The organism is Mesorhizobium sp. WSM4820 (assembly GCF_055811075.1).
Genome location: NZ_JBVVQN010000025.1, coordinates 1 through 57,671, shown reverse-complemented (window position 1 = coordinate 57,671; position 57,671 = coordinate 1). Strand labels below are relative to the sequence as shown.

Annotated in this window: 48 protein-coding genes and 1 pseudogene (1 of these 49 running past the window's edge); 11 read left to right on the top strand and 38 right to left on the bottom strand. The window is 61.8% G+C overall.

All coding sequences use genetic code 11. The features are described from left to right. The 5 genes from AC0L2R_RS29550 to tagH (AC0L2R_RS29530) form a co-directional block, all read right to left on the bottom strand. Positions 1-1,770, bottom strand: partial view of a serine/threonine-protein kinase gene (locus AC0L2R_RS29550; protein WP_473513099.1) — the 5' portion only. The gene continues 861 nt to the left of window position 1, outside the view; the window shows 1,770 of its 2,631 coding nt (coding positions 1-1,770); it begins with the start codon at positions 1,768-1,770; its stop codon lies off the left edge, out of view. A gap of 5 nt (positions 1,771-1,775) precedes the next feature. Then, the gene (locus tag AC0L2R_RS29545; RefSeq protein ID WP_027154129.1) at positions 1,776-2,543 is read right to left on the bottom strand and encodes a PP2C family protein-serine/threonine phosphatase; all 768 of its coding nucleotides are present in this window, start codon (positions 2,541-2,543) and stop codon (positions 1,776-1,778) included. 159 nt (positions 2,544-2,702) lie between these two features. Next, the gene (gene tssM, locus AC0L2R_RS29540) at positions 2,703-6,260 is read right to left on the bottom strand and encodes a type VI secretion system membrane subunit TssM (RefSeq protein ID WP_473513098.1); all 3,558 of its coding nucleotides are present in this window, start codon (positions 6,258-6,260) and stop codon (positions 2,703-2,705) included. A 22-nt stretch (positions 6,261-6,282) separates the two neighbouring features. Then, entirely contained in the window at positions 6,283-7,794 is a 1,512-nt protein-coding gene (gene tssL / locus AC0L2R_RS29535; RefSeq protein WP_473513096.1) for a type VI secretion system protein TssL, long form, read from the bottom strand. 409 nt (positions 7,795-8,203) lie between these two features. Continuing rightward, positions 8,204-9,256, bottom strand: a complete 1,053-nt coding sequence (tagH, locus tag AC0L2R_RS29530; protein WP_473513094.1) for a type VI secretion system-associated FHA domain protein TagH — start codon at positions 9,254-9,256, stop codon at positions 8,204-8,206. A 202-nt stretch (positions 9,257-9,458) separates the two neighbouring features. On the opposite strand from tagH (AC0L2R_RS29530), the gene AC0L2R_RS29525 reads away from it, so the two are divergent. Genes AC0L2R_RS29525 through AC0L2R_RS29515 form a run of 3 tightly spaced genes read left to right on the top strand, consistent with a single transcriptional unit; the run spans position 9,459 to position 12,554 of the window. Next, positions 9,459-11,786: a type VI secretion system Vgr family protein gene (locus AC0L2R_RS29525; RefSeq protein WP_473513093.1), complete on the top strand. Its 2,328-nt coding sequence runs from the start codon at positions 9,459-9,461 to the stop codon at positions 11,784-11,786. Positions 11,787-11,793: 7 nt separating this feature from the next. Further along, positions 11,794-12,219, top strand: a complete 426-nt coding sequence (locus AC0L2R_RS29520; RefSeq protein WP_473513091.1) for a DUF6484 domain-containing protein — start codon at positions 11,794-11,796, stop codon at positions 12,217-12,219. Beyond that, positions 12,219-12,554, top strand: a complete 336-nt coding sequence (locus tag AC0L2R_RS29515; RefSeq protein ID WP_473513089.1) for a hypothetical protein — start codon at positions 12,219-12,221, stop codon at positions 12,552-12,554. The genes AC0L2R_RS29520 and AC0L2R_RS29515 overlap by 1 nt, the downstream gene beginning before the upstream one ends. 44 nt (positions 12,555-12,598) lie before the next feature. Here the strand turns inward: AC0L2R_RS29515 and AC0L2R_RS29510 are convergent, their stop codons facing one another. From AC0L2R_RS29510 to tssA, 17 genes are all read right to left on the bottom strand, one after another. After that, complete coding sequence (locus AC0L2R_RS29510; RefSeq protein WP_473513087.1) at positions 12,599-13,375, bottom strand: hypothetical protein; 777 nt, start codon at positions 13,373-13,375, stop codon at positions 12,599-12,601. A gap of 125 nt (positions 13,376-13,500) precedes the next feature. Next, positions 13,501-14,598, bottom strand: coding sequence for a DUF4150 domain-containing protein (locus AC0L2R_RS29505; RefSeq protein ID WP_473513086.1), 1,098 nt, complete (start codon positions 14,596-14,598; stop codon positions 13,501-13,503). Next, positions 14,598-15,620 (bottom strand): 3-oxoacyl-ACP synthase, encoded by a 1,023-nt coding sequence (locus AC0L2R_RS29500; protein WP_473513085.1) that lies wholly within the window; start codon positions 15,618-15,620, stop codon positions 14,598-14,600. Before AC0L2R_RS29500 ends, AC0L2R_RS29505 begins: the two co-directional genes overlap by 1 nt. After that, positions 15,617-16,717, bottom strand: a complete 1,101-nt coding sequence (locus AC0L2R_RS29495; RefSeq protein ID WP_473513083.1) for a DUF2169 family type VI secretion system accessory protein — start codon at positions 16,715-16,717, stop codon at positions 15,617-15,619. Before AC0L2R_RS29495 ends, AC0L2R_RS29500 begins: the two co-directional genes overlap by 4 nt. Next, on the bottom strand, positions 16,717-17,259 hold the full coding sequence (tagF, locus tag AC0L2R_RS29490; protein ID WP_473513082.1) for a type VI secretion system-associated protein TagF: 543 nt from the start codon (positions 17,257-17,259) through the stop codon (positions 16,717-16,719). Before tagF ends, AC0L2R_RS29495 begins: the two co-directional genes overlap by 1 nt. Further along, positions 17,241-20,780, bottom strand: a complete 3,540-nt coding sequence (gene tssM, locus AC0L2R_RS29485; protein ID WP_473513080.1) for a type VI secretion system membrane subunit TssM — start codon at positions 20,778-20,780, stop codon at positions 17,241-17,243. The genes tagF and tssM (AC0L2R_RS29485) overlap by 19 nt, the downstream gene beginning before the upstream one ends. A 1-nt stretch (position 20,781) precedes the next feature. Beyond that, the gene (gene icmH, locus AC0L2R_RS29480; RefSeq protein ID WP_065006953.1) at positions 20,782-22,104 is read right to left on the bottom strand and encodes a type IVB secretion system protein IcmH/DotU; all 1,323 of its coding nucleotides are present in this window, start codon (positions 22,102-22,104) and stop codon (positions 20,782-20,784) included. Between the two features lie 4 nt (positions 22,105-22,108). Beyond that, complete coding sequence (gene tssK, locus AC0L2R_RS29475; RefSeq protein ID WP_023801305.1) at positions 22,109-23,443, bottom strand: type VI secretion system baseplate subunit TssK; 1,335 nt, start codon at positions 23,441-23,443, stop codon at positions 22,109-22,111. 39 nt (positions 23,444-23,482) lie between these two features. Then, on the bottom strand, positions 23,483-23,935 hold the full coding sequence (gene tssJ, locus AC0L2R_RS29470) for a type VI secretion system lipoprotein TssJ (RefSeq protein WP_027154116.1): 453 nt from the start codon (positions 23,933-23,935) through the stop codon (positions 23,483-23,485). A gap of 3 nt (positions 23,936-23,938) precedes the next feature. Next, complete coding sequence (gene tagH / locus AC0L2R_RS29465) at positions 23,939-25,411, bottom strand: type VI secretion system-associated FHA domain protein TagH (protein WP_473513077.1); 1,473 nt, start codon at positions 25,409-25,411, stop codon at positions 23,939-23,941. Continuing rightward, positions 25,408-26,493 carry a type VI secretion system baseplate subunit TssG gene (gene tssG, locus AC0L2R_RS29460; RefSeq protein ID WP_473513075.1) on the bottom strand — a complete coding sequence of 362 codons (1,086 nt, stop codon included), beginning with the start codon at positions 26,491-26,493 and terminating at the stop codon, positions 25,408-25,410. Before tssG ends, tagH (AC0L2R_RS29465) begins: the two co-directional genes overlap by 4 nt. Next, complete coding sequence (gene tssF / locus AC0L2R_RS29455) at positions 26,457-28,331, bottom strand: type VI secretion system baseplate subunit TssF (protein ID WP_473513073.1); 1,875 nt, start codon at positions 28,329-28,331, stop codon at positions 26,457-26,459. The genes tssG and tssF overlap by 37 nt, the downstream gene beginning before the upstream one ends. A 1-nt stretch (position 28,332) precedes the next feature. Next, complete coding sequence (gene tssE, locus AC0L2R_RS29450) at positions 28,333-29,088, bottom strand: type VI secretion system baseplate subunit TssE (RefSeq protein WP_473513146.1); 756 nt, start codon at positions 29,086-29,088, stop codon at positions 28,333-28,335. Continuing rightward, a complete protein-coding gene (locus AC0L2R_RS29445; protein ID WP_473513072.1) occupies positions 29,075-29,530 on the bottom strand; it encodes an Hcp family type VI secretion system effector in 456 nt (151 codons plus the stop codon). Before AC0L2R_RS29445 ends, tssE begins: the two co-directional genes overlap by 14 nt. A 49-nt stretch (positions 29,531-29,579) precedes the next feature. After that, complete coding sequence (gene tssC, locus AC0L2R_RS29440) at positions 29,580-31,085, bottom strand: type VI secretion system contractile sheath large subunit (RefSeq protein ID WP_473513070.1); 1,506 nt, start codon at positions 31,083-31,085, stop codon at positions 29,580-29,582. A 3-nt stretch (positions 31,086-31,088) separates the two neighbouring features. Next, positions 31,089-31,628, bottom strand: a complete 540-nt coding sequence (tssB, locus tag AC0L2R_RS29435; protein ID WP_027154109.1) for a type VI secretion system contractile sheath small subunit — start codon at positions 31,626-31,628, stop codon at positions 31,089-31,091. A gap of 6 nt (positions 31,629-31,634) precedes the next feature. After that, entirely contained in the window at positions 31,635-32,828 is a 1,194-nt protein-coding gene (gene tssA, locus AC0L2R_RS29430; RefSeq protein WP_473513144.1) for a type VI secretion system protein TssA, read from the bottom strand. A gap of 332 nt (positions 32,829-33,160) precedes the next feature. Between tssA and tssH the strand changes: the two genes are divergently transcribed. Further along, a complete protein-coding gene (gene tssH / locus AC0L2R_RS29425) occupies positions 33,161-35,926 on the top strand; it encodes a type VI secretion system ATPase TssH (RefSeq protein WP_473513068.1) in 2,766 nt (921 codons plus the stop codon). Positions 35,927-36,048: 122 nt separating this feature from the next. On the opposite strand, the gene AC0L2R_RS29420 is transcribed toward tssH, so the two are convergent. The 10 genes from AC0L2R_RS29420 to AC0L2R_RS29375 are packed head-to-tail and all read right to left on the bottom strand — an operon-like array spanning position 36,049 to position 45,276. Continuing rightward, positions 36,049-36,459: a c-type cytochrome gene (locus tag AC0L2R_RS29420; RefSeq protein ID WP_473513066.1), complete on the bottom strand. Its 411-nt coding sequence runs from the start codon at positions 36,457-36,459 to the stop codon at positions 36,049-36,051. Continuing rightward, a complete protein-coding gene (locus tag AC0L2R_RS29415; RefSeq protein ID WP_473513065.1) occupies positions 36,440-37,318 on the bottom strand; it encodes a cytochrome c oxidase assembly protein in 879 nt (292 codons plus the stop codon). Before AC0L2R_RS29415 ends, AC0L2R_RS29420 begins: the two co-directional genes overlap by 20 nt. Then, positions 37,315-37,656, bottom strand: coding sequence for a hypothetical protein (locus AC0L2R_RS29410; protein ID WP_473513063.1), 342 nt, complete (start codon positions 37,654-37,656; stop codon positions 37,315-37,317). The genes AC0L2R_RS29415 and AC0L2R_RS29410 overlap by 4 nt, the downstream gene beginning before the upstream one ends. Position 37,657: 1 nt before the next feature. Next, positions 37,658-38,263 carry a cytochrome c oxidase subunit 3 gene (locus tag AC0L2R_RS29405; protein WP_473513062.1) on the bottom strand — a complete coding sequence of 202 codons (606 nt, stop codon included), beginning with the start codon at positions 38,261-38,263 and terminating at the stop codon, positions 37,658-37,660. Beyond that, positions 38,260-40,236, bottom strand: a complete 1,977-nt coding sequence (gene ctaD, locus AC0L2R_RS29400) for a cytochrome c oxidase subunit I (RefSeq protein WP_473513060.1) — start codon at positions 40,234-40,236, stop codon at positions 38,260-38,262. The genes AC0L2R_RS29405 and ctaD overlap by 4 nt, the downstream gene beginning before the upstream one ends. Then, positions 40,233-41,240 (bottom strand): cytochrome c oxidase subunit II, encoded by a 1,008-nt coding sequence (gene coxB, locus AC0L2R_RS29395; protein ID WP_473513059.1) that lies wholly within the window; start codon positions 41,238-41,240, stop codon positions 40,233-40,235. The genes ctaD and coxB overlap by 4 nt, the downstream gene beginning before the upstream one ends. After that, positions 41,237-41,770: a c-type cytochrome gene (locus AC0L2R_RS29390; protein ID WP_473513057.1), complete on the bottom strand. Its 534-nt coding sequence runs from the start codon at positions 41,768-41,770 to the stop codon at positions 41,237-41,239. Before AC0L2R_RS29390 ends, coxB begins: the two co-directional genes overlap by 4 nt. 1 nt (position 41,771) lies before the next feature. Then, a complete protein-coding gene (locus AC0L2R_RS29385; protein WP_473513055.1) occupies positions 41,772-42,584 on the bottom strand; it encodes a substrate-binding domain-containing protein in 813 nt (270 codons plus the stop codon). Positions 42,585-42,615: 31 nt separating this feature from the next. After that, on the bottom strand, positions 42,616-44,439 hold the full coding sequence (locus AC0L2R_RS29380) for a methanol/ethanol family PQQ-dependent dehydrogenase (RefSeq protein ID WP_473513053.1): 1,824 nt from the start codon (positions 44,437-44,439) through the stop codon (positions 42,616-42,618). Between the two features lie 57 nt (positions 44,440-44,496). Beyond that, positions 44,497-45,276 carry a GlcG/HbpS family heme-binding protein gene (locus tag AC0L2R_RS29375; RefSeq protein WP_473513051.1) on the bottom strand — a complete coding sequence of 260 codons (780 nt, stop codon included), beginning with the start codon at positions 45,274-45,276 and terminating at the stop codon, positions 44,497-44,499. 218 nt (positions 45,277-45,494) lie between these two features. Between AC0L2R_RS29375 and AC0L2R_RS29370 the strand changes: the two genes are divergently transcribed. Continuing rightward, positions 45,495-45,620: a hypothetical protein gene (locus tag AC0L2R_RS29370; RefSeq protein ID WP_473513049.1), complete on the top strand. Its 126-nt coding sequence runs from the start codon at positions 45,495-45,497 to the stop codon at positions 45,618-45,620. Between the two features lie 314 nt (positions 45,621-45,934). After that, positions 45,935-46,174: a hypothetical protein gene (locus AC0L2R_RS29365; RefSeq protein WP_473513047.1), complete on the top strand. Its 240-nt coding sequence runs from the start codon at positions 45,935-45,937 to the stop codon at positions 46,172-46,174. A gap of 403 nt (positions 46,175-46,577) precedes the next feature. Here AC0L2R_RS29365 and AC0L2R_RS29360 read toward each other — a convergent pair whose 3' ends face one another. The 4 genes from AC0L2R_RS29360 to AC0L2R_RS29345 form a co-directional block, all read right to left on the bottom strand. Continuing rightward, positions 46,578-47,294, bottom strand: coding sequence for an RNA polymerase sigma factor (locus AC0L2R_RS29360; protein ID WP_473513046.1), 717 nt, complete (start codon positions 47,292-47,294; stop codon positions 46,578-46,580). A 144-nt stretch (positions 47,295-47,438) separates the two neighbouring features. Continuing rightward, on the bottom strand, positions 47,439-47,834 hold the full coding sequence (locus AC0L2R_RS29355) for a plastocyanin/azurin family copper-binding protein (RefSeq protein ID WP_473513044.1): 396 nt from the start codon (positions 47,832-47,834) through the stop codon (positions 47,439-47,441). Continuing rightward, positions 47,831-48,208, bottom strand: coding sequence for a hypothetical protein (locus AC0L2R_RS29350; protein ID WP_473513042.1), 378 nt, complete (start codon positions 48,206-48,208; stop codon positions 47,831-47,833). Before AC0L2R_RS29350 ends, AC0L2R_RS29355 begins: the two co-directional genes overlap by 4 nt. 217 nt (positions 48,209-48,425) lie before the next feature. Then, positions 48,426-49,349 (bottom strand): glycoside hydrolase family protein, encoded by a 924-nt coding sequence (locus AC0L2R_RS29345; RefSeq protein WP_473513041.1) that lies wholly within the window; start codon positions 49,347-49,349, stop codon positions 48,426-48,428. 408 nt (positions 49,350-49,757) lie between these two features. On the opposite strand from AC0L2R_RS29345, the gene AC0L2R_RS29340 reads away from it, so the two are divergent. After that, a complete protein-coding gene (locus tag AC0L2R_RS29340; RefSeq protein ID WP_473513040.1) occupies positions 49,758-50,930 on the top strand; it encodes a glycosyltransferase in 1,173 nt (390 codons plus the stop codon). Between the two features lie 2 nt (positions 50,931-50,932). Continuing rightward, positions 50,933-52,108 carry a UDP-galactopyranose mutase gene (glf, locus tag AC0L2R_RS29335; protein WP_473513038.1) on the top strand — a complete coding sequence of 392 codons (1,176 nt, stop codon included), beginning with the start codon at positions 50,933-50,935 and terminating at the stop codon, positions 52,106-52,108. An 83-nt stretch (positions 52,109-52,191) separates the two neighbouring features. On the opposite strand, the gene AC0L2R_RS29330 is transcribed toward glf, so the two are convergent. Next, on the bottom strand, positions 52,192-53,337 hold the full coding sequence (locus AC0L2R_RS29330) for a glycoside hydrolase family 1 protein (RefSeq protein ID WP_473513036.1): 1,146 nt from the start codon (positions 53,335-53,337) through the stop codon (positions 52,192-52,194). Positions 53,338-54,041: 704 nt separating this feature from the next. Here AC0L2R_RS29330 and AC0L2R_RS29325 point away from each other — a divergent pair. Further along, the gene (locus AC0L2R_RS29325; protein ID WP_473513034.1) at positions 54,042-55,502 is read left to right on the top strand and encodes a glycoside hydrolase 5 family protein; all 1,461 of its coding nucleotides are present in this window, start codon (positions 54,042-54,044) and stop codon (positions 55,500-55,502) included. 349 nt (positions 55,503-55,851) lie between these two features. Here AC0L2R_RS29325 and AC0L2R_RS29320 read toward each other — a convergent pair whose 3' ends face one another. Continuing rightward, complete coding sequence (locus tag AC0L2R_RS29320; RefSeq protein ID WP_287244436.1) at positions 55,852-56,016, bottom strand: hypothetical protein; 165 nt, start codon at positions 56,014-56,016, stop codon at positions 55,852-55,854. Positions 56,017-56,084: 68 nt separating this feature from the next. On the opposite strand from AC0L2R_RS29320, the pseudogene AC0L2R_RS29315 reads away from it, so the two are divergent. Both AC0L2R_RS29315 and AC0L2R_RS29310 read left to right on the top strand, forming a co-directional pair. Beyond that, a pseudogene (locus AC0L2R_RS29315) lies at positions 56,085-56,227 on the top strand (ATPase domain-containing protein); the annotation flags it as partial. 1,135 nt (positions 56,228-57,362) lie between these two features. Beyond that, positions 57,363-57,671, top strand: a 309-nt coding sequence (locus AC0L2R_RS29310; RefSeq protein ID WP_473513032.1) for a chemotaxis protein CheB, incomplete at its 3' end; no start/stop codon positions are given.

Genomic DNA, 57,671 nt, shown 5'->3' with positions numbered 1-57,671 from the left:
CGGTATTGGCGCGACCTGGATGCGCGGCGGGATCGGGGTTTCCTCGGTTGGCGAAAGGACTTCGGCGGGCCGTGTCGGCTCCAAGCTTTGATCCGCCGCGGCATCTGCCCGATTTTCAGCTGGCGATGGCGCCTCGGCTGCCGCCGGCTCTGAAATGTCCTCGGCTGCCGCCCGCTCCGGGGTTTCCTCCGTCGGCGAGAGGACTTCGGCGGGCCGCGTCGGCTGCAAGCTTTGATCCGCCCCGGCATCTGCCGGACTTTCAACTGGCGGCTGCGCTTCGGCTGCCGCCGGCTCCGAGCTTTCCGCGGCTGCCGCCGGCTCCGAGGTTTCCTCGGATGGTGAGAGGACTTCGGCGGGGCGTGCCGGCTCCAACTTTTGATTCGCCGCCGCACCTGCCTGACTTTCGGCTGGCGGCGCAGTGGCTTCTGTTTGTGACTGATCGGGTGGAACTGCCTTTGCCGGCTCATCGCCCGGCGAATTTGCAGCGCTGTCCGTCGGGGCCGGTTTTGATGCTTTTGGCGACAAAAACGCTGTGTCGCCGGCGGTCGGCGTGGAAGGCGTCATCACGCCGCCCAGATAAACGCCTGCACCCGACGCGACAGCTAATATCGCCAACGCAGCGATCGCGATCGATCGGGTCTTGGCCGACTTTGCCGGGACCTTTGGCAAAACCGCCCGAGCAGGACCGGCAACTGGCGAAGGCCTTGGCTCGGACAGAAGCGCCGGCCGGACATGCGGTACGAAGCGCTGCTCACCGGCAGCCGCCGGAGGCTGACTTGCCAGCTTGGGACCGGCCATCTTGGGACCGGCAAGCCTGGGGCCGGGAAGCTTGGGGCCAGGCGCGGCGGTTCCCCCGGTTCGCGGCGTCCGGTCGCGCGGTGTGATCGACGTTGGCGGCCTTGTCTCCTCGTCCGTGTCGTCACGTGTCGCCCTGGCGATATCGGCCATGCTGATCGGCCGTTCCTGTGGATCCGGCTGCAGCATGGCCTCGACAATTCCACGAAAATCGGCGTCGATGTCGGAGAGGTCCGGAACGGTTCGGCGTTTTTCCACGATCTCGAACTGGGAGCCGCTCATGTCGATCGGTTTCCCGCGCAGAGCAGCGGCCAGCACCAGGCCCAGGCTGTAGATGTCGGATTGCTCGCTGACATCGCCGCTGTACAGCCCGAGTTGCTCGGGAGAAACGTAGTTGTACTTTCCCGCGAACTTTCCGCCGATCAGCGTCTCGCCGCCGACGGTCGCCGATCGCGCGATGCCAAAATCGATGATCTTTGCGCGATCGACCCGGCCTCCCGGCAGGATGATGTTATCCGGGGAGAGGTCACGGTGTATTGCTCCCGCCTGGTGCACGGCGTTCAAGCCGGAAGCCAGGCGATGGCAGAGCTTGCGCACGTCTTCCGTCGGCATCGGGCCATTTCGCATGATATCGAACAGCGATTGGCCGTCGACGAATTCCATGGCAAGGTAGGGGCGGCCGATACCGGGGTCGATCGTGAAGACGTGATATCGCACGACCGCGTCGTGCGACAAATGATTGAGGATCGTCGCTTCCTTGCGGAACAGCGACAGGATCGTCTGGTCACGGGCGAACTCGGGCAATACGATCTTGATGGCGACATGGTCGCCGGTCTGGATGTTGTGGCCACGGTAGACTTCGCCCATGCCACCGAATGCGATCCGCTCGTCCAGTTCATAGATGCCGCTGAGTTGCGTGCCGACCGCTGTGCTGGCCACGTCAGGCGATATCCGCGTCTTGTCGTCGGCGCTCATCAGCCTCAGCCTTCCGCTCTGGAAGGACCGGGATAGGCCCCATTGCGCCCGTCTCCGATCTTGACGAGCACGATCGTGACATTGTCCGTTCCCCCGCGCGCCAGCACCATCTGCAGCAGGTTTTCGCATGCCGCCTGAGGTGTCGCCGACACCGCCGCCGCCTCGATCTCGGCGTCTGTGACATGCGCTGTCAGCCCGTCGGTGCTCAGGACGAATATGTCGCCCGGCATGATTTCGCCTTGCTGGAAATCGATGACGATCTCGTCGCTGACGCCGACCGCATGCGTGATGACGTTGCGGCGCGGCCAGGCGAGCGCTTCGGCTGCGCTGATCATGCCCTTGTCGAGAAGTTCCTGGACTTCGGTATGGTCCTTCGAAATCTGCGAGATCGAGCCGTTGCGGATCAGGTAGACGCGACTGTCGCCTGCCCACAGGCAGGCAAACCGCCCATCCATCGCCAGCAGGGCGGCGACAGTGGAGCCAATGGTTACCCCGCGGGATTGCGATATCCTGCGGATTTCGGCATTGGCCCGGCTCAGCCGATCCTCGAAACGGGCGCGCAGATCCGGTGCAGAGCTTGCAATGCCGATCGTTGCCAGATGATCGACGATGCTGGCCGAAGCGACTTCCCCGGCATCATGTCCACCCATTCCATCGGCCACCACCCACAGGCCGGTGTCCGGCTCGACCAGATAGCTGTCTTCGTTGAGCTCACGGACACAGCCTCTGTGGCTGACGCCGAAGCTTTCAAAGGGAAGGGCGACATTGTTCACTTTGCCACCAAGCGCTTCTCGAGCGTCCTCTGCGGCGCGCCGTCAGGCGCTCGCTCGCGCCAGTTTGCCACAGGCTCGAACGTTAGAGTATCGAAATCAACGTCCGCCCATCTGTTGCCGATGCACAGCTGCACCGTATTGGAAAATCTAGAGCTCATCTCAAAACGCCTTTGGACAGCTGAACCCGGAAAGCGCAGGAAGGAACAGAGGGATTTGGTCCGAACTGGCCTGGACCGTATAGGCGACATCGCGTCCGCCGATCACGAAGCGGGCTTGCGTGTTGCCGCCGGTGCCGGTGATATCGGCCTTGTCCAGCAGGCGCTTCAGTGCCCACGGACCGTCGAACTTGATCGCGGATTCACGGCCCGGCATCTCCGGCATAAGGCTCAGGCTCGCCGACGCGGAAGCCATGCCGCTCGGCCAGGTCACCGTGCTTGGCGCGTTGCCGGCCTGGTTGCTTTGGACGATCTGGCCGTCGACGTCGAGTACCGCCGTATCGGCATCGCCATGCAGTGAAAACGGCGTAAAGGTGATACTGACCGACGGCACCGAACCACCTGAAGGAAAGAAGGCATTGCGGATTTCCGCCGCCAGCTGGAAGCTTTTCAAGGTCGACTTCGACAGGTCGCGCCCGAAACGCGCATCCTGTTTCCAGTTCCAGTCCTGGCCGGTCATGTCGATCAGCGATGCGAGATTCTGTGCGAAGAACCGGTCCATCAGCCCGCCTGGAGCGAACAGTTTCGCGAAATCCGCCATCGCAATATCCTCCGGGCCATCGCTGGCGAAGGGATAACGGTCCTCGACCATCTCCTCGCAGGCGCGCGTCACCGTCTGGTCGAGCAGCTGGTTCAAATTCGTCTGCGAGGTTTCTGCGACGTTGCCGTCAAGCTCGTCGGCGGTCGCAGTAACCATTCGGGCGAGTTGCTTGGGCAGCCGCGAGACGTTGGCGCGAAGCGTGGAAATCTGCAGCTGCAGATTCATGTTGGCGCGTTCCGTTTGCGAAGGGACATCGGCCGCCAATTGCAGACTTTGATGGATGTCGCGGAAATTCTGGGTCAGTGCATCGATGGGGCGGCGCCCAGTGGGACCGTTCACCAAAGCCTGAAATGATCTGAATTGCGCTTCGATGTTCGCCCCGGGGTTCAGGTTTTGCGCGCGAGCCGACCCCGTGCCGGCCCGGCTTTGCGATTTGCCGCTGGCGATTTGAATGCCGATGCGGGCCAATCCGCTGGCGATATCTGCAGCGTTTTGCGGCTGGTTTTGAAGCACGCCGGTTTCGGCCCCGGAGCCCGACTCTTCGCTGGAACCAGCGTCTCGCGTCAGTGCTGTTTCGTCGGCTATCGCGGTAAAAAGCTGGTCGATTGGCGAGCTTGGTGACGCGGCGGCGGAGAGCGCGATATAGTTGTCCTCCAGCATTGCCTTGAACTTCAGTCTGTCGAGTACGCCGTTCCACGCCGCGGCGAACTCCCTGCCATAGCGCTCGACAAGTTCGGGACCGAGTTTTGGCAATTCCTGGTCGATGCCGCCCTGCTCGGCGCCGCCGCCGAGGACCCACTGGTCATCGACAAGCATCTGCGCAATGCGCGAGAGTTGTCCGAGATAGAAGGTGTTGAAGCCGCTATAGGTGTAGATACCGGGCACGCGCAGGCCGGACAGATCGCCGCCATCGACACGCTCGAACAACAGCTGCGCTTCCGGGCCGCCTTTGACGGAGACGGAAAAATCGTCCAGTGCCGCGGCGTATACCGCCGACTTCACCAGGGCAGAGGCACGATCGGCAAGGCTCATGCGTCCGAGCGAGCGTTGAGCGGCTTCGACAAGCGGCTGGTTGAGTTCGAAAACCGGATCATAGGCGTCGTCCAGCGCCAGCATGGCCCGCAAATGCTTTTCGAGTTGCGCCCGTCCCTCGCGGTTGTTTTCACCCGGATACCGGTTCTGCTCCCAGTCCTGCCTCATCCACGACACGATCAACTCGTCGTCGACCTTGGGCGCCTTGCCGCCAAGCATCATGTAGATCTTCAGCGGTTCGTAGAGCGCGGTGGGATCAGCCATTTTTGCCTGGATCGTCCGTTCGGCCTGAAGCAGCAGGCGCGAGCGGAACATGCGCTCCAGCGCCTGCCGGTAAGCTATCTTTGATGCCGAAAGAAGTCTTTCCCGCTGACTGAGGCCGAACGTCTCCTGGATCGGGGTCGGCAAGTCACCGGTGTCGAACCCGGCCGGCAACTCGCGCAACTGGTCGAGCGGGCCGATGACGTTTTCAAGGTCGACATCGGCGACTTCAGTGGTTTTGAGGAGCGGGTCTGCCGTCTCGCGATACTGGCTTGCAGCTTGCGTGGTGGAAGCGATCAGCGACCTGTTGGCTGAAAAGCTCAGGGCCAGGGTGCCCAGAGCCGCAGCAGCCACCAATGCTATTGCGCCAAGGCCGCCATACCTGGCGATCGCTGCACGCCTTTCAGCCGATTTGTCGTATGAAACCCAGCCGGATTCCGCGAAAATGACGTCGGTCAGAAGATCATGCAAGAAGAAGCTTTTGCCGGTGCCGGAAAGATGGGCGCGAGAAGCGCTGCCGAAACTGCGACCGATTGCGCCCAGCACCTGGTCGATCGGCGTGCCCTCCTGCGTGCCTGACGAAAAATAGAAACCACGCAGGCTTACATTCACCTGTCTGCGGGCCGGATCGAACATGCTGGCGACGAAACCGGCAATACGGCTTTTCAGCGCGTCAAATTGAGCTGGAAAGCCAAAGATGGCTATGCGCGCGACCGGATCGGCCTCTTCCTGCAGGCGGTCGGCCATCTCCTCCGCCAGGCGCTTTGCCAATGCGTCGAATTCGGCCGGTGCCTCACCGGCCATGTTCTTGCTGCGATCAGCGGTCTGGAATGTCGCCCCCCACACTTTGCGGCGGCGCTGCTCGTCGAAGCCGCCAAAATAATCCATGAAACCGGAGACAAGATCGGCCTTGGTGAAGAGCAGGTACACCGGGAACTGGATTTTCAGTGTTTCGTGGATTTCGCGCAGCCGGCTGCGTATTTCGACGACATGGGCGTCAAGCTGCCGATCATCGAGGCTGATGAGATCGGCAAGGCTGATGGCCAGAATAACCCCGTTTATCGGCTGCCGGGTGCGGTATCCCTTCAGCAGCGACAAGAAGGCGAGCCAGCTCTTCTTGTCGCTCTGCGCATTGGAATCCTGCGTGGTGTAGCGTCCGGCGGTGTCGATCAGCACCGCCTGGTCGGTGAACCACCAGTCGCAGGATCGTGTGCCGCCAACGCCGGCCACGGGCTGTGCGTCGCCCGAACCGGCAAGCGGAAAATTCAGGCCCGAATTGACCAGCGCCGTTGTCTTGCCGGCACCAGGCGGGCCGATGACGACGTACCAGGGAACCTCGTAGAGGAAATTGCGCTTGCCGCTCGACCGCTTGAGCGCAGCGATGGCTTCATTCATACGAGTCTCGAGCACCTGCGAGTCGTCGTCCCTGTCGTCGTTGCGGGCGACTATCGTCTCGAGCGCCTTTTGCGCCTTTCGCTTTTGCCAGAAACGCACTCCATAAAACAGCGTCGCGATCGCAACGATCACGCCGATGATCGTCACGCGCAGCCAGACGGGCGCCAGCGGACGCGTGTCGGCAAAGCGGATCAATGGTCCGGCAAACCAGACGGCTGCCGCGAAACCGGCCAACGCGATCGCGCTGAATATCCGCAGCAGCCAGCGCGTCATGGGCGCTTCCAGATGGCCGTGCTCACAGCGTTTCCTCCTTGGGGATCATCAAGTCGACACGGCGATTCTGGGCGCGGCCTTCCGGCGTCGCATTGTCGGCGATCGGTTCGTCTTCACCCTTGCCGTCGACGGTGATCCGCGAAGGCTTGCTGAACCGTGGCGCCATGACAGCTGCGACGGCCTTCGCCCGGGCGATGGAAAGGTCGAAGTTGGATTTGAACTCGCTCGATTTCCGCGGCTTCACATTGTCTGTGTGGCCGACGATCATGATCGGTCCAGGCTCCGGTTCCAGCGCGGCGGCGATTTCCGCGGCGATTGGTCCAAACTCCGGTTTTATCTCGGCCCTGCCGGACGGGAACAGCAGGACATTGTTGATCTCCACGATGATGAACCTGCCCTGCGTGCCGACGCTCAGCCCGCCGCGCGCGATAGTCTTGGCCAGTGCCGCATGGATGCGATCGAGCTGGGAACGGGTAGGGGCGACAGGCGGAGCGACTTTCACCGGCGCAGCCGACGGCACCACGCTGGCGCGTTCGATGGCGATCGGCGTCGATGGATCGAGCGCCAGCAGCCTGCCGGCGAGGGCATCGCCCTCGTTGGTAATGAAGACCCGCAATGCGAAGAACGCCGCCGTCAGCAGCGCCGACGCAGCCGCCGCAATCACCCAGAGCGGCAACCGGGCCGACGACTGTGGGCTGGACACCGCCAGGCTTTGCCAGTGGGGCGAGATGTCGTCGTCGGCGCGCGCCCTGAAGTAACGAAGCGTCTCGTAGACGTCGCGGCGAACGCGTTCGAGATTATTGTCCTCGCGCGCCAGGCCTCGATACTGGCCTTCGAACCCCAGCGACAGGCAGGCATGCATCAGTTCAAGCAAATCGTAGTGTGCCTCCGGCGCGGCCAGTATCTTGTTCAGCGCTTGGTAGAAGCCTGAGCCGGTGGGCACGACGTGAAAGAACTGTGACAGCATGCTGTGCTGCGCCCAGGCGTCTGTCTGGGGCCAAGGCAGGTTGCCGATGAGGTCGTCAGCGGTTTCGCAGAGTGCAAATTTAGCGATCCGTGCATCTTCTTCGGGAACACCGGCTTTCTCTATTGTCCGGTCGAATTTTTCGATCGCCTCGGCGACATGTTCCGCCAGCTGCTCCGCCTGTCTTTCGACAGCCATGAGCCTGAGCTGGCCAAACAGCATCAGCAAAGGCGCGGCCGCGGCGAGGATCCGATTTGCTGCGCAATATCTGACGCTGTCCGTGGCCTGCAGCAGGATGTCCTGCTGAATGCCCGCCGCCGCCGCAAAGGAGCCGGCTGTCGCCGCTGCGCCGGGGTCTGCGCCCTGATAAATCACGGTTCCGGATGTCCACCCCGGCGGTGCATGCCGAGCGACCGGATCGAAAACCGTTGAATCCTTGACCGGCGGGGGACCGGGGCGCCCGCCGTCGGGAACGGCCTCCCGGGGATCGGGCGCTGATTTCTCAGCGCGACGCGGTGCGCGAATGACGGTCTTGCCCGCTGGGCCGAAAGGATCGTCCTTCGAGCTCATCGCCAAACGTCCGTCCACGCGGGGGTGCGGCGTGTGCGCCACATCAGGGCAAGACGATCCCCAGCCGGGCGCAGGGACTGCAGGCGCAGGAACTGCAGGCGCTGCTGACGAGGGCAGTGTCTGGAGGAAGATCGACTATATCTTTCTAACCCGCCGTAACATGACATGTGCCGCAGACCCCCAGGTCAATCAGCCTTACCCGCTGGCGAACTGTCGAAAATGATCGTAAGCTTAGAAACGGTCGATTGGAACCAGATGCAGCGCTGCGAAAGGATTTTTCTTCGCCAACGACAGCGCCGTATCTTTGGGCTCGCCAAGGATACATTCCACCTGGTACGTGATCCGCTCCGCAGCCGAAGCTAAGCGCAGCAACCGATCCGATTTTCGGGGCACCTGCCAGGTTTCCGGTCTACTTTTGCTTGTCGGCTTTGGCATAGGCTTCGCTGAAATAGGCCAGGAATATGTCCAGCATTCCGTTTTCGTGTGCTTCCTCCATGGTCCGCCATTTGGCGACGAAGGCGTCCCAGGCCAGGCCCTTCTTCGATGTGAACGACGTCGGTGGGAGTTTTTTGCTGATCGCCTCAGGCGACAAATCGTCAAGCAGCCGGGAGAGCGCAGCTTGCATGGCTGCATAGGTGGCAAATTCGTGCGTCTTGAGATCGCGGAACGCGTCTTCGACACTGTGCCTGGCATCAAGGTAGCCGGATCTGCGCCGCGCAAACATGATTTCGAGGATGTCGTCGGTTCCCGGGACGAACTTTAGGGGATTGTTGTCGGCAGCGCTGATCATCGTCCGGTGCGTGCTCTTGGCCAGTATTTTCGCAGCCGCACGAGCCTTCAGCAGCTGGGCCAGTTCCTCGACAACCGTCCGCAGCACCGCGCCGATTTCGGCAGCCACTTCATGCGGATCACGCGATTGAAGCAGTTCCGGCGCGATGCCGGCTGCGATCGCGATGTCCCGCAGCACCTCGTCTCTGGTCGTAGCGAGAGGCGCGGGCGGCGAAGCCACCGGTGCTCTCTGCCCGGGCCGTTGCGCCACCGGCTCGAAGAAAGCCTGGTCTCCGAAATTCTGCGGCCGGCCGGTTGCGACAGGCATTTGTCGCTGCGTCGAACCGTGGCTGCTTCGGGGATCACTTGTCGCGGCGCGCTCGTCATCAATAGAAACCAGGACGACATAGCGGCCGATCAGCAACCGGTCGCCTTGACCGAGCCGGTGAGGTCCGGCCATGCGCTGCGTCGAGCCGTTGATGAATGTGCCGTTGCGCGAGATGTCATGCAGCCAGAACGCGTCTGCCTGGTAACGCACTTCGCAGTGTCTGGCGGAGATGAACTTGTCGGGATCGGGCAAGGTCCAGTCACAGGCCTCGCGGCCGATTTCAAAGCTGCGATCACGAGCGGAGTAGCCGGTCGACATACCGGCGGGCAGGGAGACGACATTGTTGATCTGCAGCCTGATGAACATTCAAAATCGCCGTCGATCCTGTCGGGAAACTCGCCCAGGACACCCCATTATACCAGCAATTTCTGAGCGCGGCGGTACAGAAGCGCTCAAGTCGATGATTCCACAGGCGACCAAGCCGCAGTAGTCACCAAGGTCCCCTTTGGTCGGTGCAAGACATGTGCTAGGCTCAGGCAGAAACGAGCGGCGGGAGGGGGCACGACCCATGCCGAACGAACGTGCCACGGTTGTGCAGACGCCGGTTGGCGCTGAGCTGTTGACCTTCACGCATCTTGTCGGGCGCGATGAGATCAGTCGTTGTTTGGCCTATACGGTCGGGTTCGTAAGCAACAGCCCCGAAATCGATCCGCTGAAGATGCTGGGCGGTGCGGTTTCGATCGAAGGTGAATCCGATCCCAAACGCTGGTTCAGCGGCCTTGTCTCCGAGTTTCGGCTGACCCGGATCGAGGACCGTCTGGCTTACTACGAAGCCGTCATCAGGCCATGGCTTTGGTTTCTCGGCAATACCACCGATTGCCGTATTTTCCAGAACATGAGCGTCATCGAAATCGTCGAGGAGGTTTTCTCGAAATACAGCACGGCAAAATTCGAGAAGCGCCTGCAAGGGTCTTATCCGCCGCGCGAGTATTGCGTCCAGTATGACGAGACCGATCTCGATTTCGTGCAGCGGCTGCTCGAGCACGAAGGCATCCTGTATTTCTTCGAGCATGACGAGGGCAAGCACACGCTTGTGCTGGCCGATGCCATGAACAAGCTCAAGCCGGCGCCGGGCTATGAAAAGGTGCCCTATCACTTTGAAGGGCAGGGCTCCCGGCGCGATGTCGAATACATCACGGAATGGATTCCGGGCAGCTCGGTGCGGCCGGGCGCCTATGTCCATACCGACTATGATTTCGAGAAGCCGGGCGCCGACCTGATGGCCAAATCCGCCCAGCCGTTCAGTCACAAGCTGGCCGCGGGCGAGAACTACCGCCAGCCGGGCGCGCATCTCGACGTCGGCCGCGGCGACAGCCTGGCCGCGATACGGCGCGAGGAAATTCAGGCCGTGCACCAGCGCATTGCTGCAGTCGGCACCGTGCGCGGCCTGTATTCCGGCTGCACGTTCAAGCTGGACGGCTTCCCAAGGGAAGACCAGAACCAGGAATATCTGGTGGTCAGCGCCGAATACAGGCTGTTCGATCCCGGCTACAGAGCCCTTGCCGACGTCGAAAGCGAGAACTTCAAGGTGATCCTCGGCGTGGCGCCGACCGCCTTGGCCTATCGCCCGCCGCGGGTCACGACACGGCCGATCATGCGCGGCCCGCAGACGGCGACGGTGGTCGGCCCGTCCGGCGAGGAAATTTTCACCGACAAATATGCACGGGTGAAGGTCCAGTTCCACTGGGACCGTCTCGGCAAGAAGGACCAGAACAGTTCTTGTTTCGTGCGGGTGTCGCAGACCTGGGCCGGCAGCGGCTGGGGTTTCATCCAGATCCCGCGCATCGGCCAGGAGGTGATCGTCGACTTCATCGAAGGCGACCCGGATCTGCCGATCATCACCGGCCGCGTCTACAACGCCTCGCAGATGCCGCCCTACGGGCTGCCGGGCAGCGCCACGCAATCCGGCTGGAAGTCCGACTCGTCGAAAGGCGGCGGCGGTTACAACGAGCTGATGTTCGAGGACAAGGCCGGCTCCGAACTGGTCAATTTCCAGGCGCAGAAGGACCACAACCTTCTGATCAAGAACGACCGCACCAAATTGGTGCAGCACGACCAGTCCGACCGCATCGACCACGACGCCAAGCACTCCGTCGGCCACAACCTCGACGAGGACGTCGGCAACAACAAAACGGTCAAGGTCGGCGTCGACCAGACCACGGATATCGGCAACAACGACACCGAGACGGTGGGGGTGAATCGCTCGCTGACGGTGGGCGCGGACGAGACGATCCACATCGTGGCGAACTCGACGGAAAACGTGGACATCAACCACACTCAGACCGTGGGAGCGGTTCAGACGATTACAGTGGGCGCTGCTCGCATTGATTCCGTCGGTGCCGCAGAGACCCGAACTGTCGGTGCTTTTCAGATGAACACGATCGGGGCGGCGCGGTCGATGACCGTTGGAGCGGGTCAGACCCACAAAATAGCCGCATCAGACACATGGCGCGTCGGCGCAAGCCAGGCTGTCAAGATTGGGGCAGATCAGAGCTTCGATGTGGGAGGAGCTCATGCGACCAAGATTGGCAAGGGACGTCAGGCAAGTGTAACCGCCGATGATTTGACGGATGTCGGGGGGGCCTACGCGTTGCAGGTCGGGAAGAGCGGCAGCATCACGATCAAGGAGAATGGCTCGATCGGCGTGGGCAAGAAGCTTGTTATCGATGCCGGGGACGAGATTACGATAAAATGTGGTGATGCCTCCATCATCATGAAAAAGGATGGAACGATCGGCATTAAGGGCAAGGACATCACTTTGACCGGAAGTGGCAAGATCACGGCGAAGGCCTCGTCTGATATTGTCATGAAAGGCTCGGAGATCAAGCAGAACTGAGGTTTGGATGGCGAAGACAATTCAGCGCGTAGACGGTGTAGTGATCGGCGTTTTCCTGGGCTTTGACGACGCTGGGCCTCTTGTCGTATTCCCAGGGAATCCAAGGGACACCGCTCTTTCGGCCCACACACTGGCTGATCTGACGCCTGAAATGATCGGGTCGGAAGTCGCGTTGCTGTTCCAGGAAGGCGATGTGACAAAGCCGCTCATCGTCGGACGGATCGTAAAGCCGCCGCGCAAATCGAAGACGCATCCGGCAATCCAAAAAAGCGATACTGTGACAATCGTCAGTGACGACCGGATCGTGCTGCGATGCGGCAAAGCAGTCATTATCATGGAGAAGGATGGCCGCATCACCATCCGCGGCACATATTTGACAAGCCATGCGAGTGCCACCAACCGTATTCGCGGCGGCTCGGTGAATCTGAACTGATGACGCCGCCGGTTCTTTACGAGATCGTCAGGCAGCACGCGGAAATGGCCGCGTTTCTGTGGACCGTCTACGACTACAATCTGCTCCATCCAGGTGAGAATCCGGACATGGATGACGAGCGCTTGGCGCGTGTCGTAGACCGGCTAGAGGCCCATCTGGACGGATTGTTTGTAGCTGGGGATGTCGGCAAAAAGATTGCCCAAGAGCGCTATGACGAATTTCCGGAGCGGGGAGAATTGTTCGTCGTTCGCATGTTGGCAAGCACGGTGCCGATCAAGGTCGACGATCTTGATCTGGAAAAGGTGCGCCGCTACCTGACGGCGACCGCAAGATAATCGGACAACAGAACCGTATTGTTCCTATCCAGCGATGAAAGATTCTAATCGGGTATCTGACGACCAAAGAAATAGCGTTGGCCCGTGACGAACCGGCTCAGGTCGACTTCGTCGAAAAACTCCTCCAGCGCCATTCCCGCAGCCACCGGATCGAGAAGGAAGTCTTTGTACATAGCAGTTAGGTCAAACCCCGTGGCTGCCTCAAGCATAGATCGGCCGATTACGACCTCTTCCACATCTCGCCGTTCGGAAACGAGTTCCAGGGTTCGGTGAGCGACCTTGTCGAAATCGAGAGGCGAGCCCTCGAATATCGCGCCTGTCGCAGGATTTGAAAGCGTTGAGGCCACCGCCGTATGCCGCGCGGTGACCATCGCGACATATCCTTCGTCGTCGTAGTGAAATGGCGCATCATACCACTCTGGCCAACCGTCCTCGCGGATCTCATCGGGGCCGTCCATGATCAGACCCCGCTCAGATTCGAGCAGGAAGGACAGATATGTAGGAATTGAAAACTCCTTCTCGCGATCAGTCTGCGCTTTCATGATGTTCAGCGCCACGGGCACTGTCCAACTCAGGCCTGAACTCAACAGCGTCTCCGACACCCACTGTTGCACGAAGGTGTCTCGCAGGTGAAAGATTTCGGGAGCGAACGATTCGACCAGCTGCCGAAGGATTTTGCCGGAACCGGCTCGCGACAGCAGTAAGGATGCGGCGCCCCAGACGATGCCATAGTCGTAGCGCTTGATAAGAGGGATCAGCGAAGAGCATTCATCGAATCGACCCTCCCGACAGGCCATCAGCACGTCTTCACAGACGGTCATCGGATTGTCCCTTGCAGTTGCAGGGATGGCGCTGCCTGTCATGCGCCAATGGTCGCGTGGGAAATGGAAAGCTGCACCACGTTCAAGGAGTGGGTGCTGCTGCTTCCAGTTTTGCGGTCTTGGGCTTACCAATCCTTCTCTCCGAAATCGTGAAGCTTCGTTTGAGCGGCGTCAACCTTCTGGCATTCTGGCGTAAGTGCGCTATTGGGGATCAGATTGCTCTGACTTGTCGGGCAGCCACCCGCTTGAAGCGGTGTTTTGTGGTTTACCGTCTCGCCCTTGGCCTTGATTGGGCTCCCGTCAGGCTTTGTATGGCTAGCGATGCTGGCCTGACGAACCGAGTCCTTAAAACCCAGAATGTTCTCGCGGTAGAAACTCTTTCGATTGGACTTTCCGGAGACCGATGGAGGAACCATGCTGTCGAGAGAATGCGGCATATTGAAATGAACGCCGCAGCCAGTGTCTGCCGGATCGTGAAGGTTGGGACAAGGCGGCTTCTGAGCGCGCGCATCGTCAATTGTCGCCTTTGCGTCCTGGGCGTCCTTGAGTTGCTTGTCGCAACCGTCCCTGACTTTCTGTAGGGAGGTCGGATCCAATGTGTACTTATCGCCTCTTTCTATGTCTCTAGCAATACTATCGATCTTTAACTGTCGATTTTTGACGATATTGTTGTAGAAGTCATCTTCCTTGATTGGCTGCAGCATGTCGCCATTGCCGTCGACTTGGTTTGCGTGCGCCGGCTGAGCGCCACAGCAGGGACATTTTGTTTCGGGCTTGGCGGGATTAACGAACGCGCCGTTTGAGATGAACCCGTTTGGGATGACGTTTGCCATGGGCGAACTATGATTGTTTGTTGCCATGTCGACGAAACGGCTGACCGGATTCTTCTCGAACTTTACGTTCCCGGACCAGGCGATGGCGTATGCCTTGCCGGTGTTGTTCGAACTGATGATGCCTTTCTTTGCAGCACGGCCCGCTTCAGTTCCCGTGGTATCTTCGTAGTACGACTTGTTTTTCTGCGAGACATTTTCACCGCGAATCTTAACCGTGCCCGTCCCTTTGTCGGTCTTCTTGTCGAAGCCAAAGGATGGATAGGGCACGGGAACGCCAGGCGGCGTGGCTGGATTCTCGGGTGGAGTGAAGCAGACGTCTGGAAAAGAAGCGATAATTTTGTTGGACTGCTTCTTGCAGACGATCTCTAGTCCATTGGCGTATACGGTCATCAGGCCGCCCTCGCGACAAGAACCGCCGCGCCGCATGCACCGGCGTCGTTGGACGCCTCAATCAACACGGGATTGCCGGCCGCATAGCCTTTCTGCGCGGCCACATAGGCCATTCCGAGCATGACAGGGACAACGGCAGAACCGATATTGCCAAGGCTCTCGGCGGGAGACCAAAAATCCTGAAAATCGTGCCTGCCACGCAGATGCCTCATCTGCGCCAATGCGCTTTGCTTGAACCAGTACTGCTCGCCGATTAGATCCGAGATCCGGTATCCTAGCTGGTTCATGCCTACTCTGCTCTGGGACAGCGCAGCGTCATATGCGGAGGCCATGCCGTCGCCTCTCAACGGCAGATCTTGCTTGTTGTAGATACTTGCCTGTTCTCTGGCGAGTCCAAGGCCCGTCAGCCGAAAGCCGCCATAACTTGGCGCGCCGCAAAGCACTGCTGCTGCGGCCTCGCCAGGGATAAATCCGTTTGGTTGTTCTGGGGTGAGCAGCCTCTTGTCCGCTAGATAATGCATCGTCGACTCTGCCGTCAGATAGCTGTCGACACCTGCGATCATCACGTATCTGAATTCTCCGGCGGCGATCATGCGGCCAGCGTGATCGAGGGCGACATGTCCCGATGGACGCCCGTGCGTCACGATCCGGGAGCGACCTACCGTCTCCACCTCGGTGTACTCGGAGATGCGATTGAGTAGTCGCACCATGTTGCGCACAGGTCGACCTGGCCGATCTTCTTCCGCCAGGCATAGTATTAACGCCGTTTGGCCCCGCGCTCCCGGGACCTGATCGAACGCTTCCACGATTGCCCCTGACACTAGATGCGCAAGCCGCTTCTCGCCGATCCAGTTCCGGGGCAGCGGTACTGGGGCGCCAACCAGTCTCTCGCCGTTGGGAACGACAAATCGCGTCTCTTGAAATCCATCGATCCCAGCGCGCATTGCTGCGCAACTCGACGGCGCATCGAGGCCGACGGCGGTAACCATGCCGACCGACAGGATATCCACCACCGCCATCATGCGTCTTCCGGCATTCTGCGTCTCCGCGCCTGGACACGGACATAACGCTTCTTGAAGCGGACGGCTCTGAGCATGCCCTTTGTCGGCGGTCCGATCCATACTTCGGAAAAATCCAGAAGCGTTCGGTGGATGCGCTGCGAGGCACGCCAGACCAGCGAGACCTTGCGAACCTCCGGGTCAAAAAGAATTGTGTCTGGTAGGAGCTGGCTCTCGAAGCTTTGCCGTCCATCCTTGAAAAAAGTGATGGGCAATCCTGTCGCCGGCAACCTGAAACTCACTCGTCCCTCGGGTGTCAAATTCACCAATTGCACCTCTTCGCCACCCCTTGGGTGATCGATCTGCTGGTCAGGCGGTGCCATCTGGAAGTAGCGCTCGTCGAAATCCGGCGGCAGGAACGGAAAGATGTTCTTCACCCAGTTGTCGTCGTAGGTGCCGCCATATTCGATCCGGCCAGGCCAGCCGCGTCCCATCGGGCCGAAGCTCATGGGGTTGTAGTCGCCGAACGGCGAGCGGATGTCTTCACCGACAGCTTGCGTATTCGGTAGCCGCAGGCCGGGAATGAGGCGCTGGTTCTTGGTCCGCGACCAGCCGGTTCCGACCGGATTGTACTTATAGCTGGCAGGTAGCTTGTCTTCAGGGTCCAGTTTGTCGACGCCACCCCAGGCAACATCGTAGGAGATGGCCAGTTTCAAGAAGGGCTGCGGCGCGGTGGCAGTAAACACTGGCCCTATGGCGCGCCATTCGCGCGTGCCCACCACCTCGAAGAGTTTCGACCAATTGCCCACCTTGATGCCGACGGGTACGCGCTCCGCTGGGCGCCCGCCGGGCGCATACGCGCAGCCATTGGCGACGATATCACAACGCGGCTTGCGGAAGGCGAAATCGGTCTCCCATAACGTGGCCGAATAACCAGGCAGCCCGGTGTGCGTGTCGGCCATGACCAGCGGAATCTGTTCCGCCGATTTTTGTACCGGTCCGCCGGGCTTCGCGGGAAAGTCGAACGTGCCTTTGACCACCACGACGATCCACTCATGGCCGGCCTTGTCCATGCCCATGGTGAATTCGTGCGGATACCCCATCTGGTTCCAGATCTGCATCAGCTGGTCTCCCAGTTGGCGGCAAAGATCTGCTCCAGCGTCGCTTGCGGAGCTTGCGGATCTATATCGAAAATGTCGGAGTGCGCAGTCCACATCACCATGTCGCTGATGACCTCTTCGCCCGACTCGGCTGGCGGCACCGGCAGTGCGGCCAAAGCGGTATCCAGTTCGTCAGGCGTCAGCTCGCCATGCTGGGCGGCGATGGCAGCCCCTTCAATCCCGGCAAACCATGCATCGGCGCGAGCCAACTGAATGGAAGCGTCAGGAAGCTGTGCGACGACGCTCAAAGGGAATTGCCGGCCGACCCTATCGGCGCTCTGCAGAATGATGCCCGCCGATGGCCCGAACGCAGCCGGGCCGGCCAGGAAGCGCAGCGCGGTGCTGCGCGGCCAGGTTTCCGAGCCGATCAGCGGCACGATGTGCTGCGCCAGCCAGCGGTCCCATACGCGCACGAAATCGCCTGGCAGCCGCCGCGTGACGAAATCGCCGGTGGCAGGCATTTTGCCGTAAAAGCCAGGCAGGATCATATCTGCGGCGGACATGAGAATTTCTTGAACATCTGCAGATTGTAAGGGTTCTCGACGCTTGCCGCCTTGAGCTCGAAATCGGCGTACATGCCTTGCGTGCCCAGTCGCAGGCTGTAGACGTCGGACAGCGAGGTGCCGGTGAAGCGGCCGCTGCGCAGCAGCCTCAGCCACGCCCAGCTGCCGGTTTCGTTCAACATGACTTCGGGCGAGCCGTCGATCGGCTGGAAGGCGAGCGAGATGACGCCGGTGCCGTCCTTGCCGGGCCAGGTCATCGGCTGCGGCCGCGTCGCATTGTTGTAGTAGACGAGGTTCTGGCCATCGAGGTTGAGCGTCACGCGCGTCACGTTGGGCGACAGGTCCGTCGGTTGCAGCGTAAAACTCATCACCGGGCCGGTACCGCCTGGAAACAGATCGTCGCGGATCCGCCTGGCCTGTTCGAACGCCGCCAGGGCCGCCGCGTCGAGGCCGAAATCGGCGCGCCATTTCCATGGCTGGCTGGCGGTGTCGACATAGCTGATCAAATGGTCGTTGATGAATGTGTCGATCATCCCGGCCGGCCCGAACAGGCGGGCGAAATCACGGACATTGACGTCGACCGCGCTTTCGGGGCTGAACGGATAGCGGTCGTTCAGCGCCGCCTGGCAGAACGGCAGGATGTCGGCTCGCCAGATGGCGTTGAGCTCCGAGGTGACCGCCTTCTGTGTCAGGCCGCTGGTGTCGCCGGCAATGCCGCCGAGCCAATCGTCGACCGGATCGGGCAGGATCTGCGCTTGCCTCGCGACCGCTCCCGTCAGTTCGGCCAGCCCACCCTGCTTCTTGATGGCGTCCTGCGGGTCGGGATTGGCCGTGACCGTCTGCAGCACGTTCGAAAGTGCGGTCAGCGCCACCACCGCGGCATCGAGTGCCGGCGGCTGGCCATCGACCTCGGCGATCGCCCCCTTGAGCGGCTTGAAATGTTCGGCAACCAGAGTGCCGGTAAGATCGACCTCGTCGGCGGAACCCGCGCGTGGCAGCAGTTTTGCACCTGTCTTCACGATCTTTCCCAGCTTCCCCAGCTTGCCGAGCAGTTTCGAGGTGCCCTTGGCTGCCGCCTTGTTGTCGGCGGCCGGCGCTTCATCGGATCGGGTCAGCTCGGTCTCCTGGACCACCGCCGTAAGCAGGCGCTTCAGCGCGGAATCGGCACTCGAAAGGTCTTTTAGGTTCTCGCTGGCGACATTCAGGTCGGCCAATGGCGCGAGCCTGATATCGCGCAGGATGCTGTCCCATTGCGCGATGTAGTCTTCGTAATAGAGTTTCAGGATATCCTCGGACAGCGCCGAGACCGAGGTCTCGGAATTTTCCGAACAGCCTCCGGCAAAGACCGCCCGATCCAGCGCGGCCTGGGCGGCGACGTCCTCGACCCGTTCGAGAATGGCATCGTGGAAGCCGGAATAGGTGAACGCGCCCGAAATGCCGACGCGCAGCGTTTTGTCGGAACGCCGTGCAAAAACCTTGGCGCCGTTGGGACCGGCGAAATTCGCCGGGATCCATTCCTTGAGGCCGGCCACCGCCGGGTCGGCCAGCAACTGCCTGTAGGCACGCGCCGGCAGCGAAATCGTGCAAACCGTCTTCAGCGCCTCGGCGACCAACGCCTGATCCGCTGATATGTAGCTGTCGTCGACCGTCATGCGACGGATCGCGGCAAGCTGGTGCTCTTCCGCGTCGGCGGTCGGAAACGGCGCCGCCGGTGCGAATTCCGGCAAGTCGTTGACCCACCAGCTCTGGACGTAGTCGGCGTCCATCTGCGACAGGCCGGTCATCATGCGATAGGTCTTTAGCGCCCCCAGCATGAAATCCGGATCGCGGATCTGCCGCCACATGGTCGCCTCGAGCAGGGCGACCATGTGCGGCTCGAGGACGTTGCGCAAAGCGTGGTCGTAAGTGTCGGCCTGCGCCCGCAGCAGCTCTGCCGACGCCGACGGCCCGAGCAGGTCCTGGGCGCTGCTCGGCGGTGCGGTACGGGCGTTTGCGACCTCGGCCATCGCATAGAGCGCGCTGTCGATGGCGGGCTGCTCCACCGATGCCGGGCTCGCGGCTGCCGCGGTCAGCGGCGCCTGCAGCGCATCGAACTGGCCCGCCTGTGCTGCGATTGCATTGCGGTTGTCATAGTAGGACCACGTGAACATCGCACCGGCCAGCAGGGCGGCGGTGGCACAGGCGGCCGCGGCGCCACGCCAGATCCAGGCGCGGCGGCGCTGTGCCAGCGGATCGAACGTCCCCAGGCCGGCTTCCCTGAAAATGACCTCGGTCAGCAGGTTCTTCAGGAAAAAGCTGCGTTTTTCAACACGCGGCGCCGGCATCGCCCGTCGCGGCGGAAGACCGAAGGATGACGACAGCGCCGCGGTCAGCCGGTCGATAGGCGCCCCTTCCTGGGTCGCCGACGTCAGATAGAGGCCGCGCAGCCAGGCGGCCTCTTCGTAGCGGCTTTCGCCGAACATCGCCTCGACCAGCACCTGGATCGGCTCGGACAGGCTCGTCAGCTGGGCGGGAAACCTGAAAATCTCGGCGCGGGCGGCGAGCTTGTCCTCGTCCTCCAGGCGCGGCACCAGCCGCCGCTCGAGTTCCGTCGCAAGGGTAGCGATTTCCCGTTCTATGGTCTTTGCGTCGACACGCGCATCCAGCGCGAAGGTCGTGCCCCAGACCTGCTCGCGCGAGGCCGTCGACAGGCCGCCGAAGAAAGCCTCGAAACCCTTGATGAGATCGGCCTTGGTCAGCATCAGATAGACCGGAAGGCGGATTTCTAGCCGGTCGTTGAGCTCTGCCAGGCGACGACGGATCTTGCGGCCATGCGCCTTGATGGCTTCGTCGCCCTCTGAAAGCACATCGATCGAAAGCGCGACGATCACGCCGTTGAGCGCCCGGCGGCCGCGATGCTTTTTCAAGAGGTCGAGGAAGCCCAGCCATTCCGCCGCATCGACGTCCGGCTGGCTCTCCTGCTGCACATAGCGGCCCGCCGTGTCGATCAGAACCGCGTTCTCGGAGAAAAACCAGTCGCAGTTGCGGGTGCCGCCAACGCCCTGCAGATCGTCGGTGAGGTCGATCGGAAAGTTCAGGCCGGACTGGCGCAAGGCCGTGGTCTTGCCGGTGGCCGGCGGCCCGACGATCACGTACCAGGGCATCTCGCGCAGGAACTTGCGTCCGCCCAGCTTGCGGCGCTTCAATTCGACCATAACCTCGGCGAACTTGGCGCCGACGGCGGCGACGTTCTCTTCGCCGGGGCTCAGCGGTTTTTCCACCACGGGCGCAGCGATTTCGGCGACGAACATGCGGTTGGCCCGGATCGCCCGGCGCTGCGCGACGATCAGCCAGATCAGCCAAAAAATGACCAGCAGCGCAATGATGACGATGCGGACATTTTCCGAGGCGAAGGGTTCGTATGCACCGACCCTGACGATCGGGCCGAACACCCAGATAACCAGGGAAAGCAGGGCGATGCCGATCAGCGTCCACAGCCAGCGCGATGTCAGAACCGCCCAGAGGAAGCGCAGGATGAACATCTCACAGCCTCTTTTCGACCAGCACCTCGACGCGGCGGTTCAAGGCCCGTCCCGCGCGGGTGCTGTCGTCGGCCACTGGATCGGTAGCTGCACGTCCTTCGAAGCGAATGCGGTCCTGCGGCACACCGTTCTGGACCAGCATCTCGGTAATGGTTGCTGCGCGCGCTTCCGACAGCCGCTGGTTGGTGGAAAGCGGATTGGACCGTTGCAAGGGAATACTGTCGGTATGGCCGACCACGGTGATGTTGCCGATCAGTTCCTGATTGGCGAGGATCACTTTGGCGATTGAACCGATCAGCGGTTCGAAGCCTTCCGTCAGTGTCGGCCGCGACGACTGGAACAGTTCGGGGTTGGAGGCCTGAATGATCAGCCTGGCCAGCGAAACGCTCTCGGTGCCGCTTAGCGCAGCCCTGAGATTGGCCGGCGCTCCGGCCTGAAACTCCGGCACCAGCGCGAAATCCACCGCCTCCGGCGGCGGCGCGTCGACTTGTGGCGATGTCCGGCTGATCTCGCCGCGGGCTGGCGGCGGCAAAGCACGAACAAGCGTCGAAAGCTCGACCGCCTGACTGCTCAGTCCCATCGACAGGCCGAGATAGATTGCAGTGGCGAGAACCGCCGCGCCGAGCCCCATCACCCAGATCGGCACGATGAAGCGCTGCGGCTCGTCGGATGCGATCACGCCTTTCCAGTTCGGCGACAGCGGCGCGCCGTCGGCATCGGCATCGCGCAGAAAGCGCGCCGCAGCAACGCGAACCGCATTGAGCGAGCGATCTCCCGACCGGCCTGGCACACGATATTTGCCGCGGAAGCCGAGCGCCAGGCAATGATATTGCAGTTCGAGCAATTCGCGATCCCGGTTCGGATGCCGCTCCAGTTCGTCGAGACGCGTGAAGAACTGCGTGCCGGCATCGACATCGCCTCGCAGCATCACCACAAGCGGCTGGCGCGGCCATGCGCTGGCGCCGCCCCATGGCGTGTTCAGGGCCAAATCATCGAGCAACGCCGCCACCACCCAGGCTGCCTGGTCGGCGCGCTCCAGGGAGGACCCCGCCGCCATTGCCGCGTCACGCGCCCGCACCAGCTCATCGAGCAACCGGGTGCGCAACGCTTCCGGGTTTTCCGGCGGCAGCGCGCTTTCAAGCTCGGGCGCGAACTCGAGCAGGGGCGCGAATGCGTTGACCAGCGTGTTGGGATGGGTACGCGAGCGTTTGATTGGCACGCCCGACAACAGTGGCGTCATCGGTCGCGGCATCGGCGCGCCGGTCAGTCGTATGCGCGTGCGTTCGCGATCCTCCGACAGTCCGAAAGGATCATCGCGGCTCATCATCTCACCTGTTTACCGAATAGCAGTCGACCTGCGGCTCGCTCGGCAGCACGCCCGACACGCCGATGACGAAGCCGGGGGCATCGAGCAGCGAGGCCCAGTGCTCGCTTTTCTGATCGAGCTCAAGGCACAGCCGATCGCCATCGTAGGGGATTTCGCGCGGCTGCGAATGAAGCGGCTTCAGTGGAATACCGGGTAGACGGGATTTCCACAGGCCCTCGAACTGATCGGCCGAACCGACGGTCGCCTGGTTGACGAAAATCTTGCGCAACGCATCTTCCGACAGCTCGGAGCCGACCCGGATGACGATCCGGCTGGCCACCAGCAGCTTGGGGTTGTCGATGCGGATTTTCCAGACGTTGGTCGAATGCCGCATGACCGGCAGTGCGCGTGATTTAGGCTCAATGTAACGCAGGCTCAAGATGAGCGAGCGCAGGGCGTCGGCCAGCGCCGAATAGGCGGGGCCGGGCGCCATGTGATCGTAGGCCGGCAACTCGCTCAGCCGTCGCGCGCTCGAGCCATAGGTCGCCATTGAACCGGCAAGACCGGCAAGCTCCAGGTAAAGCTCGGCCGGATGGAAAACATCCTGAGCCAGCATGTGGGCCAGTCGCGGACGCGCCGCATTGGCGAGATTGAGCATCAGCAGGTCTTCGACGCTGCGCCCTGGCCCGCCCATGACCATTTTGCCATGCGCCTCGGCGATCTGGTCGAGGCCGGTGACAACTTCCAGAAGCAGCTGCCGGTACCAGGCCACCGCCCCGGTGACCAGTGTCGGCGGCAGGAACGTCTCGTCCAGCGAGACGCCGCCGTCGGCTCGAACCCCTTTGATATCGGCTATCGGCAGGGCGGTGTAGCCGCCAACCGATTTTCCCGGTGCAATCAGCAGCGCCTGCGGGCGGGCGATTTCGATTTCTTCAGGATCCGAACCGCCCTGGACGGCGTCGCGCACCGAAACGATGCGCCCATGATAGCGTGCCCCTGTCGATGCGGCGTGCGCCGGATCGAAGCCGACACCGCCGGCAGGCTCGAGCGGCAGGGCGACCAGCACTGGTCCGGCGCCGGTATCGGCGGTGACCGGCAGCGGTCGTGGCGCGTCCATCAGGTCCGGGATGGAGAACGGGGTTCCATCCGGAAAGATGCCCCGTGCCGACAGGATCGAGACCTGGCCGGCATCGAGCATCGCCTGGTCCAGCGTCAGCTGCTGAAAGCCGAACGTATGCAGCTGCCCGGCCTGCAACGCGCCGCGCACGGTCGCCTCGAAAAAGCGATCCTGCTGCTGAAAATGCTGGGTCCGGAGAAACAGGCCTTCGGACCACAGCACCCTGTTTGCATCGCTCATGCCGCTACTTCCTGCATCGAGCACCCCTTGCCCTGGCCGCTAGGCGGAAATGCCGCCGCTGCCAAGCGTGACGTTGACGGTAACTGTTGATCCCGACGACACCGACTTGGTTGTACGCCAGGTCCGGCCGCCGGGCTCGCGAACCAGGGCAACGAAGCCCAGCGCAGCCGCGTCCGGCTCGACCGTGATGGTTTTGGATGCGGTCTTTCCAGGCCCGACGGAGATCTGGTCGGATCCGATGAGATCGCCTGCGAGTGCGGAGCCGGCATCCCCCTGCAGCGCGAAATAATCGGCCGAGTTGAATTTGCCGGTGCTGCGCAGCCGCATCACGAGGACCGTCACCGGCCGGTCGCCGCCGCCTGGTCCCGGGTTCATGCCGGCCGCGCCGGTCAGGTTGACGGTCACCGCGGATGGTTTTGGCGGACCGCTCTGGCAAGCAGCAAGCAGCCCGGTTGCGCCCAGGGCAACGACAAATTCGCGGCGATCGATCATGTTTCACTCCTCCTCATATGCATCCCGAAAATCAGCGCCGATTTCGCCCAAAAAGCTCGATTCCGCACTCTGGGCGATTTCACGATGGCGTTTCTGGTAAAGCTCCCACAGTTTTGCGCGGCGCCCGCCCGAAAGCACGGTGCCGATCGCGGAACTCGATTTGAGCTCTTCCTCGATCGCTGCCGGGTCAAAACGGTCAATCATTCGCCGCAAGGCGGACTGCACGCCTCGCCAGGCGCGCACATGATGTTGGGCGAGATCGCGGACCGCGTCGGCGATTGCCGCTTCACCGGCCAGAAATCCGGGGCTGCGCTCGGCGATGAGGGTCACGATGGCGTCGTCGACCGTCGGCAGAAATTTTAGCGGATTGACTTCAGAGGCCCCAACCACCGTCTGGGCGACGCGCGCGTTTCCTTTTTCCTCGGCTCGCTTGCGCAGCAGCTGCATCAGGCCTTCCATCATGAGCCGATACTCGCGACCGAATTTTTCCATTTCCGCGACGCTGTCGCGCCCGGGAAACTCGGCTTCCTCGATGCCCATGCCTCGCAAGAACGCGCTGCGAAAGGCCATGTTCGCCGCTTGCGCCGCTGCCGGGGAGGGGGCGGGTTTGGCGGCAAAGCCAGCACGTGGCGGAGAAGGGATAGCTGCCGCGGGGCCAGGCAAATCCCAGGGATTGGCCGGCTGCGGCTCTGGGGCGATGTGTTTGCGTTGACCGGTCGAGCCGGCGCCGTTTCTCAGATCGGGCGACGCGGCCGGCCCGAAACCGAAACCGTCATCGAATTCGGAGGACTTTCTTGAAACAGACTGGCTTGAAACGGGCTCGCTTGCACCGGAAGGCACCGGATCGAAGCTGAATGGGTCTGCGGCGTCCGGCGCACCACGCGGTTCGGAATAGCCGGCGCCGTTCGGCGCCGGCGTCGATACCGGGTCGAGGCTGAACGGGTCGTCGAAGGCAGGTGAACTGCGCTGGTTGGCGCGCTCGAACGCTCCTGGAACGGGTTGCTCGAACGGGTTCGGCAGATCGGCGGGACGCGGCCGGCGCGGCTCTTCTTCGACCGTGGCTGAAAAGAAGTCATCGCGGCCGATGCTTACCGGCGCTCGCGATGCCGGCGGTGACCGCTCTGCGAACGTTTGGCTGGCCGCTGGTGCGTGAGCGGCCGGCGCCTGCAGATCGACGCAAACGATGTAGTCGCCCAGCCTCAGCCGCATGCCGTTCTGAAGACGGACCGAGGTGCCGGTGCCGAGCGGGCTGTCGGCCCCGTTTATGAACAATCCGCTGCTTGAGGTGTCGGTGACGAAATATCCATCCGGCCCGCCGGTGATCCTGCAATGGGCGCGTGAAACGAACATGTCGGGATCGTCGATCTGCCAGTCCGCCTCCGCGCTACGGCCGATCACGAGTTCACCCTCGTCCAGCCGGGTCTGCCGTACCGCCTGGGTGCGTGGTCCGTGCTCCAGCGTCAGCAGCAGACTCATGCCGCGACCTCCGCCATTTCCGGCCGCCATCCGACGATCGTCCGCAGCCGCATATCGTCAGCATCGCCCCTTTCAGCGGGCCGCGCAAGCCAGGTGGTTCGGCCGAGCTGTACCGCTCCGATACGGGGCGGCGGCACCGCTTCACGCGCCAGCACGATCCGCAGATCGACGTCGAGCGATTCCCCGACCATGTCGCGAACCGCCTGCTTGAACATCTTCAGGCGTTGACCGCCCGGCAGGAACGTCTTGAATTCCTCATACCCGAGCGGGCCGACGCGGAGCTCGATCCTGCTTTGGCGGCTGAAAACGCGCGGGCCGATCGTCGCGCCGCGGCCGAGCACTGCGTAAGCCTGGGTAAGCCGGGTCTGCAGCGTCGCCGGTATGGTCATCCAGGTGGCAACGAACTCCTTGATCGCGACCGGCACCTTGAACGCTTCCGCCAGGAACAGCGTCAGCCGCTCCGGGCCGTCGACCTGGCTGGCGAGCGACGCAGCCTGGCGAAGTTTTACGGCGTCGAGATCGGGATTTTGGGTGCCGGGAAGTCCGGTTCCCGCCATGGCTTCAAGCATGGCCCTGACCCGGCCGCCGACCGCACGTTCGACCTGTACCGCCGGATGCGCGTCCGCCCAGGCCCGATAGTACAGGGCGATCATCCGGTGCTGGAGAATGTTGACGAAATCCACGAACGTCGTGTCGACGGTCTGTCGTGCGTCAGCGCCGGTGAACCAGCGCTGCGACAGACGATCGAGCACCCAGCGTGTCAAATGAAGCGGCATCGGGCCTTCCGGTCCCATCAGCCCGAGATTTGCAACGGTGACCCGGGCCGGTGTCCCGTCCGTCCCCGGCGTCTTGTCCTTCGCTTCGCGGAATTCAACCACGTCCTTGGCGGAAAAGCTGAGACGCACATGCTGTCCGAGCCTTGCCGGCTCGCGATCCGCGCGGCCGGAATAGCCGAACAGCCCGCCGCGTTGTTCGAGCCGGCGCAACAGTTCGAAAAAGTCGAACGTATCATCCAGCGCTTCGGCCCGGCCCGGGTCGAGCTTGCCTAGATCAGGTAGCGATTGCCGGGCGTCATCGGCCATGGCACATCCTCCTGCTTCTGCAGCAGCCGCGTGCGGGTCCGCACAAAGCCGTTTATTCCGGCGTGACGGGCAAACAGCCGTGCAAGCAAGGCCGAAAGCAGCAATGTGCTTTGCCCGGCCAGGACCGATTGGTCCACATGCAATGTCACTTCCGTGCCCCGTCCGAAGCACATCGGCCCATCGATCTGCAGCCGTTCGATGACGGAGCGCGAGTCGATGCGAACGATCGAGTGCACGTTGCGAGCCAGGCTCGGATCTCCCCGGTCGGCATAAAGATCGAGCAGCGCATGCAGCGGATCGACACCGCGGCCTTCCTTGGCCAGGCTGAGGAAGTTGAGGGCCAACTGCGCCACCAGCCGCCATGCGAGATTATCGGCTCGGGATTCGCTTTCGGCGCCCGCGGGCAGCGCCGCCGGGATCGCCGGCTGCGGCGGGCGCAAGGCACCGGTAAGCCGGACCGTTTCGACCGGATCGCCTGTCTCCAGCGTCAAGGTAGGGTTGTCGTCGAGGATCGGCAGATCGCGGTTGGTGCAAAGCGCCATGATGTCGAGACGTTTCAGCGGCCGGTTCGCCGGGCTTCCGGCCGGCCGTGAAACCGAAAGGAAAACGTCGTCTCCGGTGTAGGAAGTCCGGGTCAGTCCGTCGCGCCGTTCATCTTCGGTGGCCCGGCGAGGGCGCCGTTCGGTGGAATAGACCCAGCCATTGCTGCGGTTTTGCCCCAGGCTGAAGAGTTCTGGAATTTCGGCGTCAGGACCCTCGGCATCGGCGTCCTCGACATGGGTCACCCGATAGATTTCGAAGTCGCGCGCCCGCGTGCGGTCGGCATGCAGCACCTGCCGCGTTCTGCGCGGATCGAGCTCGATGACGTTGCAGTCACGCTCGAACAGGTTGATGATCGGTGTCGCGAAAAGTTCGAAATCCGCCGGCGTCACATCGGCAAGCTCGGGTACCGGACGCCGGAACATGAAGATGATCTCGACCCCGGCCTCGCATCGGCGCACGACTGGTTGCAGTCCTGAAACCCGCACGTAGTGAAAGCGCTCGGGCATCATGAAATATTCACGCAGCAGGCGGTAGCCTTCGAATGTCGGCCGGGTACGAGGCATCAACGCCTCGTCGTCGCTGATGCCGACCATTTCGGGTTCCGGCAACCGCGACAGCGGATTGGCCTTGCCCTCGGCGCGGGCGCCAACCGCCGAGCAGGCGCCGAAAATCGCGTCGAACAGCAATGGCGCTTTGGTGCGCCCGGCAAAATAGAAATCAAGCCGGTCGAGCGCCAGTTCGCCGATCTTGCCTTTTCCGGTCCGACCCAGCGTGATGCGCAGCGCCGCCTCGCCGCCTGCGCCGCCGATCGGTGTTATGCCGGCCGCCGCCAACCCGCTGCGATCCTGGAAATAGCTGACCGAATTGATGGTTATCGGCCACAGCGTGATTTCCTGCGCGGTGGTGAATGTGCAGCGCGTCGACAGGCCGGGTTGCAGACTGGACATCAGCCGCGTGTTCCGCTTGATGACATGGCCGGCAATCATCGACTGGACCTGCTGGCCGGGTTTCAGCACTGCCATTGCCGTAGCCGGGGCCGGGGTAACCAGATCGGGATACAGCACATCCAGCACGCTGCGTGAAAACCGCGAACGCTCGGCGTCGACTTTCAACCGGGTGCGTGCAGCGAGGAAAGCGACGCCGTCAAGCAGCCGCTCGACATACGGATCCGGGCACGGGACGGTATCGAGAGAAAGATTGCGCGCCACCGCCGGATGCATGTCGGCAAATTCCGCCGCGAGTCCGCGGATATGGGTCAGTTCCTCCTCGTAATATTCTACGAAGACCCGATCCATCTCAGCTTTCCCTGAATTCGGTCCGCGCCAAACCGTTGTCGAGGTTGACTGTCGTGCGCAGGCGCATGCGTTCCGGCGTCGGCGTCATGATCAGCACAGCGTCTATCTCGATCTTCAGGCCCGCACTCTTGTCGCCAAGGGTCACCGCTACCTTGGTTGCGCTTTCCTTGAGACGCGGCTCGAACGTGGCAAGAACCGAGCGGATCTCGCGCGCCAGGGTATCGCGATCAAAGTCGCGCGACGAACGGCCCGAAAACGACGGCACGCCGTAGTTGACCACGCTTCGGCGCACTTCGGGAAAATCGGCCAGCGACGGCGGATTGTCTGCAGCCTGTTCGGTTTCGAAATCGGAAAGCAGCGGAACGGCTTCGAAACGCTCGGTGTTGAACAAGGCCTCGATGTCGCGCCGCACCGCCTCCCTGAGGACGCGGGCCGATACGACCACGCCACGGCTTTCGATCTCGGCGCGGTGCTGGGTTTGAAAGCCCAGGCGGTGCAGACGCCGCTTCTGATCGGATGTCAGCTCCGCGTCGGCATCGATAAGCCGCGCGCTGCCGGCAAGCAGCGAGTCCAGCCGCTCCGCGCCCAATTCGTCCTGCAGGGTATGGCGCAGCCCGTCTATCTCGGAGGTGACGCCCGGCAGGTCGTTGACGAGGCGGTCCCAAAGAGAGGGCTGGACCGCCTCGCGTTTTGCCCGCGAACTGCCGGTGACCTGCAGCTTGTCGGCGCCGGGCCGCCGCGCCTCACTTGCCGACATAGACATCCATTTCGATTTCGTCATCCTTGTCATAGACGAACTTGATCTTCTTGTAGGCGAAGCTGACCTCCTCCTCGATCAGGTCTTCCTCGTCCTTGGCCTGCGACATGTCGTATTCCATGATCGAGGCCTCGGTCAGGGTGACGACCAGATAGTCGCTGGTCTCGCCATCGATGGTCCGGCGTGCGGAGAACACCACTTCGTCCAGCGCCTTGTTGTCGAACAGCGCCTTTTTCAGATAGGGCGATGACTTGTCATAGTGCTTGGTGAACTTGATCATCCCCAGCGACACGCGACCGCGGCGCGAGAGCGAATTCGGATCGAATGGCGCGATGATCTTGTAATCGACCCCGTGGACTTCGATTTCGTCCTCATGGCCGTCTCGAACGCTTGGCCCTTTGATATCCGGAACTTTTAGAAAACCATCAATTTTCACGGGCATTGTCTTCCTCCAGCGTTTTCAAAACAAAACAGGATTATGTTGCTGCAAATCATGCCTTTACAGACGGTAGTTCAGACACCAGTCGAAGCGAGGCGTTGATGCCCTCCAGCTGGTAATGCGGGCGCAGGTAGAAGCGGGCGTTGTAGTAGCCCGGCCGACCCTCGACGCTGTCCACCTGGACTTCAGCGGCGGCAAGCGGGCGCTTGGCGCGCGCCTTGTCGTCGGCAAAGGCCGGGTTGGCCAGCACGTATCGGTTGATCCACTCGGTCAGCCAGATCTGCATGTCCGACCGCTCCTTGAACGACCCTATCTTGTCGCGCGCGATGGCTTTGAGGTAATGCGCAAACCGGGAAACCGGGAACAGATAGGGCAGGTTGGCGCTCAGCCGCTCGTTCGACTGCGCGTCGGGATCGACCAGCCGGCCGGCGCGGGTCTCGTCGTCCTGCAGCGAATGCGCACCGATAAAGGCTGCGAGATCGGTGTTCTTGCGGTGCAGGATGGGCATCAGGCCGAGCTTGGCCAGCTCCGCCTCGCGGCGGTCGTCGATGGCGACTTCCGTCGGACATTTCATCGCGATCGATCCGTCGTCGGTGGGGAAGGAGTGCACCGGCAGGTTGATGACCGTGCCGCCATTCTCGACGCCGCGGATCTGCGTGCCCCAGCCATAGAGCTTGTGGCTGCGGTTTATGTTCACGCCCATCGGGAAGGCGGCGTTCATCCAGACATATTTGTTGTGGTCGCCCTGGACCTCTTCCTCGAAGGTGAAACCCTTCACCGGAACGGTATCCGTGCCGTAGGGAAGCCGTGCCAGGACACGGGGCATCGTGAGGCCGATATAGCGCGCATCCTCGCTCTCGCGCAGCGATTGCCACGAGGCGTAGGCGGCGTTGGAGACGATCTGCTGCAGATCCTGCGGGTTCGGCAGTTCCTGCCAGCTGTCCATGCGGAACAGGCGCGGCGAGGCCGCCGCGATGAACGGCGTGTGCGCCGAGGCGCAGACGCCCGAGATGTTGCGCAACAGGCCGACGTCACGCGGATGGTTGGAGAATTCGTAGGCGCCGATCAGGCAGCCGATCGGCTCGCCGCCCAGCATCGAATACTCGTCCGTATAGACCTTCTTGAAGATCGGGCTCTGGTCCCACATCTGGCCTTCATAGTCTTCAAGCGTGTCGGCGAGCTGCTCCTTGGAAATGTTCATCACCCGGATCTTCAGCTTCTGATCCGTCTCGGTGTTGTTGATGAGATACCACAGGCCGCGCCATGTGCCTTCCATTTCGCGCACTTCCGGCGCGTGCAGGATCTCGTTGACCTGCTCCGACAGCATCTTGTCGATGCCCGCGATCAGCGACTTGATCGACTTGATCGCGTTGGACGAGATGGTCGTGGTGTCGGATCGCGACTGTGCCGCCAGCGCGAGGTTGCGAACGAGCTGCTGCAGCTTCTCGCTGTCGTCCTTCTTGACCTTGAAATCCTTTTCCAGGAGCCCGCTGAATTCTCCGAGATCGATGGTCTCCGCCTCGGCGGCGACGGCTGCGGTCTTTTGCTGTTCGGCCATGACTTACACCTCAACCTTGTCTTCGTCCGACAATGCCTGGCTGGCGATTTTGCCAAGAAGCGGCTCGTTGTTCAGAAGCTGCGCTATGCGCTTTTCGGCGTCGACGCGGCCATCCATGAAGCCGAGCAGTTCTTCGAGCTGGCGACGCATCTTGAGGATCTCGGCCAGTTGCGGGACTTGCTCGGCAATCTTGTCCGGGGCGAAATCGCCCATCTTGGTGAAGGTAAGATCGAGCGCCAGCTCTTCATCCCGCTCGGCGCCCTCCGCCTGGGGCAGCGTATTCTTGACGCGGGCTTTGACGCGCGGTCCAAGCGCCTCCATGAAACGCGGGAAGCGGTTCGCGTCGGTCTCGACAAAGGAGCGGTCCAGCACCGACTTCATCGCTTCCTTGGTCTGTGAAGCGCCGGAGAGATCGGCCATCACCCCCATGACGAACGGCAATTCGATCGTCGTCGGGCTGCCATAGGTTTCCACGTCATAGGCGATCTGCACGCGCGGAGCGCGGTTCCGTTCGATGACTTTCGCTTTGCTTTCAGCTGCCATGGCTCGTTACCTTTCATCCTTCTGGGCCGTCTTCTTGGCATCGGGAACGCCGGCAAGCAGCCGGAATTCCTTCAGCCCCGACGGGGCGAGATCTTCCATCAGTTCAACGAAATCCATATGCACCATCCGGCGCACCCGGCGGGCCAGGTGCGGGATCGGGCTCGACGGTTCGGTGCGGTCATAAAAGGCGACGACGAGGTCGAGGCATTTCACGACGTCGTCGCGCGAGGAAATCCGCTCCGGCAGCCCCGTGCTCGGTTCCGCGTAACTCGCCAGACTTGCCATAGTATCGGCTCCATGGCCCTTTGCAGGCATTTGACCGTTTCGAGCAGGCATTTCCGGATCTGCAGTCGTGGGGGCTGGCTCGGCTGCGCCGTTCGTCGCGGTCTCGATTGCCGAATTCCGTTCGAGGGTCGACAGCAAACGCTGCAGAAACCGCTTCAATTCCGGAACAGCGGCGCCACCGCCCTGCAGACGGACGTTGAGAGCCGTCTCGACCGCATCAAGAGCCGTGATCGCCGCTTGGGCATCGGCAACGAGCGACATCATCTCCGCATTGGCTTGATCGGCCTGCGCCTTGCACCCGCTATGAACCCGGTTCAGCAGTTGACCGTGCGCGCTGGCCAGCGTTGCCTTTTCCGCCGCATTCAATCCCGAAGCCGCTTCCAGAAGCATGACCCGTTCGTCGAGTGCGGCTTGTTCCAGATCGCGTCCGCTGATCGGTCCGATAGGGCGCGGCGCGAAGAAAATCATTCGCCGCAAGTCCGCCAGCAGCCCGTCCTGGCCATTCTGGAGGTCGAGCAGGGCGTTGATGCGACGCAAGGCGGAGTCGCGTGGTGAAGGGCTCGGCCGCAGGGCCGGGTGCATGGTCTCCCAATGCTGATCGAAGCTCCGCGCAACAAGGGTCAGGCCATGCGCGAGCCCGGCGAGCCGCTGCTCATTGGCCAGCGCGCGCGTGACAATGACGAGCAGGCGCAGATCCCGGCCATGCGCACGCAATTCCTCCGCCTTGTCGAGGACGGCAGGCCAGTCGACCGGAATGGTGCTTTGCGACGAGGGCTGGTTGTGGCCGCCATGGACGACCTTGACCTGCGGCTCGGTGAGACGCTCCAGCTCATGAAAGGCTGGATCGTTGCGCAAATCCTCCCCCGACGGATTTTCACCGTCCAGCGGATTCAGCCAGAGTGCGAGATCGATCACACCATCCCCCGCGCGCGGCTCTTGGGCCGTGCCTGACCCAACGTTACCACACTGCGACACTTTACCACAATTTAGTTGATGCTCAATCTTAATACGAGCCTGCAACCGGCGCGCTGGGCTCGAAAGCGCCGGCTCGATTGTCGAACCCTGTCGGTGAATGCATCGCCGACAGGCGGGGCGTTCGATGGCGTTGCAGCCGATGGCGCCGGCGCCCGCCGGGACGGAAGAAATCGACTGAATCGAACACCCGGACGGCCCGCTCATAAACGCTCTTTGTCAAGTCGCTGCTTATGTGGCAGTTTGTTGGCTGGCAGATTGGAGGGGCAAGTTCGATGGAACAGCGCCGGTCGTCGCAGAGCTTTAAACGCAAGGAACTGGTCGGCAAGCTCAATCCCATCTGTTTGCGCGCCTTCAAGGCTGCGGCCGACACCGCCAAGCTGCGCGGCAATCCTTATGTCGAGCTCGTTCACTTCATCGAGCAGCTGGTGCTTTCAGAGCGCTCGGATGTGCAGCTGATACTGGCAGACGCCGGGGTGGATGCGAGCCGGCTCACGGCCGATATGACCCGCGCCGTCGACAAGCTGCCTTACGGCGCCACTTCGATCGAGGAATTTTCCGATCATATCTTTCACGCCATCCAGGAGGCCTGGGGCCTGGCGGGACTGGAATTCAGCGTCGAGGAAGTGCGCAGTGCGCATATTCTGCTCGCCTGCCTGAAGACGCCGGTGCTGGAAGGCCTGCTGTCGAAGATCAGCGGCGAATTCGACAAGATCGATGCGCAGGCCGTTATTGCGCGGTTCGCGGACGTCATGGAGGGTTCGCTCGAAGCCGGCGCCGCGACTGCGGTTGCCGCCGCCGAAACGCCGCGGCGGGCTCCGGGCGGGGATTCGGCGCTGGCCAAATATGCCACCGACCTGACCCAGCGCGCCCGCGACGGCAAGATCGATCCGGTCGTCGGCCGCGATCCCGAGATCAGGCAGATCGTCGACATCCTGATGCGGCGCCGGCAAAACAACCCGATCCTGACCGGCGAGGCGGGGGTCGGCAAAACCGCGGTCGTCGAGGGCTTTGCCTTGCGCATTGCCGAAGGCGACGTGCCGCCGACGCTGCAGGGCGTCAGCGTGCGCATGCTCGATGTCGGCCTGATGCAGGCGGGCGCCAGCGTAAAGGGCGAATTTGAAAAACGGCTGAAGGCGGTCATTGACGAGGTGCAATCCTCGGAAATGCCGGTCATCCTCTTCATCGACGAAGCGCACACCTTGATCGGCGCCGGCGGCGCGGCAGGAACCGGCGATGCGGCCAATCTGCTGAAGCCGGCGCTGGCGCGCGGTGAGCTTCGCACCATTGCAGCAACGACCTGGGCCGAATACAAGCAGCACATCGAGAAGGACCCGGCGCTTACCCGTCGCTTCCAGGTCGTCAAGATAGATGAGCCGTCGGAAGCGGTCGCCGTTCTCATGCTGCGTGGTGTCGCCGGTGTTCTTGAGCAGCATCACAAGGTGCAGATACTCGATGAGGCGATCGAGGCGGCCGTCAGCCTCTCCCACCGCTACATCCCGGCGCGGCAACTGCCTGACAAGGCGGTGAGCCTTCTCGACACCGCCTGCGCCCGTGTCGCCATTTCGCAGCATGCCACCCCGGCCGAGGTCGAGGACATCATGCGCCGCCGCCAGGCGCTGGAGGTCGAGCGCGCCATCATCGGCCGCGAGGCAGCGATCGGCATCGACGTGGCCGACCGGCAGGCTCGGGTCGAAACCGGGCTTGCCGAGACCGAACTCACGCTTGCTGCCGCGCAGCAACGCTGGGATCGGGAAAAGGCGCTGGTTGGCGAGATACTGGAACTGCGCGCCAGGCTGCGCGGCGAGGGTGTGCCGCTCGACGCCGTGGAGCCTTCGGGGGCGGTGGCCGAAACCGCAGGCGCCGATGTATCTGAGATCAAGGCGCCCGAACCCGATGCGCCCGAAACCGATACGGAAGCAACGGCCGCTGCCGGTCCTTCTCCACCCGACCCGGCTGCCGCTCTCGCGCGGCTGCGCGAGCTCATGGCCGAACTCGCAGAAGCGCAGGGCGAGACGCCGCTGATCCTGCCGTCGGTCGACCGCAACGCCGTGGCGGCGGTGGTGCAGGACTGGACCGGCATCCCGACTGGCCGGATGCTGTCGAGCCAGACCGAAAAGGCGCTGCGGCTCGCCGTCACGCTGTCCGAGCGCGTGGTCGGTCAGGATCACGCCATGGAAATGATTGCCAAGCGCGTGCAGACCAGCCGCGCCGGGCTCGGCGCGCCCGAAAAGCCGGTGGGGGTGTTTTTGCTCTGCGGTCCCTCGGGCGTCGGCAAGACCGAGACCGCGCTGGCCCTGGCCGAGACGCTCTATGGCGGCGAGCAGAACCTCATTTCGATCAACATGTCCGAGTTCCAGGAGGCGCATACGGTCTCAACCTTGAAGGGCGCGCCACCCGGATATATCGGCTACGGCAAGGGCGGCATCCTCACCGAGGCGGTCCGGCGCAAGCCCTATTCGGTGATCCTGCTTGACGAGGTCGAGAAGGCGCATCCGGACGTGCACGAAATCTTCTTCCAGGTCTTCGACAAGGGAATGATGGACGACAGTGAAGGCCGGCGGATCGATTTCAAGAACACGCTGATCCTGCTCACCTCGAACGTTGGTTCCGAAGTCATCATGGACAGGACCAGCAGCGGCACGGTGCGGGCGGGGCTCGACGATCTCGACACAGCACTGCGCGCCCCGCTGCTGAAGGTTTTCCCAGCGGCCTTTCTTGGCCGGGTGGTGACCATCCCTTATTACCCGCTCTCGGACATGATGATCGAAGCGATCACCCGCCATCAGTTCGCCAAGATCGCCCGCCGCCTGCGCTCGAGCAACGATGCCGAGTTGGTGATCGGTGACGGTGTCATGGATCTGGTCAAAGCCCGCTGCACCGAGATCGAATCCGGCGGGCGAATGATCGACGCCATTTTGACTAACACGCTTCTGCCGGAGTTGAGCCGTGGCGTGCTGAACCGGTCGCTCGAGGGCGAGAAGATGACGAAGGTGACGGTTGGAGCCTCCGAAGGAGGTTTCACCTATTCCTTCGAATAGCTGAGCAGCAATCTGTAGTTTGCCGGAGCCGTAGGACCGCTAGGGATTAATCCCGCCGCGTTTTACGGTCAGCTTCGAGAAGATTCGCGCGAGGTACTGATCGAGACGACAAGCTTTGTGGTTCATCTGAGCGCATACAAATAGGCCGCGACATCGCGAGCCTCCTGCTCCGAAACGCCGGTCGAAGGCATCGCCGTATGTGGATTGATTTGCCTGGCGGCGCGAATCCAGCGGATCAGGTTCTCCGGATTATTGGGCAGAATCCCGCCGACATAGACCTTGGTGGCTAGGGTGGAGTCCAGGCGCGGGCCGACCAGTCCATGCGCGCCGGGGACGCCGGTGATCGTATGGCAACCGGCGCAACCATTGGCCATCATGATCGGTATGGCACGGGCAGCAATGCCACCGGTTGCATTGTTCGCTTCCCGTTCGACCCTATCGGTGCGTTGCGACCACCATGTCAGCGCCGCTAAAGCTGCAAGTGCAACAACGGTGCTCATGCCGAAAATTAACCTAGACAGGTCGGGACGCATGCGACGCCTCCCGGCTTCTCTGTCCGCTCGAGCGGATCCACAAGCCCGCCAGCAACAAAGCAGCTCCGCCGTAGATCAGGCCGGCCGGAACCCACATTAGCAGGCCGGCGAGTTGCTGGTCCTCGAGCGGACTGAGGTGCCACAGTTCCGCGCCGGCGGCATTTTCGGGGTACCAAAGTCTCGGCGAGACTAGGAGCAGCACGCCGAGCAGACCGGTGTGCAGCGAGGTGAAGAAGAGATGCATGACTGCGCTGCCATAGGCTTGTTCAGGGCCTGGGCGCGGCAGCATCGCCCACCAGAACAAGACACCGGTGCCGAAGAAGCTGGCATGCTGGGCATAATGCAGGAAACCGCGTTCGAGCGCAGCCTCGAACAGCACCGGCACGTGCCACGCCCATATTGCGATGGCGTGCAGCATGGTGGCGGCGATGGGACGGCTGGTCGAGGCCCAGACTGCCCGAAGCATTTTGGCGTGCCCGGCTGCGCCAAACGTGTGCCGTAGCGAGATCGGCAGTGCCCACATCATCGCAGCCACCGGACGGGAAGCGACCAGCAGAGGCGCTGCGACCGCCATCAGCAACTCGTGCTCGATCATATGTGCGGTGAATATGCGCTCGGCCAGTGCATGAAGCGGGCTGACGAGTGCAGAAGCCAATACCGCCCAGCCGGCAGCGAACAGCAGGGCCTGTCGTGATCGCAACGGGCGGCTGCGCCCACTCCTACGCCACAGTCGAACGGCGCCCGTCGCATAGAGCAATGCGATGGTTGCCAACGGCAGCGAGATCGGCAGCGCCAGCGTCCATCCCGGGGCGGTGCCGCCATAGCAGATCGAGGCCGAGAAGAGCGCATCAAAGCTCATCGCATGCACTCGTCGAGAATGAGCGAGGCGGCGCCTTGCATGATTATGACCAGCGCAAACAGTACAGCGGCCAGCATGCCAAGATTGGCGACGAACGCCTCAGTGTCGCGCGTGCGCTCTGGTTTGAAGGAGGCGCCGCCCTGTTGCCGCGCCCGCCACGATAACGCTCCGCCAACCAGAGACATTACGGCAAGCACCAGTGCTATGAAGGGTATGACAGGAAGCCGGTGGGCGCACTGCCATTCCACAACGACGTAATTCAGTTGCGTCGATACGGCCCAGGCCAAAGGCCCCGACACGAGACCGCCCCATGAGGTCCCTGACTGAAGCGCGCGCATCTCAATCCAGCCTCGGCATCCAGTAGATTAGGAGATAAATCGGAATCCAGGTCACGACTACGAAGTCCCAGTAGAAGACGTTGTCACCGACGTCAGCGAAACGACGGCCACTGTTGGCATGGCGCGTGAACATCAAGACGGTCAACACCAGCGTGTCGCCGACATCGGTGATCAGGTGAGCGGTGTGCAAGCCGAGCAAGACCCAGAGCATCGAGCCGTAGGCGTTGGTGTCCCAATAGATGTTGAGGGCTGGAAACTCGAACCAGCGCACGACAAGCGGCGCGATCCCGAACAGCGACATGGTTACAAGGCCAATGCGCACTGGCAGCATCGCGCAAGCCTCGGCGTTGCGTTTCAACACGTGGTTGGGGACCAGGCTGGCGAGCAGCAAAAGCGTCACGATCGTGCCCGGCCAGTGGTTCGGCGCCGAAGCGCTCAACGGCCATTGCGGTGACAGGTAGGCGAGGTAGAGATAACTCCCCGCCGCAAGCGCAAATCCCATGCCTTCGAGCGCCATGAAGGCGAGAGTGCCCCACCAGGTCGGGGTACGCGGTCCGTGCCCAAAGGTCGGGAGCTCGGAAAGATCCATGGCCGGACGCTGCTTCATTCCTCGTCCTCCGCACCGCCTTTCGGCCAAAACCAGCCGATCAACGTGACCGCGATCGGGCCCGCTCCCCAAACCACTGCCCATGGGCTGAAGATCGAGTAGAGAAAGGTAGCCGCCACTGCGAGCGCGGCGAATAGCGGCCAGACCGACGGCGTTGCCGATTTTTCGCGCACGTCGGGATGCGCCTCCGCCACTGTCGAGGTGACCAGTTCGCGTGCGTCGACCCGAAGCCCCGTCGCGACCGCAAGCGTTCCGCGTTCGGCCCATAGCGGCTCGACGTGCGTCAGGACAGGAATGCGGGGGAAATTGTAACTCGGCGGCGGCGATGACGTCGCCCATTCCAATGTGCCTGCATTCCAGGGGTTGCCGCCGGCCGGGGCGCCCCTCCAGGCGCTGTGCACCAGATTAATGGTGAAAAGCACGAAGCTCACGAACAGAACGACGGCGCCAGCGGTGATGAACAGGTTGATGTCACCCCAGCCGAGTTCCGCCGGATAGGTGTATACCCGTCGCGGCATGCCCCAGATGCCGACAATGTGCATCGGGAAGAACGCCGCATTGAAGCCGAAGAAGGTGAGCCAGAAATGCCAGCGCCCGATGCGCTCGTTCATCATTCGGCCGGTGATCTTGGGAAACCAGAAATAGGCGCCGCCCAGCAAGGGAAATACCGACCCGCCGATGAGCACATAATGGAAATGCGCGACCACGAAATAGGTGTCGTGAACTTGCAGGTCCAACGGCACCGAAGCCAGCATTACACCAGTCAGGCCACCGGCGATGAAAATGAAGAAGAAGCCGAACACGAACAACAGTGGCGTCCTGATCACCGGCCGGCCGTCCCAGAGCGTCGCCAGCCAGCAGAATATCTGCAGTCCGTTCGGAATGGCAATCAGCATGCTCGATGCGGTGAAGAAGCTCGCGCCGAGCTTAGGCAGGCCGGTGGTGAACATGTGGTGGACCCAAAGGCCGAACGACAGGAATCCAATGGCGATCAGCGACAGCACCAGCCCCAGATACCCAAACACCGGGCGCCGCGCGAAGGCGGCGATGATCGAGGACACCATCCCGGTCGCCGGCAGGAAAATGATGTAGACCTCGGGATGGCCGAAGAACCAGAAAAGATGCTGGAAGAGCAATGCGTCGCCGCCTTCGGCGGGGTTGAAGATGTGGGTGCCGACCAGCCGGTCCAGGATCAGGAATGTCGAGGCGATCATGACCGCCGGCATCGCGAACACGACGACGAAGGAGGTGACCAGCATCGCCCAGACGTAGAGCGGGATCTTGTCAAGCGACATGCCAGGGGCGCGCTGTTTCAGAACCGTCACTATGGTTGCGACCGCGACCGCGAGTGCAGAGATTTCGGTGTAAGTAATCATCTGCGCCCAGACGTCGGCGCGCTTGCCTGGTCCGAATTCGGGACCGGACAGCGGCACATAGGCGAACCATCCGACATCAGGCGCCATGTTGAGCGCGAACGACACCCAGGCGAACATGCCTCCGGACAGAAAGATCCAGAAGCTGAAGGCGACAAGGCGCGGAAACGCGATATTGCGGGTGCCGACCATCAGCGGCACAAGGTAGATGCCGCTCGCCTGCACGATCGGCACCGCAAACAGGAACATCATTGTCACGCCATGCATCGTGAACAACTGGTTGTAGAGGTCTGGCCCGATCAGCCCGCGCTCGGGACCCGACAGTTGAATGCGCATGGCGACCGCGTTCAGCCCACCGAGGCACAGGAACACGAACGCGGTGATCAGGTAGCGCCGCGCAACGATTTTGTGATCGACGGTCGAAAGGGCTCCGATGATGTCAGGTGCGGTTTGCCAAGTTCGGGCAAGCCAGCGGTCAAGGCTGGCATCGTCGAGGCCGGTGTCGCGCGGGCCGTCGCGCTCAGGGGGCAAATCCCCTTTTGAGGCCAAGTCACGGTTGTGGGTCGCGTCACCCTCGTGGGCGAGGTCGGCGCCACTCATCGCAAGCCCTCGAGATAGGCGACGATCGCATTCAACTCGTCGCCGTTCAGATCCACAACCGGCATATGGGTGCCCGGCTTGATCCCCTGCGGATCGGCTACCCATGCCGCAAGGTTGCCGCGGCTCATCGTCAGCGTTCCAGCTGCCAGCGTTTGCCTGCTGGCCACATGGGTCAGGTCTGGGGCGACCGTGCCGCCGGCGATGGTGCCGCCGATCTTGTGGCACATCACGCAGGGCCGCTTGATGAACAGGTCATGGCCCGCTTTCGCCTCGGGCGAGGCAGGCGGGGCGGCGGGCTTCAACTGGTCGTTCAGCCAGGCGTCGAAGACGGACCGGGGCTCGGCGATGACGAAGGTGCTCATATTGGCGTGCTGAGCACCGCAGAACTCGGCGCATTGGCCCCGAAAAACGCCGGGTTTGTCCGCCTTGAGATCAAGAACATTCTCGAGGCCCGGAACGAGGTCCAGTTTGCCGGCCAGATTCGGCACCCAGAAAGAATGGATGACGTCGGTCGAGGTCAGAATGAGCCGCACCGGCTCGCCTGCCGGGATATGGATCTCGTTGGCGGTCGTCAGAATGCGGTTCGGCTGGCTGTTTTCATAGCGCACCTCCCACCACCACTGATGCCCGGTCACGCGGATTGTCAGCGCGGCATCCGAGCCGATCGCAGCAAGCGTCCTGTTGGCGAAGAAGCTCAACAGCGTTAGTCCGATCAGGATCACCGTGGTCGCACCGAGCGCCGCAAAAACAATGCGTGCCTTGTGGCGCTCGGAAGCAGCGTTGAGGACAAGCGGATCGCCGAGCGGTCGTGCGCGCCGGATCAGGGTAATCATCAGCACGATCATCACCAGCAGCCAGACCACGGTGCAGAGAGCGGTGAAGAACCAGATCAGCCACGCGAGCTCGCCCGCCGCCGGGCCCTTCGGATCAAGGGCGGATTGCCACCCGCTGCATCCTGCGAGGGGCAGAATGGCGCCGCACACCACCCAAACCAGCCGTCTCACGGCGACTTCCCCAGTGTCGCGGCATTTGGCAGGCGATTTTCGGATGGGTGCGCCATCATGTCGTCGTTGCGCCCGGGCGCGGCGGAGGAGGGTACGTTGCCGCTCAGCGAGCGGACAAACGCGGCAAGCTCCCAGATCTGGTCGTCGGGGATCCTGTCACGGAAGCTCGGCATCCCGTTCGGGCGCCCGTCTCTGACAGTGGCGTGAATACTTTCGATCGAACCGCCGTAAATCCACTTTTCGTCCATGAGCGCTGGTCCCATGCCGCCACCGCCGTTGGCATGGCATCCCGAACAGTTGAACCAGTTGAACAGACGTTTGCCCTGGCTAAGATGAAAGGCGTTTGCCTCGAACGCTGCTGCCTTGCTGTCGGACGGAGACGGCCGCTCGCCGCCTGGCTCAAGGGAAGTGACCGGCGTCGGTTGCTTGCCGGAGCCGAGCGACGACTGAGGGCGGGTGTCGCGTTCCTCGCGCTGGCATCCGGCAATGGCGAGCATTGCGAACAACAGCAACGGAAGGCCGCGGTTCATTTCACGGTGCTCCAGCAATATCGAGCCGGGGCATGCCATACTGCGCCAGAATCGCGTCGATCTCGGCGCGGTGCTTTGCGAGGGCAGCGTCCACTTCGCCGCGCAGCGCATTATCCTCATGACGCACGCCCATTGAGATGTCGTAGACCATCGGCAATTGCGGACCGTCCATCCGCGGTTCAACCGGCGTAATCCTCAGCGCTGCCTTCTGTCTGGCGGCAAAGTAGCCGGCCAGCGGACCCCAGACGACGGCCACATCGACATCGCCGCTCGCGACCGCTTCGATGATGCGCGCCGGTGGGTTCGGCGCAGAATAGTCGCCATACACCGGGAAGCCGATGAGATGGCCGACGATCCCGCGGCGCCCGAGCGCCTGGACGGGTGGGGAGTTGGCGCCGTCGTCACCGATCAGCTGGACACCGATGCGCAGATCGCGCAGGCGAGGATCGTTGAACGACCTGACTTCCGGCGCCTCCTTGCGCGTCACGAAAACGTAGGACGAGCGGTAATATGGCGCAGTGGTGCGCAGCAGTTCAAGGTTGGCGGGCGTGCCGGGCACGAGTTCACACAGACCGGCTTTCAACGTGTTGCGGATGAAGCCGCGGCGCTGCGCCCACCAGGTATAGGAAATCGTTGCGCCAAGTTCCCTGGCGACAATCCCCGCGATCTTGTTTTCGAAGCCTTCACGGCGGGCGTTGGAGAAGGGCATGTTGTTGGGATCGGCGCACACCCGCAGCTCGCGCGCATTCGCCAGGGCGGGAACAAGGCACAAGGCCAGTACGCCGATTGTCGCGACAAGATGGCGGGAACGCATGCTCCGCCGTCGCGCAGGCCGGTCGATCGCTTCAAGGCAGCCGGAATACATACAGCGTACCTCCCGGCGTGGTTACGTCCTTCAGGTCCTTCATGACGTTGGCAAAGCCGAGCGCAGCGGTGGCGTCGCGCGGGTCGAGATCCCCCGACACAATGGCGCCTGCCCAGCCACCGACACCTGACAGGATCGCGACATATTGGCGCCCGTCGGGACCGCGATAGGTGATCGGCTGGCCGATGATGCCGGAAGAGGTCTTGAACTGCCAAAGCAGTTTCCCGGTCGTGGCACTCACCGCCTTGAACCAGCCTTCCATGGTTCCGTAGAATACGACATTGCCGGCTGTAGCGGCGGCGCCGCTCCAAACCGGAAAGTTCTCCTTCAGGATCCACGCCGGCTTGGCGGCGGCGACATCCCAGGCGGTGAATGCACCACGATGTCCGCCCGGCCCGGGGATCATGCGGACGTTCATGCCCACATACGGCGTGCCGGCGATGTAGTTCACCTCGACGCCTTCTTCGTCCATGCACAGATTGCTGTGCGGGAGGTAGAGCAAGCCGGTCTTGGGCGAGAATGCCGAGGGCTGCCAATCCTTCAGGCCGGATGCGGTCGGGCAGATGTTACGCACGACCTTGCCGGTGCTGGTCTCTTTCTCGGGATTTGCAATCAGCCGGCCCGTCTTGAGGTCGACCCCCTTGCTGGAATTGACTGGCCCGAATGGTACCGCGGACAGGACTTCGCCCGTCGTGCGATCCAGCAAGTAGACATAGCCGTTGCGTTCCGGGCGGACGAGCACCTTGCGAGGCTTACCCTGCCAGGTCATATCCAGCAGCACCTGCTCGTTGACGCCATCGTAATCGTGCAAATCGTGCGGGGTCCACTGATAGAACCATTTCGCAGTTCCGGTGTCGGGATCCCGGGCAAAGATGCCGGACGTCCACTTGTTGTCGCCCGGTCGCAGGTCGGGATTCCATGGACCGGGGTTGCCGGTGCCATGAAAGATAAGGTCCTGATCGGGGTCATAGGAAATCCAGCCCCACACATTGCCGCCGCCCATTTTCCAGGCGTCCGGCGGCCACGATGTGACGCCGAGATCCTTGCCCTTGTCCATATCGTAATGCGGCTTGAAGCCGGGGCCGATCAGCACCTCGGCATCCGGGCCGGTGCTGTAGGCAGTCCAGATGACATGCCCGTCACCAGCGTCAAGCGCCTTGATCCAGCCGCGCACGCCCAGTTCGCCGCCGGAATTGCCCACCAGAATCTTGCCCTTTACCACCAGTGGCGCCATGGTGATGGTCTCGCCGATGTTGATGTTGCCGATAGGGGTGTTCCAGATCGCTTTGCCGGTCGCTGCGTCGACCGCGATGGCGTGCCCGTCGAGCGTGTTGAAGTAGATACGCCCGTCGGAGAAAGCCGCACCCCGGTTGACCACGTCGCAGCAGGCAACACCCTGCGCTGCAGGTTCGGGATTGGGCTCGAACTTCCACTTCATCGGCGCGCCGGGTCTGGCGAGATCAAGCGCGTAGAGAATATTGGGAAAAGGCGTCACGATATACATCGTGTCGCCGACAACCAGCGGCGCAGCCTCCTGGCCCTTGTTCACGCCGGTCGAGAAGGTGAAGGCCACCTGCAGGGTCTTGACGTTGTCTTCGGTGATTTCAGCCAGTTCGCTGTAGCGGGTCGAGGCATAGTTCTTCGCCGGCATCGTCCACTGGCCATCGTCGGATGGGGCGGCTGCAGCAGGCGGCCTTATTGCAGGCTCCGCCGGCTGGGCGACGGCTCCGGCCACGAGCGAGAAGCTCGCCAGCAAGGTCCAGCCGATCACCCTCGATTTGGTCCGACCATCTATCCTAGCCATCGCCCTGTATCCCTCTGGCAGGCGCCCCAACCTTCGACGCCGCCTGTTGCACCTGTCTCATTCGCGCATCGAGCCGCCGACCCCGGCGCCGAGTTCCGCTGCAATGTCCGCCTCGCTTCCGGCACATAGTGGATGGCCCCAGCCGGAAGCGCTTTTCCCGCCGGGGTCGAGATCATGGACGATGGCGTCTTTGCGAATTGGATTGACGCCGGCCGGCACCTTGTCCAGGCCAAGCGTAGCGCGTGTGCGCCAGGCGACATTGTGATCGGCACAGGAAGAATCGCCGCTCACGCCAAGCCCCCCGACGATCCCTTTTCCATCGTAAAGCGCCAAGCCGCCGCCGAACGCGACTATTCCCCCGACGGGCTTTCCCATCAGCGGGTCATTGGGACTTCCAAATGTTGACGGATTCCCGGCATAAGCGGCCGCCTGGTTGACAGGATTGGTGGCCTGCAGGCCGAACAGAGACCCGCCCGGCTGGACCGCCGCGTAGAGGTTGGCGGTCGAAAGGGCCATATCGGCAAGGCTGAGTCCGTTGGCCGTACTGGCCTTTTCGGCTGCAACCAGCCGACTGCCGGGCCATTGGGCATCGGGTGTGGGACCGCTGAAGACGACGGCGCAGACTGCGCCGTCGCGAGCCACGACCGCCGCCCATTCATGGGTCTCGAAACCACCATTGGCGGGGCCGCCGCTCGCCCTGACGCTCGCCTTGAGCGCACTTAGCAACTTGCCGTGGCCGACAGGACAGGCCGCCTGAGCCCAAGCTTTTCGCTCGACGTGGAAGATCGTCAGCAGGAACAGACCCAACACTATTGAGGCAGTCCAATGACGATCCATCACCCGCGCCGCGTTTTATTGAACTCCTTCAACGCACGAGAGGCGCAGAAGTGCCAAGGCGCGATTAAAATAATGAGGCGAGTAAATCAAAGATCGGCTCGGAAGCAGCGCACTTGCGTTCGATAAGTGGAACGGTTCTGGGCCGCTCTCGTGACGCGGGAACCAGCCTCGGCAAGACACGTTGCTAAGTCATCACCTTTACAAAAGGGATCCGTGCAATGGCAAAACAGATATCTCGCGACGAGGAGCAACGTGGCACCGGAAAAATCATGATGTGGGGCGTCGTAGTCTCCGCTCTGCTTTTTGTTGCCCTGATAGCCATATTCGTCCTCGGGCCGATCTGATTCGGTTGCGGGAGCGAGCTTCGACCTGCAAGTTGTTTACGTGATCGGCAGCCATCGCCGCACCTCTGACCGTCGATCAACAAACTCGGTCACCACCCGCGGGGGAGAGGACATGCAGTGCGAAGTCAAGCGCTGGCAAGGAGGCTCTCGCGTGGGGCTTTCCAGCGCAAACGAGCGCCAAGAGGACGCGAAGGCGGATCAAAGCGCGATGGAATAGACAATTCGGTGTGGTTTCTCGGGGTTTCCCGCGTCAGTTGCATCGCAGCTGCAAACACGCTACTATTGCCTTCTTGCGTTCCCGGGGGGGAAGGTGGATGAGCATCGTCCATAGGGTCGGTCCAGTTCTAGATCAGGCGATTGCCGCCGTCCTCAACAGGGCCGGCCATGGGGACACCGTCTCTGTCAAAGCGGCATTGGACCAGGTCCGGCATGCAGCACCTGGTTTGGTCGCATCCAATGACGATCTAACCGAAGCTATCGTCGAAGTCGCTGCTGCCCTGGGCCTGTTCGTGGCTTTCGATGAGCACGAGCGCTATCCGCTCAGTCCCGCTTAGAGATCCAATATTGCTCGGACGAAATATTCCAGCCATTCATGGAACCCTTTTGCAACCGACGAGTTGCGCTTAGAGCTGAAGGTGACCGCCATGGCAACCCGAGAGAGAGATCGTGGCTTCCGAGAATTGGTCCGTTCGGACGACAACCGGCGGAGTCTACGCAAGCGATTAGGACTGGAGGGCGATCAAACTCTGTCGCCGAGGCTCGTCGCATTAGCCTTGAAGCTTCAGAAGGAGCTTGAGCGGCGAGAGCAAGAGGTGGCTGACGAGAACTCTCATCACCCTGAAGTTCGTCATGGCACCCATCCGGTGACCGTAGAGGGCACAGCGCGAAAGAGCGGGCCACAAGACCCATGCTGACGCGTTGCGAAGATAATCGTCGTACGTACACAATCTGTTGCGATCAAAGTCCGTCAAGGCCCTCCTGGCTACGCAAGCCTTCGACTACCCGGTCGGCTATCCATTCGCACTGCGCCCCGGCGAAAGGGAAAAGGTCAGAAAACGTCGCCGAGAAGTTCTTTTCGACCGCTAGTCGTATCAGTCGGCGCGCCCGGTGGAGCCGCGTCTTCACCGTTTCTGGCTTCAGCGATAACTGGCCTGCAGTGTCATCTGTGCTCATTTCTTCGATGTCGCGGAGGATGAAGACCAGCCTGAGAGGATCGGGCAGATCGTCGACGGCCTTTTCGAGCATGTTGCGGATTTGCTTGCGGGCAAGCTCGGCATCAGCGCCTGGCGGCTTCAGCGAAGTCGGAAACATGATTACCGAGCATCCATTAACGCTGTCGGAAATGTCCAGTACGGCCAGTTCAGTGGAGGGCCGTCGCTTTCGCGCCCGCCCAAGCGCCTCGTTGAGGGCGATCCGGGTCAGCCAGGTCGAGAACCGCGAATTTCCACGGAATGAATTGAGCTTGGTGAAAGCCCTGACATAGGTCTCCTGCACGATGTCTTCCGCCTCGCCGTCGTCGCGCATCACCGCACGGGCGACCCGAAACAGGCGCCGGTTGTTGTGCTTGACGAGCAGGCGGATGGCGCTTTCGCCGCCCTTACGAGCAACTTCGACAAGCTCCTCGTCGCTCAGCCCCTCGAGGTTCGTCTGGTTCGGTGCGACCGCCAATCTCATGTCGAGATCTCCCTTTCGTCGATCACTCGTGCCGCACGATACCCTTGGCGACGATCTCCTCGACCGGCGGAAAGCCATTTAGCGCGGCCCTCGGCAAAAGCGTCAAGCCTGTGGCCTCGGCACCTTCGGTGCCGGACGGGTTTCCTACGACGATGCGGCCACCATCCCCGCATGTTCGTGCGGCACGCAGTAGTAGTCATAAACTCCCTCCTCGTCGAAGCGGAAGGAAAACGTTTTGCCCGGCAACAGATAGTCCGAATTCCAAGGCTTGGCTCTAGCTCGAATGCGCCGCGGACGCTCGAATACCTCCGGATGGTAGGACGTGGCCGTGTGCGAATTGCCTCGGTCGCGGTTGACCCACTGCACGGTCTGCCCTGGCTGCACCCGCAGGCCGACCGGATCGAACCAGACATGCGAGCCGTCAGCCTTGCCCTGCATGTTGATTTCTGCTGGCTTGTCAGCTGTGGCCGCCGGCTTGGCCAGGAGAGCGGCGAGGATCCCCCCGCCGGCCTCCAGCACGCGTCTGCGCGTCAGGATCATTGCGCGACCTTGGCTTCATCGGCCGCCGCGACGTGCCACAGGACGACATGGACGTGTGGCTCCTCGACGCCCGGGTGGCCGGCATTGTAGTAGACATCGACATGATCGACATTGCCGCCGGGTGCGGCTAGATCCTCGAAACTGACGAGCGCGCCATCATGATCGTAGGCCAGGAACGGTCCGGCAGGCAGGCTCGCCGGATCGACAAAGAGTTGGCCCATTCCCGGCAGGAAGTCCGGGAGCTTGACCAGGCTGCTGACGGGCTTGAACGCGCCGGACGGCGGTGACTTGGCGACTTCGGCGGGAACATCGTGCGCGAGCGCGGTGAGCGAGCCGGCAAGCAATATGACGAGCGCGGCGGGAACGAGTTTCATTGACCATCTCCTTGGGCGGATGCCGCCGCTTCATGCGGCGACCTCGAGCCATTGGATGGCGGTCTACCAGAAAAGTTCCCGCAAAGACTGCTGAGGACCTTCGAAGCCGAAATTCACGCAGGTCGTGAGAGATGTTTCGCGTGGCTCCGCCTGGACCAACAGGGACGCGGATAATCGGTCATGGCGCAGCAAGTACGCCTCGTGCCGGTCTTCCCTGCTACGCAACTCGCGAAGGGGCTTGCTGATCCAGGTCGCAACTAGCCAGTCCGAAACGCCAGCGATGGTTCGTTGCCTCACGTCTGCTCTGGTAGAACAAGGTCAGTTTCCCGCCCTCGATCATCACCGTCGAATGGCCGTTTTCCCCAGGCTCACCAGGATCGAGCACGGGGCCGATCGAGACGTAGGGACCCTGGACGTCCTCGGCTATGGCGAAGAATACGCGCTGACGACTTCCGCGCGGACCGTCGGGAAGGAAGCAGGTGGCGTTGAGAAGCACGCGACCGTCAGGCAATTCGACCAGTTGGGCGCCCTCGATCCCCCATTCGTAGTCCGGATGCTCGCGCGCATTGTGGTGGGGAACGTCGAGATGATCCAATATTTTGCCGAGACGTCTCCATGGCCCGAACCAGGAATCGGATTGGCTGCGCGCCAGATAGACGTCAGGCTGCGGCACCCTGGTGAATTTAGGCATGCCTGAATAGACGATGTAGCGCCTGCCGCCGATAACCGCCGGATGGGGATCGTAGATACCGTCCTCATCGGTGTCCGGCAGCGACAATATCGCCGGATTCAGCACCACCCAGTTGAAGCCATCATTGGAAACCGCATGTTCGCAACGTCCGCCCGACTTCATGAATTCGGTCTGGATAAACATATGGAAGACGCCGCATTCATGAATGACGCCGGGTGCCGCTATGCCCGATCCGGTTACCGCCAAGTCGAGCGCCTCATGCTCAGTCCACGGCCCATAAAGGTCCGGAGCCGTGGCATGTAGTATTTTCCAGCTCTCGGTCGTGACGGTGCCGCTCGAGCCGAAGACGTGCCAAAGCGTGCCGTCGAACACCGGACAAGGATCCTTCAGATCATCCACGGCCTGCGGGTGAAACAGCGGAAAGACGTCGGTTTCGAAGTTGAATTTCATCTCTTGGCTCGCTCACGGCGTGTTTCGTCGGCGGTCGCGGGCCCGTGCGCCACTCGGCCGAATCGATTCACGGACCGTTAACTTATAGCTCCCCCGATTAACGCTTGTTGAACGACCAAACGTTCTCAACCGTTTTGTGGCAATGCGCCACATTTGTTGAGATCACGCGTGGCCGAGGCGCCCGCATGGTCAGGATGGTTCGGGCATCTGTGGCTGGCCGCTCCATTCATCGGTGGATCAATCGCGCAAGTGCGGCGCCACTGCTCAGACACGCACGCAGTTCAACTCTGTGGAACAACTTACTTCAATGGAAGTTAGATGTGCGCCTACGGGCCTCAGGTCGAACGAGCCTCGATTAACATATGTTACTTCTAGTGGATAGCGCACTATAACGAAGGGATAACTTGTATGGAAATGGCGGGCGGCAAGCAAATATCACCTAACATACCCGTAAAATCGTCAATCTTACTTTGCTTTTCTCACCTAAGATGGAATTTCGTACACCAACGCCCACAGCACATTCTGACGCTCGCTTCAAAACAGCAGCAGCTAATTTACTTTGAGGAACCGGTCTTCGAGGAAAGACACTACCCCTTCATGCGGGTGAATGATGAGACGCCGATGATCCGAACCGTAACCCCGGTTCTTCCGGCCGGGATCTCCGCAACAAAGGCGGACGCCATCCAGCGCAGGTTCGTCGACCAGATCCTCACCTCAGCCCCGCACGACCGGCTTACCGTATGGTATTACACGCCGATGGCGCTGCGTTTCAGCGATCATCTCCGCTGCGACGTGTGCGTCTACGACTGCATGGATGAACTCTCCGCCTTCAAGAACGCGCCGGCAGATTTGACGCAGATGGAAAAGGCGCTGTTTCAGCGCGCCGATGTCGTGTTCACGGGCGGACTGAGCCTGTACGAGGCCAAACGATGCCTCCACAAGTCGATCTTTCCCTTCCCAAGCAGCATCGACGTGGCGCATTTTCACAAGGCAAGACAGCCCGGCGATGACCCTGTAGATCAGGTCGACATACCTCACCCGAGAGTTGGCTTCTTCGGCGTGATCGACGAGCGGCTCGACATCGAGATGATCGCGCAGGCGGCTGCGGCAATGTCCGACGTGCATTTCGTCATGCTCGGCCCGGTGGTCAAGATCGACCCGCTAAGCCTGCCGCGCGCAGCTAACTTGCATTGGCTGGGTGCCAAGTCCTACGCCGATCTGCCTCGCTATCTCAGGCACTGGAGCGCCGGTTGGATGCCCTTCGCGCTCAATGAGGCGACACGCTACATCAGCCCGACCAAAACTCCCGAGTTCCTGGCGGCCGGACTGCCGGTGGTGTCCACGGCGATTGTGGATGTCGTGCGCACCTATGGTGCGGAAGGCCTGGTCGATATCGTCGACGCCGAAGATCTCGAACCCAAGCTTCGGTCTGTTTTATCGCGCCCGCGCGACTTCCTGCTAAACAAAGTCGACGCCTACCTCGCCAACATGTCGTGGGAGCGGACGTGGGAGGCAATGGCTGCCCACATCCAGCGCGCCTATGCCATGAAGAGCATTGTGCCGTTGCGCCGGGGAGCCTGACCATGTTCGATTGGCTCATTGTCGGTGCCGGCTTCGCCGGCAGCGTGCTTGCTGAACGCATCGCATCGCAACGGCATGAAAGCGTTCTGCTCATCGACCGGCGAAATCACGTCGGCGGCAACGCTTATGACTGTTACGACGAGGCGGGAATTCTGATCCACCGCTACGGGCCGCATATATTCCACACCAACGCCCAATCGATCATCGACTATCTCTCGCAATTCACCGAATGGAGGCCTTACGAACATCGCGTACTGGCTTCGGTCGACGGAAAACTGCTGCCGATACCGATCAACCTCGACACCATTAACCGCCTGTACGGCCTTGAATTGACATCCGAGCAGTTGGAGGAGTTCTTCGTTTCTCGGCGGGAAACGGTCGAAAAAGTTCGCACCGCCGAAGACGTGGTTGTGAGCACCGTCGGCAGGGAACTCTACGAAAAGTTCTTTCGCGGTTATACGAGGAAGCAGTGGGGTGTCGATCCGGCCCAGTTGAGCAAGTCGGTGACGGCGCGGGTCCCTACCCGGACCAACCGCGATGACCGCTACTTTGGCGACCTCTTCCAGAATATGCCGGCTGGCGGGTATACACGCATGTTCCAGCGCATGCTGGACAAGCCAAAGATCAGGATCATGCTGCAAACTGATTATCGCGAAATTCGCGACACGATCCCCTTTCAGCGCATAATCTACACCGGGCCGATCGATGAATATTTCGATTGGAGCCTTGGTCGTCTACCTTATCGGTCACTGCGGTTCGAGCACGTGACGCTTGACTGCGAGCAGTTTCAACCGGTCGCGGTAGTCAATTATCCGCAGACGGAAAACTATACCCGCATCACCGAGTACAAGCATCTGACCGGCCAGCAGAACCCGAAAACCAGCCTGACCTACGAATATCCAACCGATATCGGAGATCCCTATTATCCGGTGCCACGGGCGGAAAACGAGGCGCTATACAAACGTTATGAAGCACTGGCTGCCGCGTGCCCCGACGTCTGGTTCGTCGGGCGCCTGGCGACGTACCGCTATTACAACATGGATCAGGTCGTCGGCCAGGCCTTGGCGACCTTCGCGCGAATTCAACAAAGCCTGCCGGCAAATGGCGTGGCGCAGTTGCCAACGCAGCGAGCGACGCTCGATTCGTCGGGCAGGGCTCGCGGCGAACATCTATACTGATCTCGGACAGTGGTAGCCAAGGCGTGCCTTGCCGCGATCCGCCGCGAGAAGTGGCCAACGTCGCGCCTTTTTTTCGACGGCTACTAAACACCTGCCGTGAACAATGCGCGCTGGCGCTCCAATTCATTTGCAACCGGCTGGCGAAGACTGCGCGAACCGTCGGCATGTATCGTCGAGAACAAGCCGACTTCCGCGTGGCGCGAATTGTCCCAGCCGGGATACGCGGTCACCGGGTAAAGGCATATGCCCTGGACCGGCGTACCAAGGCTCATCGCGCCGCGGACCTCATCGCAAACATAGTGGAGCCATGCCGGCCGGCCTGACCCTTCAGCACCCGTCTCGGCGATAAACATAGGTTTCCTGTAGCGCTCAGCGACCTCGATCAACATGTCCGAAAGTGCCCGGTATTCGTGGTGACCCATTGGTATCGTTGGCCCCTGAAAGTACCATTGATTGTGCGGATAAAAGTTGAGCCCGATGACGTCGACACAGTCCTCGCTGCCGCCCAGTTCGGGCTCGGCACGGCCCGTCAGCATGTCATAGGCTTCAAACTGGCCCTGACGAACACTTTCTGCGCGCCGCTGCTCGGCGCGAGTGCGGTCGCGAGGAGCGACATGGATTAGCGGTTCAGCCCAGATGAACCTGCAATCAGGTTCGGCATCCCGCATGGCTTTGACGCCCGCAACCGCTGCCCTCACAAGCTGCCGCTTGAACCATCCCCGCTTCTTCGGCCCCACGCGCGGGAAATAGCCGACCTCTATCGCCCATGCGAAGAACGAGATTTCATTGATGGGACATACCAGGGGAGCTGTCCCGGCAACGGAGCGGTGAACCCGGACAGCCTCAGCGGCGAATCGCACATAGGCCTCGGTGAAACCTGAGCCACCCTGGTCGACATGATCCGGCGAGCCGTAGTGAAAGATATCCCAGATGACCTGCACCTCGGCGGCCTGAGCTGCTTCGATCATCGATATCCAACCCGACCAATCGAAAACTCCTGGCGCTGTTTCAATCAGGTGCCAGCGCAAGCCGTCGCGAATCGTGCGAAGCCCAAGGGCAGCACAACTGCGATAGTCGCCGAGGGCGTGCGTGTCGTGTGCAGTCGCGCGGATCAAATCGAGGCGCACTCCGTCGCCGCGCCGATGCGATGAGCACTCGAAACCAGCCATGAAGAAGCTGGCAAATACGGACCGGTACTCGCCTGGCGGACGCGCCGGATTGCTGCTCATACGTGCAACCCCTCGGCCAGGGCTCGCGCCGGCGCTCCCGCCGGGCGGCCGGCCTTTGCCGGTCTCGACCGCCACAAATTTCCTTCGGGCCTCCATCACGTCGTCCCCTGAGCTGTAAATGCCGTGCAAGCGTAGAATGTTGAGCAAGCAAGCGTGAGGGAGCCGAGTCCAGCCGTTGTCGGTGAGCAGACGTTGACCTCAGGATGGCAGGCTGGCGCTCTGAAGCCGCGCCTCGCCAATCGTTGTCGGGCTGGATGATGGAATCCGAAGAAGGAGAAGATCGCGGGCACGACAACTATGAAGCCGATGAGATGAACCGACACGCGCAATCTCCCCCACACTGCCTACCGAACTTGCCTGCGAACGTGAGGTTCCCCTTCGGCTGAAGTTTTTCTGGGGAGGCGACCTGCCAATCTGGCATTTCTGCCTTGTCGACGAAGCGACGCACGACAATTCCGCTCCCTTGTCATGTCCGCAGCGAGGGCTCTCACACGGCTATCTGAACCGAGCGTGCGTTCTGCGGCCTGCAACTTCTCTGGTGATCGGGTCGACATCACCAGATCCGCGCCGCTCTTGAGGCAGGGCGCCGCTGCGTCGGGACAGGGCATCGTTGTACCGCAAATGGGGCGAAAGGATCCAAGCCCGGCGAAACATTTTGCCACCGCGGCAGTTATACTGCTCCGCGGACGAAATTCGAGCATGCCTTGAACGATATCAGATTGGCGACACCGCTGGTCGGCGAAGTGGAAGACTCCGCGCCGAGATCGGCTGCGGGCCTGCCTTGGATCAAGGTAGCCGGTTCGTATTTCGTCACCGAGGACGGCGAGGCATGGACGCCGATCGGGCAGAATGATGCGGTAAGCTGGCCCGAACTCAATGGTCTGTTCCGGCGCGCCGATATGGCCGGCGTGGAAGATCATCTCCGTTGGCTGAAGGAAAGCGGCGTCACCTGTCTTAGGCTGATGCTGGAATATGCCCAGGTTCGCCACCGCTACTTCGAGAAGCCGCAGGGCCGCTTCGTGCCGGCGATGGTGGAACTGTGGGACGACCTCTTCCGTCTTTGCGAAAAACAGGGCTTGAGAATCCTGCTCACCCCCTTTGATACGTTCTGGCAGTGGCTGCACTGGCGCCACCATCCCTACAACCACCACAACGGAGGCGTGCTGGACCACCCGTCCCGATTCCTGGTCTGCCCCGATACCCGCCGCGCGATCAAGGCGAGGCTGGAATTCGTGGTTCGCAGATGGAGCGGCAGCGGAGCCCTCTTCGCATGGGACCTCTGGAACGAAATCCATCCCGAGCAGGCTCAGGGCAGCGCGGACGGCTTCGGCGCCTTCATCCATGATCTCAGCGATTTTGTGCGCCGCCTGGAAACGTCACTTTACGGCCGCTCTCACCCGCAGACCGTTTCGCTATTCGGACCTGAGCTTCGCTGGCGGCCGCAAATGCCGCTAGCCGCACCGATCTTCCGCCACCCCGACCTCGATTTCGCCTCCCTCCATCTCTACCAGGAGGGCACAATTGACGACCCCAGTGACACGGTGGCGCCGGCGCTTGGCATGGCGCGAATCGTCGGAGAGGCGCTTGGTGAAATTCTTGACGGCCGCCCTTTTCTCGATTCCGAGCACGGCCCGATCCACTCGTTCAAAGACAAGAAGATCACGCTCCCCGAACCTTTCGACGATGAATACTTCCGCCATTTGCAATGGGCTCACCTGGCGGCGGGGGGTGCCGGTGGCGGCATGCGGTGGCCGAACCGCTCCCCGCACGTGCTCACCCCCGGAATGCGGCGGGCGCAGCGTTCGCTGGCCGACTTCCTGCCTCTGATACATTGGGTTTCGTTCCGGCGTGTCCATCTCGGCGACAAGATGCGGGTTTCCGGTCCCGACATCGCGCCGGTCGCCTGCGGCGACGATTCCCAGGCAGTGGTCTGGCTGGTTCGCAGCGACACGATCGGGCGAAGCGGCATGCTGCGTGCCGGCACTGCGCCCATTCCTGCCGTCCTGGAGTTGCCCGGGTTGGCTCGCGGCACCTATCGCGTCATCGCCTGGGACACCGCGGCCGGCAGGCAAACAGCGGAATGGCAAGCGAATTCGGACGGCTGGCTGAAGCTTGATTTGCCGCCGTTCTCCGCCGATGTCGCCCTTGCCATCCGCCGGATCTAGGGAGGCAACTTCGCGCCGATGCCGATTTTCAGTGACCGGGGCTTTGGAGCCGTGTAGCCGGTGATGGGCTCGACATCGCAAGACTCCTCTGTACCGCCCGCACGGTCGAGCCGCCGGCAACCTCAGGATTTCGGTGACCGCAGCGGCTTCTTGAGGCTGCGCGCGGCCTTGCGCGTAAAGACACGTGACCTGCCAGCCGGAATGAGCGGTGGCTAAGTGGCGCGAACCTGATCTGCTTCTCTCGGCGTCGCCGTCGATAGCCGGGCATGATGCCGATCCGTCCCCCAAGCTACAGAAGGTGACGGGTGATGCCGTCTGCCCCGTCGCCACATCCTGCGTCGCAGCGCGGTCAGCCGCCAGTAGTCTGATCTGGTCGACCAAGTCCTTTCTTTGTAGGGAGTTTTTGCTTTTCTTTCAGCAGCCGAACAATCGCGTCGACGGGCGGCGCAAGGTCGGGCGGCGACTTGCTGTTCGAGCGCCACAAGTATCCAAAGAATGTTGTCAGTATGCGCATTGTCGTTACCTCCTGGACCACCAAACTTCGCTTGGGCGTTGTTGTTCCTGAACGGCAGGCCAAGCGCCGCTGTGGCAGGCAGGCACGGCTGGAGTCTGGACGGGATAGAAGTTCTGGAACTCGTTCCTCCAGAACTCAGCCGTGATCGCTCCCGGTTGCTGACCTCGTCCATTCTTCCGACCTGGAATTCGGGGAGACGGTCGAGGAGGCTTGGCTGAATAGACCGAGGGCAGGTTCTGGCGGTGGGCAGGGCGCAGGTGTCGTGGCGATACCGACAAGCTAAAGGGGTGCGTCCCGCCCCTCCGAATGGCGCTACTGAGCCGCATGTTCGACCGGCCAAAGGGTCGAGACTCAATCTGGAAAACGACGTGAAGTGCTCGCGTCTCGGATTGTTGCAAATTACATGGCAGAAGGGCGGACGAGTAGAACTTCTTTGCGAGACGACCGTTAGGACGGGCTTGTCAGCAGGCGGTTTGTCTTTCGTTTGGGTCGGGCAGCACTTTGACCTTGTGATGAACCCCTCTTCGATCAGCCCGCGTCCTTCCCATTCCCTCGGGGCGCGGGCTTCTTGTTTTTGTTGGGTGGCCCGTGGAGCGGCGCGGCTAAATGCGCGGCGGGCCTTTTTTGTTTCCGTGTGGAACTTCGGCGCGGACTGAAAGTTTCATTCGTGCAGCTGCGACATGGATGACTCCCGATGAGCCCGCGTCCTTTTTTCCCGAAGGGCGCGGACTTTCTTTCGTGCACAGACACCGGGCGGGTCACGTTTCGCGACATGCAGCGAAATGGCCGCTTGCGCGCCGCCTCAATCGCTCGCATTCCTCTGGAAAGTGCTGAGCAAAACGCACGATGGCAACTTGATGGCAAGTGTATCCCCTCACGAACTTGCCGGCCGGTTGCGCCGCTGCTGGACGAGGTTATTGGGCGTCACTTCCGGTGACTATCGCGTGCGCTTCGCCCAGCCACAGCTTCCAACCTGTAGTGAATGGATGGAACACAATCTTGCTGTCCAGGATGACGAAGCTGTCAGCGCCGTCGGTGGCGTCGAATCTTGACGAAGTGGCAGACCAGGTCAGCAGGGCAAAAGGACAACGAACTTATTTTGAGACGTGGTTGAACTCACCTTCGGGCAATTGGTCGCGCAGGTAATGCATGACAGTCGGACGGCATCATGGCCAACCAGATTCGAATTGGCAGTCAAGAGGACCATCCTCAGATAGTTGCGCCTGGGATCCTCCTCGAGATCGCCTGCGGCGCGGGGGCTCAGATGGTCTTCGAAAACCTGCTCTACGGATCGGGCAATTTAAACGCTCCGTTTGTCTCCGCTGCCAAACTGAAGGTGTTGCGGCTTGTTCCTTTACGTCGACAACGGAACGCAGTCACTCTCGGATTCGTTGCAATGTATGAGCAATGTTGGACACAGGTCGGGTCAAGCTTCGAACGATCAGGGCCGCATTTCAGAATTGCCCGAGAAGATCGAAAGGGTGAGCTCTCGAAATCGCTGCATCATCGTGGTCGGAGCCTCGGCTGGCGGCGTCGAGGCTCTGAAGCGGCTCGCGACCTATCTACCGCCCGATCTTACCGCTGCTGTCTTCGTGGTGCTCCACGTGGGCCAGACGAGCTATCTCCCGGAGATCCTTGATCGGGCTGGCCCTCTC

Coding starts and splice junctions, on each gene's coding strand:
- tssM (WP_473513098.1), bottom strand. CDS start 6,260: ATGACGCGCTGGCTGCTGCGGATATTCAGCGCGATCGCGTTGGCCGGT.
- tssL (WP_473513096.1), bottom strand. CDS start 7,794: ATGAGCTCGAAGGACGATCCTTTCGGCCCAGCGGGCAAGACCGTCATT.
- tagH (WP_473513094.1), bottom strand. CDS start 9,256: ATGTTCATCAGGCTGCAGATCAACAATGTCGTCTCCCTGCCCGCCGGT.
- AC0L2R_RS29525 (WP_473513093.1), top strand. CDS start 9,459: ATGCCGAACGAACGTGCCACGGTTGTGCAGACGCCGGTTGGCGCTGAG.
- AC0L2R_RS29520 (WP_473513091.1), top strand. CDS start 11,794: ATGGCGAAGACAATTCAGCGCGTAGACGGTGTAGTGATCGGCGTTTTC.
- AC0L2R_RS29515 (WP_473513089.1), top strand. CDS start 12,219: ATGACGCCGCCGGTTCTTTACGAGATCGTCAGGCAGCACGCGGAAATG.
- AC0L2R_RS29510 (WP_473513087.1), bottom strand. CDS start 13,375: ATGACCGTCTGTGAAGACGTGCTGATGGCCTGTCGGGAGGGTCGATTC.
- AC0L2R_RS29505 (WP_473513086.1), bottom strand. CDS start 14,598: ATGACCGTATACGCCAATGGACTAGAGATCGTCTGCAAGAAGCAGTCC.
- AC0L2R_RS29500 (WP_473513085.1), bottom strand. CDS start 15,620: ATGATGGCGGTGGTGGATATCCTGTCGGTCGGCATGGTTACCGCCGTC.
- AC0L2R_RS29495 (WP_473513083.1), bottom strand. CDS start 16,717: ATGCAGATCTGGAACCAGATGGGGTATCCGCACGAATTCACCATGGGC.
- tagF (WP_473513082.1), bottom strand. CDS start 17,259: ATGTCCGCCGCAGATATGATCCTGCCTGGCTTTTACGGCAAAATGCCT.
- tssM (WP_473513080.1), bottom strand. CDS start 20,780: ATGTTCATCCTGCGCTTCCTCTGGGCGGTTCTGACATCGCGCTGGCTG.
- icmH (WP_065006953.1), bottom strand. CDS start 22,104: ATGAGCCGCGATGATCCTTTCGGACTGTCGGAGGATCGCGAACGCACG.
- tssK (WP_023801305.1), bottom strand. CDS start 23,443: ATGAGCGATGCAAACAGGGTGCTGTGGTCCGAAGGCCTGTTTCTCCGG.
- tssJ (WP_027154116.1), bottom strand. CDS start 23,935: ATGATCGATCGCCGCGAATTTGTCGTTGCCCTGGGCGCAACCGGGCTG.
- tagH (WP_473513077.1), bottom strand. CDS start 25,411: ATGAGTCTGCTGCTGACGCTGGAGCACGGACCACGCACCCAGGCGGTA.
- tssG (WP_473513075.1), bottom strand. CDS start 26,493: ATGGCCGATGACGCCCGGCAATCGCTACCTGATCTAGGCAAGCTCGAC.
- tssF (WP_473513073.1), bottom strand. CDS start 28,331: ATGGATCGGGTCTTCGTAGAATATTACGAGGAGGAACTGACCCATATC.
- tssE (WP_473513146.1), bottom strand. CDS start 29,088: ATGTCGGCAAGTGAGGCGCGGCGGCCCGGCGCCGACAAGCTGCAGGTC.
- AC0L2R_RS29445 (WP_473513072.1), bottom strand. CDS start 29,530: ATGCCCGTGAAAATTGATGGTTTTCTAAAAGTTCCGGATATCAAAGGG.
- tssC (WP_473513070.1), bottom strand. CDS start 31,085: ATGGCCGAACAGCAAAAGACCGCAGCCGTCGCCGCCGAGGCGGAGACC.
- tssB (WP_027154109.1), bottom strand. CDS start 31,628: ATGGCAGCTGAAAGCAAAGCGAAAGTCATCGAACGGAACCGCGCTCCG.
- tssH (WP_473513068.1), top strand. CDS start 33,161: ATGGAACAGCGCCGGTCGTCGCAGAGCTTTAAACGCAAGGAACTGGTC.
- AC0L2R_RS29420 (WP_473513066.1), bottom strand. CDS start 36,459: ATGCGTCCCGACCTGTCTAGGTTAATTTTCGGCATGAGCACCGTTGTT.
- AC0L2R_RS29415 (WP_473513065.1), bottom strand. CDS start 37,318: ATGAGCTTTGATGCGCTCTTCTCGGCCTCGATCTGCTATGGCGGCACC.
- AC0L2R_RS29410 (WP_473513063.1), bottom strand. CDS start 37,656: ATGCGCGCGCTTCAGTCAGGGACCTCATGGGGCGGTCTCGTGTCGGGG.
- AC0L2R_RS29405 (WP_473513062.1), bottom strand. CDS start 38,263: ATGAAGCAGCGTCCGGCCATGGATCTTTCCGAGCTCCCGACCTTTGGG.
- ctaD (WP_473513060.1), bottom strand. CDS start 40,236: ATGAGTGGCGCCGACCTCGCCCACGAGGGTGACGCGACCCACAACCGT.
- AC0L2R_RS29390 (WP_473513057.1), bottom strand. CDS start 41,770: ATGAACCGCGGCCTTCCGTTGCTGTTGTTCGCAATGCTCGCCATTGCC.
- AC0L2R_RS29385 (WP_473513055.1), bottom strand. CDS start 42,584: ATGCGTTCCCGCCATCTTGTCGCGACAATCGGCGTACTGGCCTTGTGC.
- AC0L2R_RS29380 (WP_473513053.1), bottom strand. CDS start 44,439: ATGGCTAGGATAGATGGTCGGACCAAATCGAGGGTGATCGGCTGGACC.
- AC0L2R_RS29375 (WP_473513051.1), bottom strand. CDS start 45,276: ATGGATCGTCATTGGACTGCCTCAATAGTGTTGGGTCTGTTCCTGCTG.
- AC0L2R_RS29370 (WP_473513049.1), top strand. CDS start 45,495: ATGGCAAAACAGATATCTCGCGACGAGGAGCAACGTGGCACCGGAAAA.
- AC0L2R_RS29365 (WP_473513047.1), top strand. CDS start 45,935: ATGAGCATCGTCCATAGGGTCGGTCCAGTTCTAGATCAGGCGATTGCC.
- AC0L2R_RS29360 (WP_473513046.1), bottom strand. CDS start 47,294: ATGAGATTGGCGGTCGCACCGAACCAGACGAACCTCGAGGGGCTGAGC.
- AC0L2R_RS29355 (WP_473513044.1), bottom strand. CDS start 47,834: ATGATCCTGACGCGCAGACGCGTGCTGGAGGCCGGCGGGGGGATCCTC.
- AC0L2R_RS29350 (WP_473513042.1), bottom strand. CDS start 48,208: ATGAAACTCGTTCCCGCCGCGCTCGTCATATTGCTTGCCGGCTCGCTC.
- AC0L2R_RS29345 (WP_473513041.1), bottom strand. CDS start 49,349: ATGAAATTCAACTTCGAAACCGACGTCTTTCCGCTGTTTCACCCGCAG.
- AC0L2R_RS29340 (WP_473513040.1), top strand. CDS start 49,758: ATGGAAATGGCGGGCGGCAAGCAAATATCACCTAACATACCCGTAAAA.
- glf (WP_473513038.1), top strand. CDS start 50,933: ATGTTCGATTGGCTCATTGTCGGTGCCGGCTTCGCCGGCAGCGTGCTT.
- AC0L2R_RS29330 (WP_473513036.1), bottom strand. CDS start 53,337: ATGAGCAGCAATCCGGCGCGTCCGCCAGGCGAGTACCGGTCCGTATTT.
- AC0L2R_RS29320 (WP_287244436.1), bottom strand. CDS start 56,016: ATGCGCATACTGACAACATTCTTTGGATACTTGTGGCGCTCGAACAGC.